Annotated in this window: 52 protein-coding genes and 1 other RNA gene (1 of these 53 running past the window's edge); 15 read left to right on the top strand and 38 right to left on the bottom strand. The window is 55.9% G+C overall.

The genetic code is table 11. The features are described 5' to 3' along the window. From recB to rppH, 11 genes are all read right to left on the bottom strand, one after another. Positions 1–2,599 carry the 5' portion of an exodeoxyribonuclease V subunit beta gene (recB, locus tag Q7C21_RS20005; protein WP_375151052.1) on the bottom strand. 941 nt of this gene lie to the left of the window's left edge, so only the first 2,599 of its 3,540 coding nucleotides appear in the window; its start codon is at positions 2,597–2,599; its stop codon lies off the left edge, out of view. Next, positions 2,596–5,487, bottom strand: a complete 2,892-nt coding sequence (gene ptrA / locus Q7C21_RS20000; protein ID WP_008925650.1) for a pitrilysin — start codon at positions 5,485–5,487, stop codon at positions 2,596–2,598. Before ptrA ends, recB begins: the two co-directional genes overlap by 4 nt. A 106-nt stretch (positions 5,488–5,593) precedes the next feature. After that, positions 5,594–8,971 (bottom strand): exodeoxyribonuclease V subunit gamma, encoded by a 3,378-nt coding sequence (gene recC / locus Q7C21_RS19995; RefSeq protein WP_375151051.1) that lies wholly within the window; start codon positions 8,969–8,971, stop codon positions 5,594–5,596. A gap of 99 nt (positions 8,972–9,070) precedes the next feature. Continuing rightward, positions 9,071–9,310, bottom strand: coding sequence for a prepilin-type N-terminal cleavage/methylation domain-containing protein (locus Q7C21_RS19990; RefSeq protein ID WP_314510525.1), 240 nt, complete (start codon positions 9,308–9,310; stop codon positions 9,071–9,073). A gap of 46 nt (positions 9,311–9,356) precedes the next feature. Next, complete coding sequence (locus tag Q7C21_RS19985) at positions 9,357–9,761, bottom strand: DUF2509 family protein (RefSeq protein ID WP_192378116.1); 405 nt, start codon at positions 9,759–9,761, stop codon at positions 9,357–9,359. After that, the gene (locus Q7C21_RS19980; protein WP_192378115.1) at positions 9,758–10,291 is read right to left on the bottom strand and encodes a prepilin peptidase-dependent protein; all 534 of its coding nucleotides are present in this window, start codon (positions 10,289–10,291) and stop codon (positions 9,758–9,760) included. The genes Q7C21_RS19985 and Q7C21_RS19980 overlap by 4 nt, the downstream gene beginning before the upstream one ends. Then, positions 10,282–10,752 (bottom strand): prepilin-type N-terminal cleavage/methylation domain-containing protein, encoded by a 471-nt coding sequence (locus tag Q7C21_RS19975; RefSeq protein ID WP_003853948.1) that lies wholly within the window; start codon positions 10,750–10,752, stop codon positions 10,282–10,284. The genes Q7C21_RS19980 and Q7C21_RS19975 overlap by 10 nt, the downstream gene beginning before the upstream one ends. Before the next feature lie 190 nt (positions 10,753–10,942). Beyond that, positions 10,943–11,737 carry a thymidylate synthase gene (gene thyA / locus Q7C21_RS19970; protein WP_008925655.1) on the bottom strand — a complete coding sequence of 265 codons (795 nt, stop codon included), beginning with the start codon at positions 11,735–11,737 and terminating at the stop codon, positions 10,943–10,945. Beyond that, positions 11,734–12,615: a prolipoprotein diacylglyceryl transferase gene (gene lgt / locus Q7C21_RS19965; RefSeq protein ID WP_003853950.1), complete on the bottom strand. Its 882-nt coding sequence runs from the start codon at positions 12,613–12,615 to the stop codon at positions 11,734–11,736. Before lgt ends, thyA begins: the two co-directional genes overlap by 4 nt. A 142-nt stretch (positions 12,616–12,757) precedes the next feature. Beyond that, the gene (gene ptsP / locus Q7C21_RS19960) at positions 12,758–15,004 is read right to left on the bottom strand and encodes a phosphoenolpyruvate--protein phosphotransferase (RefSeq protein ID WP_003853951.1); all 2,247 of its coding nucleotides are present in this window, start codon (positions 15,002–15,004) and stop codon (positions 12,758–12,760) included. A 12-nt stretch (positions 15,005–15,016) separates the two neighbouring features. Next, positions 15,017–15,544 (bottom strand): RNA pyrophosphohydrolase, encoded by a 528-nt coding sequence (gene rppH / locus Q7C21_RS19955; RefSeq protein WP_003853952.1) that lies wholly within the window; start codon positions 15,542–15,544, stop codon positions 15,017–15,019. Positions 15,545–16,228: 684 nt separating this feature from the next. Here rppH and mutH point away from each other — a divergent pair. From mutH to Q7C21_RS19935, 4 genes are all read left to right on the top strand, one after another. Beyond that, positions 16,229–16,906 carry a DNA mismatch repair endonuclease MutH gene (mutH, locus tag Q7C21_RS19950; protein ID WP_312544327.1) on the top strand — a complete coding sequence of 226 codons (678 nt, stop codon included), beginning with the start codon at positions 16,229–16,231 and terminating at the stop codon, positions 16,904–16,906. A 99-nt stretch (positions 16,907–17,005) separates the two neighbouring features. Then, entirely contained in the window at positions 17,006–17,716 is a 711-nt protein-coding gene (locus Q7C21_RS19945; RefSeq protein WP_003853954.1) for a TerC family protein, read from the top strand. 118 nt (positions 17,717–17,834) lie between these two features. Continuing rightward, the gene (locus tag Q7C21_RS19940; protein ID WP_003853956.1) at positions 17,835–18,053 is read left to right on the top strand and encodes a YgdI/YgdR family lipoprotein; all 219 of its coding nucleotides are present in this window, start codon (positions 17,835–17,837) and stop codon (positions 18,051–18,053) included. 140 nt (positions 18,054–18,193) lie between these two features. Continuing rightward, on the top strand, positions 18,194–19,234 hold the full coding sequence (locus Q7C21_RS19935) for an NADP(H)-dependent aldo-keto reductase (protein ID WP_003853957.1): 1,041 nt from the start codon (positions 18,194–18,196) through the stop codon (positions 19,232–19,234). A gap of 40 nt (positions 19,235–19,274) precedes the next feature. Here the strand turns inward: Q7C21_RS19935 and Q7C21_RS19930 are convergent, their stop codons facing one another. The 5 genes from Q7C21_RS19930 to Q7C21_RS19910 all read right to left on the bottom strand — a co-directional run bounded on the left by Q7C21_RS19930 (position 19,275) and on the right by Q7C21_RS19910 (position 23,700). Then, the gene (locus Q7C21_RS19930) at positions 19,275–19,727 is read right to left on the bottom strand and encodes a GNAT family N-acetyltransferase (RefSeq protein ID WP_375151050.1); all 453 of its coding nucleotides are present in this window, start codon (positions 19,725–19,727) and stop codon (positions 19,275–19,277) included. Further along, complete coding sequence (locus Q7C21_RS19925) at positions 19,724–20,497, bottom strand: FCD domain-containing protein (protein ID WP_003853961.1); 774 nt, start codon at positions 20,495–20,497, stop codon at positions 19,724–19,726. The genes Q7C21_RS19930 and Q7C21_RS19925 overlap by 4 nt, the downstream gene beginning before the upstream one ends. Positions 20,498–20,593: 96 nt before the next feature. Further along, entirely contained in the window at positions 20,594–20,911 is a 318-nt protein-coding gene (locus tag Q7C21_RS19920; protein ID WP_003853964.1) for a PTS sugar transporter subunit IIB, read from the bottom strand. A 15-nt stretch (positions 20,912–20,926) separates the two neighbouring features. Next, complete coding sequence (locus Q7C21_RS19915) at positions 20,927–22,354, bottom strand: glycoside hydrolase family 1 protein (protein ID WP_375151049.1); 1,428 nt, start codon at positions 22,352–22,354, stop codon at positions 20,927–20,929. Beyond that, positions 22,351–23,700, bottom strand: coding sequence for a PTS sugar transporter subunit IIC (locus Q7C21_RS19910; protein WP_375151048.1), 1,350 nt, complete (start codon positions 23,698–23,700; stop codon positions 22,351–22,353). The genes Q7C21_RS19915 and Q7C21_RS19910 overlap by 4 nt, the downstream gene beginning before the upstream one ends. A gap of 178 nt (positions 23,701–23,878) precedes the next feature. On the opposite strand from Q7C21_RS19910, the gene Q7C21_RS19905 reads away from it, so the two are divergent. Beyond that, the gene (locus Q7C21_RS19905) at positions 23,879–24,187 is read left to right on the top strand and encodes a PTS lactose/cellobiose transporter subunit IIA (RefSeq protein WP_003853971.1); all 309 of its coding nucleotides are present in this window, start codon (positions 23,879–23,881) and stop codon (positions 24,185–24,187) included. 32 nt (positions 24,188–24,219) lie between these two features. Here the strand turns inward: Q7C21_RS19905 and lysA are convergent, their stop codons facing one another. Next, complete coding sequence (gene lysA, locus Q7C21_RS19900; RefSeq protein ID WP_039660748.1) at positions 24,220–25,476, bottom strand: diaminopimelate decarboxylase; 1,257 nt, start codon at positions 25,474–25,476, stop codon at positions 24,220–24,222. A 102-nt stretch (positions 25,477–25,578) separates the two neighbouring features. Between lysA and Q7C21_RS19895 the strand changes: the two genes are divergently transcribed. Then, the gene (locus Q7C21_RS19895) at positions 25,579–26,499 is read left to right on the top strand and encodes a LysR family transcriptional regulator (RefSeq protein WP_154926798.1); all 921 of its coding nucleotides are present in this window, start codon (positions 25,579–25,581) and stop codon (positions 26,497–26,499) included. Here Q7C21_RS19895 and Q7C21_RS19890 read toward each other — a convergent pair. After that, positions 26,496–27,659, bottom strand: coding sequence for an MFS transporter (locus Q7C21_RS19890; protein ID WP_003853977.1), 1,164 nt, complete (start codon positions 27,657–27,659; stop codon positions 26,496–26,498). The genes Q7C21_RS19895 and Q7C21_RS19890 overlap by 4 nt on opposite strands. 360 nt (positions 27,660–28,019) lie before the next feature. Between Q7C21_RS19890 and Q7C21_RS19885 the strand changes: the two genes are divergently transcribed. Further along, positions 28,020–28,646, top strand: coding sequence for a serine protease (locus Q7C21_RS19885; RefSeq protein WP_105099879.1), 627 nt, complete (start codon positions 28,020–28,022; stop codon positions 28,644–28,646). A gap of 304 nt (positions 28,647–28,950) precedes the next feature. On the opposite strand, the gene lysS is transcribed toward Q7C21_RS19885, so the two are convergent. The 5 genes from lysS to xerD form a co-directional block, all read right to left on the bottom strand. Then, positions 28,951–30,471, bottom strand: coding sequence for a lysine--tRNA ligase (gene lysS / locus Q7C21_RS19880; RefSeq protein WP_003852896.1), 1,521 nt, complete (start codon positions 30,469–30,471; stop codon positions 28,951–28,953). Positions 30,472–30,473: 2 nt separating this feature from the next. After that, a protein-coding gene (prfB, locus tag Q7C21_RS19875; protein WP_099257461.1) for a peptide chain release factor 2 occupies positions 30,474–31,572 on the bottom strand; the annotation gives its coding sequence in 2 pieces (ribosomal slippage) (positions 30,474–31,496 and positions 31,498–31,572; 1,098 coding nt in all). A 231-nt stretch (positions 31,573–31,803) separates the two neighbouring features. After that, the gene (gene recJ / locus Q7C21_RS19870; RefSeq protein WP_105099880.1) at positions 31,804–33,540 is read right to left on the bottom strand and encodes a single-stranded-DNA-specific exonuclease RecJ; all 1,737 of its coding nucleotides are present in this window, start codon (positions 33,538–33,540) and stop codon (positions 31,804–31,806) included. Positions 33,541–33,543: 3 nt separating this feature from the next. After that, a complete protein-coding gene (gene dsbC, locus Q7C21_RS19865) occupies positions 33,544–34,257 on the bottom strand; it encodes a bifunctional protein-disulfide isomerase/oxidoreductase DsbC (protein ID WP_003852889.1) in 714 nt (237 codons plus the stop codon). 21 nt (positions 34,258–34,278) lie between these two features. Then, complete coding sequence (gene xerD, locus Q7C21_RS19860; RefSeq protein WP_003852887.1) at positions 34,279–35,172, bottom strand: site-specific tyrosine recombinase XerD; 894 nt, start codon at positions 35,170–35,172, stop codon at positions 34,279–34,281. 102 nt (positions 35,173–35,274) lie between these two features. Between xerD and fldB the strand changes: the two genes are divergently transcribed. Next, positions 35,275–35,793 (top strand): flavodoxin FldB, encoded by a 519-nt coding sequence (gene fldB / locus Q7C21_RS19855; RefSeq protein ID WP_003852885.1) that lies wholly within the window; start codon positions 35,275–35,277, stop codon positions 35,791–35,793. A 78-nt stretch (positions 35,794–35,871) separates the two neighbouring features. Here fldB and Q7C21_RS19850 read toward each other — a convergent pair whose 3' ends face one another. Next, the gene (locus tag Q7C21_RS19850; RefSeq protein WP_039660742.1) at positions 35,872–36,282 is read right to left on the bottom strand and encodes a protein YgfX; all 411 of its coding nucleotides are present in this window, start codon (positions 36,280–36,282) and stop codon (positions 35,872–35,874) included. After that, positions 36,257–36,523 carry an FAD assembly factor SdhE gene (sdhE, locus tag Q7C21_RS19845; RefSeq protein ID WP_003852881.1) on the bottom strand — a complete coding sequence of 89 codons (267 nt, stop codon included), beginning with the start codon at positions 36,521–36,523 and terminating at the stop codon, positions 36,257–36,259. Before sdhE ends, Q7C21_RS19850 begins: the two co-directional genes overlap by 26 nt. Positions 36,524–36,749: 226 nt before the next feature. Between sdhE and ygfZ the strand changes: the two genes are divergently transcribed. Continuing rightward, complete coding sequence (ygfZ, locus tag Q7C21_RS19840; protein WP_008925670.1) at positions 36,750–37,736, top strand: tRNA-modifying protein YgfZ; 987 nt, start codon at positions 36,750–36,752, stop codon at positions 37,734–37,736. 49 nt (positions 37,737–37,785) lie between these two features. Here ygfZ and Q7C21_RS19835 read toward each other — a convergent pair whose 3' ends face one another. Beyond that, complete coding sequence (locus Q7C21_RS19835) at positions 37,786–38,451, bottom strand: hemolysin III family protein (protein WP_039660741.1); 666 nt, start codon at positions 38,449–38,451, stop codon at positions 37,786–37,788. 169 nt (positions 38,452–38,620) lie between these two features. Here Q7C21_RS19835 and Q7C21_RS19830 point away from each other — a divergent pair, with 169 nt between their 5' ends. After that, complete coding sequence (locus Q7C21_RS19830) at positions 38,621–39,340, top strand: MurR/RpiR family transcriptional regulator (RefSeq protein WP_003852874.1); 720 nt, start codon at positions 38,621–38,623, stop codon at positions 39,338–39,340. Between the two features lie 115 nt (positions 39,341–39,455). Further along, positions 39,456–40,895, top strand: a complete 1,440-nt coding sequence (locus Q7C21_RS19825) for a 6-phospho-beta-glucosidase (RefSeq protein ID WP_003852873.1) — start codon at positions 39,456–39,458, stop codon at positions 40,893–40,895. A gap of 30 nt (positions 40,896–40,925) precedes the next feature. On the opposite strand, the gene Q7C21_RS19820 is transcribed toward Q7C21_RS19825, so the two are convergent. The 8 genes from Q7C21_RS19820 to Q7C21_RS19785 all read right to left on the bottom strand — a co-directional run bounded on the left by Q7C21_RS19820 (position 40,926) and on the right by Q7C21_RS19785 (position 50,968). Beyond that, entirely contained in the window at positions 40,926–41,669 is a 744-nt protein-coding gene (locus tag Q7C21_RS19820) for an SDR family oxidoreductase (RefSeq protein ID WP_039660739.1), read from the bottom strand. A 66-nt stretch (positions 41,670–41,735) separates the two neighbouring features. Continuing rightward, positions 41,736–44,609, bottom strand: a complete 2,874-nt coding sequence (gcvP, locus tag Q7C21_RS19815; RefSeq protein WP_375151047.1) for an aminomethyl-transferring glycine dehydrogenase — start codon at positions 44,607–44,609, stop codon at positions 41,736–41,738. 80 nt (positions 44,610–44,689) lie between these two features. Continuing rightward, complete coding sequence (gene gcvH, locus Q7C21_RS19810; RefSeq protein ID WP_003852867.1) at positions 44,690–45,076, bottom strand: glycine cleavage system protein GcvH; 387 nt, start codon at positions 45,074–45,076, stop codon at positions 44,690–44,692. 23 nt (positions 45,077–45,099) lie between these two features. Further along, complete coding sequence (gene gcvT, locus Q7C21_RS19805) at positions 45,100–46,197, bottom strand: glycine cleavage system aminomethyltransferase GcvT (RefSeq protein ID WP_039660737.1); 1,098 nt, start codon at positions 46,195–46,197, stop codon at positions 45,100–45,102. 432 nt (positions 46,198–46,629) lie between these two features. Next, a complete protein-coding gene (gene ubiI, locus Q7C21_RS19800) occupies positions 46,630–47,832 on the bottom strand; it encodes an FAD-dependent 2-octaprenylphenol hydroxylase (RefSeq protein ID WP_375151046.1) in 1,203 nt (400 codons plus the stop codon). Positions 47,833–47,845: 13 nt separating this feature from the next. Continuing rightward, positions 47,846–49,024 carry a 2-octaprenyl-6-methoxyphenyl hydroxylase gene (gene ubiH / locus Q7C21_RS19795; RefSeq protein WP_039660734.1) on the bottom strand — a complete coding sequence of 393 codons (1,179 nt, stop codon included), beginning with the start codon at positions 49,022–49,024 and terminating at the stop codon, positions 47,846–47,848. After that, positions 49,021–50,343: a Xaa-Pro aminopeptidase gene (gene pepP / locus Q7C21_RS19790; RefSeq protein ID WP_140916630.1), complete on the bottom strand. Its 1,323-nt coding sequence runs from the start codon at positions 50,341–50,343 to the stop codon at positions 49,021–49,023. The genes ubiH and pepP overlap by 4 nt, the downstream gene beginning before the upstream one ends. Positions 50,344–50,389: 46 nt before the next feature. Further along, on the bottom strand, positions 50,390–50,968 hold the full coding sequence (locus tag Q7C21_RS19785) for a YecA family protein (protein WP_003852855.1): 579 nt from the start codon (positions 50,966–50,968) through the stop codon (positions 50,390–50,392). 170 nt (positions 50,969–51,138) lie between these two features. Here Q7C21_RS19785 and zapA point away from each other — a divergent pair, with 170 nt between their 5' ends. The 3 genes from zapA (at position 51,139) to Q7C21_RS19770 (ending at position 52,376) form a co-directional block, all read left to right on the top strand. Continuing rightward, the gene (gene zapA, locus Q7C21_RS19780; protein ID WP_008925677.1) at positions 51,139–51,468 is read left to right on the top strand and encodes a cell division protein ZapA; all 330 of its coding nucleotides are present in this window, start codon (positions 51,139–51,141) and stop codon (positions 51,466–51,468) included. A gap of 39 nt (positions 51,469–51,507) precedes the next feature. After that, a non-coding RNA gene (gene ssrS / locus Q7C21_RS19775) (6S RNA) lies at positions 51,508–51,690 on the top strand. 92 nt (positions 51,691–51,782) lie between these two features. Next, positions 51,783–52,376, top strand: a complete 594-nt coding sequence (locus Q7C21_RS19770) for a 5-formyltetrahydrofolate cyclo-ligase (RefSeq protein ID WP_375151054.1) — start codon at positions 51,783–51,785, stop codon at positions 52,374–52,376. 256 nt (positions 52,377–52,632) lie between these two features. Here Q7C21_RS19770 and serA read toward each other — a convergent pair whose 3' ends face one another. Both serA and rpiA read right to left on the bottom strand, forming a co-directional pair. Continuing rightward, positions 52,633–53,871 (bottom strand): phosphoglycerate dehydrogenase, encoded by a 1,239-nt coding sequence (gene serA, locus Q7C21_RS19765; protein ID WP_003852850.1) that lies wholly within the window; start codon positions 53,869–53,871, stop codon positions 52,633–52,635. A gap of 279 nt (positions 53,872–54,150) precedes the next feature. After that, positions 54,151–54,810 carry a ribose-5-phosphate isomerase RpiA gene (gene rpiA / locus Q7C21_RS19760; RefSeq protein ID WP_003852846.1) on the bottom strand — a complete coding sequence of 220 codons (660 nt, stop codon included), beginning with the start codon at positions 54,808–54,810 and terminating at the stop codon, positions 54,151–54,153. Positions 54,811–54,991: 181 nt separating this feature from the next. On the opposite strand from rpiA, the gene Q7C21_RS19755 reads away from it, so the two are divergent. Then, positions 54,992–55,897: a LysR family transcriptional regulator ArgP gene (locus tag Q7C21_RS19755; protein ID WP_008925678.1), complete on the top strand. Its 906-nt coding sequence runs from the start codon at positions 54,992–54,994 to the stop codon at positions 55,895–55,897. A gap of 30 nt (positions 55,898–55,927) precedes the next feature. Here Q7C21_RS19755 and Q7C21_RS19750 read toward each other — a convergent pair whose 3' ends face one another. Next, positions 55,928–56,653: an oxidative stress defense protein gene (locus tag Q7C21_RS19750; protein WP_003852844.1), complete on the bottom strand. Its 726-nt coding sequence runs from the start codon at positions 56,651–56,653 to the stop codon at positions 55,928–55,930. A gap of 144 nt (positions 56,654–56,797) precedes the next feature. Beyond that, entirely contained in the window at positions 56,798–57,421 is a 624-nt protein-coding gene (gene argO / locus Q7C21_RS19745; RefSeq protein WP_003852843.1) for an arginine exporter ArgO, read from the bottom strand. Positions 57,422–57,533: the final 112 nt, after the last annotated feature.

Genomic DNA, 57,533 nt, shown 5'->3' with positions numbered 1-57,533 from the left:
GCGCAATCTCCTCACCGGTCAGCGCATTCAGTTTCTGGCTGAGCTGCTGCGCATCCGCCGCCTCACCCTGCTGCACCAGATACCCGAGCGCGCTTTTGTGCAGATCGCTTTCGCCCTCTTTTTTTCGCGTGCCTTTAATCAGCGGTGCAATGCCGACGCTGCAGTGATAGATCGAGCGGGTCAGCGCCACATAGAGCAGACGCAAATCTTCCGCCAGACGCTCCTCTTCGGCTAACGCCAGACTCTGTGCATCGCCCTGCACATCAAGCAGCGCCATGAAGTTGTCACGATCGTGATAAAGCGCGCTGGCCGCCTCGCGGAATCCGGCAGCAAACGGCAGCCATACCAGGGGATACTGCAGCCCTTTCGATTTGTGGATGGTGACGATTTGCACCAGATGGCGGTCGCTTTCCAGACGCAGCTGCTGGCTGGCGGCCTGGCTGTTTGGTCGGGCAATCTGCTGCGCCAGAAAACGCACCAGGGCGTGAGGACTCTCCAGCTGTACTGAGGCTTCCTGCAGCAGTTCACCCAGATGCATCAGGTCCGTCAGGCGACGTTCCCCGTTCTCCGAGGCCAGCATATTTTCCGCCAGCTGCCGCTTGATCATGACATCACGCAGCATCGGTAAAACGCCGTGCTGGTGCCACAACTGCTGCCAGACGGCAAACTGCTCCACCAGCGCATCCCACTCGCGTTCATTCTGTGTCAGCGCATCCAGCGTCGCGGCATCAATAGCAAAAATAGAGGTCGCCAGTGCGCTACGCAGCAGCCGTTCCTGTTCAGGAGCCTGAATCGCCTGAAGTAACCAGAGTAATTCGCGCGCTTCCGGCGTGGTGTAAACGCTGTCCCGGCTGGAGAGATAGACTGAGGGAATTGACAACGCATTCAGCGCGTCGCGAATCAAACCGGCCTCATTGCGACTGCGCACCAGCACGGTAATATCAGAAGCCCGCATTGGCTGTAGCGCGTCGCCTTTGCCCAGGCAGGCACGTCCCTGCTGTCCGGCCACCAGCCAGCGGCTGATATCCGCCGCACACTGTTGCGCCATAAACTGCTGGTAATCGCTGTTACCGACGCCCTCACCGGGCTGCAGCCAGAACCGCAACGCCGGTTGCTGCTGCTCGTCAAAAATCAGCTTCAATGACTGGTTGGGCGCAGCGGGAATTACCGGCTGAAAGGGGATCGCCGAAAACAGAAAAGGCGAATCGATCTGAGAAAAGAGGCGATTGACGCTCTCGACCATCTCAGGTGAAGAACGCCAGTTAGTATCAAGTGTGTAGTGAGCACTGACTTCGTTTCTGGCCCGCAAGTAGGTAAAAATATCCGCACCGCGAAACGCATAGATGGCCTGCTTGGGGTCACCGATCAGAAACAGCGCCTGTTCTGGCTGATTAATGTAGAGCGTACGGAAGATGCGATACTGCTGTGGATCGGTATCCTGAAATTCATCAATCAGTGCCACCGGGAAACGCGCCCGGATAGTTTCAGCCAGCAACACGCCGCCCGGCTGCTGCAACGCTTCATCCAGCTTACTGAGCAGGTCATCGAAACCTAACAGCGCACGTAACCGTTTCTCGCGCTGAACTGTGGCTCGTACATCGGTCAGCGCCTGCGCAATGATCACATCCCGCAGCGACAGCGGTTCTGCCAGAAACTGATCAACAGCCTCAAACAGCGAATGGCGCGGTGCTTCACCCTTTTTCGTTTTCTCATCAAGCACCTGCTGTCCAAAACGCTCCAGCTCTTTAGGCAACTGATAATCACGCGTTTCGCTGCTGGCCCACTGCGTGACGCGGGCGACCCAGTTGGGCAGGTGTTTACTGCTATAGCTACGCTTATCAACGCCAGATGCGCTGATCATCCCTTCAACATCGGCGCTCAGCGCCTGCCACTGCTGCTTCATGGCGTTGATGCGCGCCAGATTGCGGGCGTGACGTGACGCCAGATCCTCATCTGCAGCGGGCGGCCGTTTGAGCACTGGCGACTCACCCTGTAGCCAGGGGCGCAGTGTCGTCAGCAGGCTGTCGGGTCCGCTCCACTCTGCGGCGATAATCCGTGCCACATCCAGACTGAGTGGATAGCACTGACGCCGCCAGAAATCGGCAGTGGACTGCTTGAGCAGTGCCTGTTCATCTTCTATCAACTCCTGCTCGAATAGCATGCCCGATTCAAACGCGTTGAGATTCAGCATTCGCTGACAGAAGCCGTGAATGGTGAAGATGGCGGCTTCATCCATCTGGCGTTCGGCCGCCAGCAGCTGCGCAGCGGCCTGACTCAGATCGGGCATCTGCGCCAGCAGCAACTGGTGCATCGGATTGCGGCTTTCGCCGCGAATACAGGCCAGCCGCAGCTGATGAATATTTTCGCGGATGCGGCCGCGTAACTCCGCCGTCGCGGCCTCGGTGAAGGTCACCACTAAAATTTCTTCTACCGAGAGTGGCCGGCTATACGCGTTTTCGCCGCCCAGCCCCAGCAGCAGGCGCAGATAGAGCAGACCAATGGTAAAGGTTTTTCCGGTGCCTGCTGATGCCTCAATCAGCCGCTCGCCTCTGAGCGGCAGCGTTAAGGGATTCAGCGATACGGGCGGTAACTGCGTCATTGGGTCTCACTCTTAACCGGCAGCGACTGCTGCAGTTTCGCCAGTTCTTTCCAGGTTTTCCAGCCAGGCTGGCGGGCAAATTCAACCTTGCCGTTGCCGGTGCCGGCAATCTGTGACGTCATCACCATGCCCTTGTGTTCGATCACCGCCTGCCGGAAAAAGTCAGCCAGGCTGGCCGGGGTTAACCGCGCCACCTGCTCGGCCATTTTTTGCCGGGTGTTAAACAGATCATTCTGTCGATCAAAGTCGCGGCTATAACGGTCCGCTTCCTCAAAGAGCGTCTGAGGACGCTGCTGCAAATCATTGATCATCGCCTGCTGATACTGAACAAAGTCTGCCTGACTCATGCTGCGAAGACGCTTTTCTGCCTGCGGATAGAAGGCCTGATAGCGCTGCAATAGCCAGCCCGGTTGCTTGCTATTACTCTGCAGCAGGAAACCGATGCCCCACTGACGGCCCACTGGCATCTGGAAGGCAAAGACGGCATAGCCGAGCTGCTCTTTGGTGCGCAACTGATTGTAGAACCAGGGCTGCACAATCTGACTCAGCATAGAACTGTGCGCCATGCTCTGATATTCGCTGTATCCCAGTGGAACATAGAGCGCGGCAAGGGCGGAGTCAGTGCTGCTGCCCTGCTGTTGCAGGTTGGCTTTCATCGGTTTTTTAATGGCCACATACTGGCTGTGCCAGTCGCGGGTCGCATTACTCTGCACCTGCTGTTTAAGCTCATGTCCCAGTTGCTTCACACTCTCCGCACTGAGATTACCCACCACCAGCATCTCCGGGGTCGCGTCGCGGAACAGCGAGTCGCGATAGGTCGTTACATCCTTCAGTGTGAGCGTGCTCACCAGCTTGCGACGGGTTTCGCGCTGGGTATAAGGCAACTGTGAGAGCAACTGCATCGGCTGAATCGCCTGTTCAAACGCCTTGCCTTTCTCCGCCGCGTCCAGCCGCTCCAGATACCAGGATTTAGCCTGCGCCAGCTGCTGTTCTGTCGGCTGGAAGGTGGCATAGCCCTCTACCAGTTTCTTCAGCAGCGTGGGCAGGCGCTGAGTAAAGCCACTGGCGCTAAACACCAGCCCGTCATCCTCACCGGTTGAGAAGCTGATGCCGCCCACCGAGGCCTGTGAGTTTAACGTGTCCAGTGCCAGACTTGAGAGGTAGTCATTGAGGCCAAACAGCACCTGCTGGCGGGCGTCACTGATCGCATGCCGGTTACGTAACGCGAGGGTTATGGCCGCTTTGGGCTCGCTGGCATAATAGCGGCTGGGCATCCAGTAAATACGCATACCGTCTTCGTTATCCAGCTTCACCGGATGCTGATACGTTTTACCGTCTGATGGCAACAGGGTGAAGTCATCCGGGATATAGGGGTTCAGCACCGGCATCGCCAGCGAAATCTGACTGGCGCGCTGCTGCCAGTCGGCAAACGTTTGTGGCGTGATCTTCTCAACCTGATAAGGCGCTTCCACAAAATAGGCGGTTTTATTGTGCGGCTCCTGCGGACTGATGTACCAGATTCGCGCATGCTGCGGGGTCATCTCTTCAAGCCGGGATTTGATCGCCGCGGCATCGTACTGATCCGCCAGATAAGGTGCATCCAGCGTATCTTCCACCGGTACGCGCAGCATGGTATCAACCAGCCATTCAATATAATCCATATCGCGGGTAATAGAGGGGTAGCGGAAGTCGAGTGCCAGCACGTGTGAAACTTCGTCGAAATAACGCTTATCATCGCCCTGCTGACGCAGCAGATTGATGTAGCTGAAGATCGCCGCCACCACGTCATCACGCTGTGCCAGGCCTTTATCCGTGAGTGAGACGGTAATAGCAAACACGCCGCTATTACGCTCGGTCATTGGGTCCGCGCCTGCATTCACTCCATCAGCCAGTCCCTGTTTTTGCAGCCAGTCGGTGAGCGTGTTTTTACTGCGATTACTGATTAAGTAGCTAATCAGCGTGTCGGTTTTACTGCGGAAGCGATCGCTGTTGTTGGCAATGCGGAACTCAATTTTAAGCTGCTTGCGCGGCTGTGCAGGAACGTAATGAATAATGACGCCCTGCTGGGCATCGGTCACCACCGGCACCGTAATGTCTGGCACGCTGGCATTATGATTTTGTACCCGCCCAAAGGTTTTAGCTGCAATTGACGCCATTTCCGGCAGCGGTTTATTGCTGTAGATCACCGCCTTCATCAGGTTGGCGGAGTAATGAGTATGGTAAAAATCGAGCAGCGCCTGGTGCAGTTTGCTGCCGGGTTTATCTTTCAGGGTTTCAAGATTGCCGCCCGAGAAACGTGATGCCGGATGTGCCGGGTTCAGGGTTTCAGCACCGACCTGTGCCATACGCAGGCCATCACGCGAGCGGGCCATGGTCAGTTCCGCATTCACAGCATGGCGCTCACGGTCGGCATTAACCGGATCCAGCAGCGGCTCGGCCACGGCATCCGCCAGGCGATCTACCGCAGGCTCCAGCGAATCGTTTTCCACTTCAAGATAAAAAGCGGTGCGGTAAGAGGCCGTGCTGGCGTTGTGGCTGCCGCCATGCTTTTTCAGGAATTCAGCCAGATTGTCGGGTTGCGGATAATGTTTTGAGCCCATCAGCACCATATGCTCAAGGTAGTGAGCCAGCCCCGCCTGCTGATCGGGATCGTCCAGCGATCCTATCGGCAGCGTCAGCGCCGCCAGCGATTTCGGCGCCACAGGATCGGAAACCAGTAACACCGTCATCCCGTTGTCCAGCCGGATAGCCTGATAATGACGAGGATCCTGTTCACTTTTGTGAATGGTGTCGTTAACTGGCTGCCAGCCTGAAGATGTCTGCGCCTGTGCCGTGCAAGCCACCAGGCTTAACATTAGCGCCGCTATCCAGCGTGCGTGTACCCGCATGTAAACCCCTTTCATTTCCCGATAAGCCGCCAATATCGGACGCGGCGGCTCAAAGCAGAGCAAAATTGCTGTGTAATGAATCAGTTAGCAAAACGCTTTCTGATGGCTATTCATCATCCTGATGTGCAGCCAGCACCGGTAAATACCAGCGCTGTGCCGCCTCAGTTATCTGTTGTAATTGTGGCACATCCAGTACCCGGCAAAGACGTTGCAGATAGGGATCGCTGCCTTCACCCTCAACCTGATAGTTGCCAGACCAGGCCGTCAGCAGGCGATTGCGCGCCTTGAGCTGAGTCGCCTCATCAGTCAGCAACTGCTGACTTTTTTTGTCATAGCTGGCGGTGAGCCATGCGCCGCCGCTCCTGTTGAGCAGCATCAGCGGCTGACGCATACCGGCAAGATAGCCAGCGACATACTCATTCAGGGCAGCGATCGCCTCTTGTTGCGGTACGGCAAGGAAACACCAGCGGCTTTGCTGCCGGCCAAACATCCGGCTGCTGCCGGTGCCTCCCAGCGCGCAGTAAACCAGGTGCTCCAGCCAGAGCAGCAGTCCGTCGTTCATATTGAGCACGCCAGGTCGCCAGCGCAGTAATCCATCACCCTGCACCTGTGTCAGCCAGCCGGTTAAGCTGACCTGCTCAAGTTGCAGATTCACTTCCCAGCTCTCGCCGTCGCTGCGTTGCGTCACGACTTCTGCCGCCACTTCCTGCATCTCATCACGCTGCGCCTGCCAGAACAGCTCACCGAAGGCGCCATAAGGCAGATTGCCGGCCGCACGATGGTATGTATAGAGCCGCTGCGTATCCTCGCCTTCGACCAGAGCATTCAGCAATTGTGCGTTGATCTGATAACGTTCCAGGTTGTCGAGCGCAAACGGCTCGCTGTCAGGCAGTTCGTCCTCCTCCAGCCAGAAGCTCACGCCAAGCCGCTGATGAAACCAGGCACGCACCGGATGCCGCCAGAAGCGCAGAAGCGCCTCCAGTGTCAACGCATCCGTTACCGGCGCCTCAAGTGGCTGAACAAAATCGGGCTGGGGCTGCCCCATTCCCTGCGCGGCAGGCAGCCATTCACGCGCGAAACTCTGCAGTCTGGCCGCGGGCTTAAAGTTCTCCGCAGCAAAGGGCATCCGGCTGTGCAGGTGCTGCAAATGCATCCGCACCCGTTCAGCACTTTCATCCAGCTCAAGGTGCCCATCACCGTCCAGATAAAAACTTTGTCCGATGTACTCCAGTAATTCTGTGACCAGCACCGAAGGGTAGCGTTCCGTATTATCCTGAATCGCCCGGCCGATGTAGCTGATATAGAGCTGCCGCTGTGCCGAAATCATCGCTTCCAGGAAGAGGTAGCGGTCATCATCGCGGCGACTGCGATCGCCTTTGCGGGACTGTTGCTGCATCAGATCAAAGCCTAATGGCGCCAGGGTGCGCGGATAGACGCCGTCATTCATGCCCAGCAAACAGACCAGCTGAAAAGGGATGGAGCGCATCGGCATCAGGGTACAGAAGTTAATCTGTCCTGCCAGGAATCGCTGGCTGATGCGTTGCTGATCAAGCCGGCTACGCAGATCATCGCGCAACAGCGCCACCGGAATCGCCTCTTCAAACCGTGCATCCATGCCATATTCAATCAATTGCTGCCACTGCTCTTCCACCAGCAGCAAGGCGGCCTCGGTTTCTGCATCGGGGCTGAAAAAGGCGTTCAGCAGTTCCCGGCACAGGGGCAGCCAGGCCGCCAGTGGCCGCGGTTCAGCCAGCCGCTGTCGCCAGTGATTAAGCCGGGAGAGCAGCTCTGCCAGATGGCCCGCCAGTTCGCCTGCCAGACCGCCCGACTCGTCATAAGGCAGAATCCCCTCCCAGTCTCCATTGTGGCTCTCCATCGCATAGCCCAGCAGCATACGCTGCAGGCCAAAACGCCAGGTGTGCTGCCCGGTGACAGGAAGAGACAGGGCTTCAACACTGGCATCATCCAGCCCCCAGCGCACACCCGATTCGCTGACCCAGCGCCGCAGTAAGCGCAGGCCGCTTTCATCAATGGCGAAGTGGGAGGCCAGCGCCGGAACATCCAGTAGCGCCAGTACATCCTCTGAGACAAAACGGCTGTCCGGCAGTGCCAGCAGATGAAGAAACGCGACAATGGCCGGATGCGCCTGACTGGCACGGCGATCTGAAATGGCAAACGGCAGATAGCGATCGGCAGGTGCGTTGGCGAACACAGCCTGAATAAACGGGGCGTAGGCGTCGATATCCGCCACCATGACGATGATGTCACGCGCTTTCAGCGTCGGATCGGCCTCCATCATCGCCAGCAGATGATCCTGCAATACTTCAACTTCACGCTGCGCACTGTGACAGACCTGCACCGCAATTGAGCGATCCGCCGGATCCAGGCAGCGCTTCTGATCGCTGTGCGCCAGTTCCGCCGCATTCAAGCCGATAACGGCGTTATCCTGCAGATTGAGAAGATCGTGCTGCATGCAGTGCAGCAGGTTGTCTGGCTCGACATCCACAAACGCATCGATATCGTCGTTAGAGTCCATCTGACTGAGCAGAAACAGGTTATCGCGCCCAAGCTTGCCCCATGAGGCGAGCAACGGATTGGTCAGCTGCTGTTCGCCCGCGTCGTTAAACAGCGCGGGTGCCTGCTCTGCATCCCGGAAGAGTCCGCGAGATTCATCAGCACCATGACGTCGGCGCTGACGGCTTTGCAGTTTTGCCAGAAACGCATAGTCCTGAATGTCGCCCCAGTAATCGCGGCAGGGATTGGTGAACAGCAGATGGATGTCGATGTGCCGTCCCAGCGCCTGCAACGCCTGCAGGTAAACCGGCGGCAGCGCAGAGATGCCACAGATGAAGACGCGTTTGGGCAGATTTTCCGGCGTGCTTTTCGCCTGCTCAAGCGTCTGGATAAATCGTGAATAGAGGTTGGCACGGTGCCATTCAGGCTGCCCCAGCGCTTGGGTATAACTCACCAGATCGCGCCACAGTGCGGCCTGCCAGCGCTGCGCCTCGCCCAGCCCCTCAATGGTTTCGCCACGCTCCCAGCTATTGAGCCAGTCGGCGCGATAGACCAGATACTGGTCGAACAGATCGGCTACGCGGGCGCTGAGCTGAAACAGCTTTCGCTTATCCCCGTCGTCATGGAGATAGTGGCGTAAAGAGGTGAACTCTTCCTGCTCCAGCATCACCGGCAGCCGGTGCATCAGCTTCCAGCCCATGCTGGCCTTACTGAAGGCACTTTCAACCGGAACATCAGGCAGAACGCGGACGAACATCTCCCAGATAAAACTGGCAGGCAGCGGGAATTCGATATTGGCCGCAATACCAAAGGTTTGCGCCAGCTCCATTTGCAGCCACTGCGCCATCCCCGGGCTCTGCACCAGCACCATTTCTGAGGCGAAAGGATCATCAAGAGGATCATGTTTAATCACCGCAGCCGCCAGAATTTTCAGAACATCAAGCTGATTTGAGTGATAAACGTGAAACATGAAAACTCCTGTGATAACTCAGAACATGACTGCGGTATTGCGGCACTCACTTTACCGCGTATCGCCGTTGAAACCCATCAAAAGGGCGATCCGCGACGTTTAACAACGCAGGCGTGTCAGGCTGGCACTACGCTGATAAGGCCCCGTTACGTCAGCCCGCTCCAGAGTGCAGCCTGAGGGACTGCTCTGCTCTTGCAGCGTGGATTTCCAGCCTGCCACTTCATGCCCTGCCAGACGTTGCTCAGCAACCCGCCATGCCTCACGCTGATACCATTGCTGGCTGAATCCCACTGCCAGTGCGCGATGATAGTGAAACAGGGTGCTGCTGCTTAATGCCATTAACAGCAGAGCAAACAACACTTCCGGCAGGCTGAATCCATCGCGCTTACAAACAGGCTGCCGGAGGCGTGAGCGGGCAATAGTCGATCCAGCCATGCGGCAACGCGGTAATCTGATTGCCCCGTAGCCGGACCCAATGCCAGACCGCCATGCCACTGCCGCTTGCCTCACCTTTAAGCAGACCTTCATCCTTTTCTCCTCGTTGTAAACAGCTGCGCCAGCCCTGGCGATCATCCTGCTGACAGCGGGCCGCCTCACTGGCTGGCCAGTTCAGGGATAAACCCCATTGCAGCGCCGACTGCGCCCGCCAGAAATCCTGCACAAACTGCTGCTCATCGGCCAGCAGTCGCATTCCCTGCTCTGACATCTTTCGGCTGGCGTGCAGCGTAAAACTCCCGATGACCATAATCATTAACACCATGCCCATGGCGCTGCTGCCTCGCTGCTTCACAGGTTCTCTCCCTCAATCCAGCTCTCCACGGTTTCAAGCCAGCGACCAGCCCGACCCTGCAACACTATCCTGACCTGCCTGCCCTGCTGGCTCACGCTGAACTGCTCCACCGTCATAAACGCGGGATCGGAGAGCCGCTCCCAGCCTGCTGACTGACACTGCTCAACACCACGCTGCATCTCAAGCTGCTGTTGTCGCAGGCGATAACCGTAATAGTCACTCTCTGCATGGCTCACCCCTTCCCATTGACCGTTGCTGTTTTCATCCCAGCGCAGCAGCAGGCAATTTTCACTGATTTTCAGTGCCTCCTTGCCACACTCACCGTGACAATAACCCGCACGCCGCACCGACTTTTCCAGCGTTGCCATCATCTGCTGTAACTCCTGACGCAGCTGTGCCCGTTGCAGCACATCCGCGTTCTCTGCCAGCAGCAATGGCAGAAAACGGCCAACGCTGAGCATGATGACGGCGCTGATTGCCATGGCGATCAGCATCTCCAGCAGGCTGAATCCTGCGATTTTCAACGGCATGTTTCCTCATCGATCATGCAGAGGCGAATACGGGCTCTGGCTGAGATAATCAGACGTATGCGTCCGGCGCGATTTCCCAGTTCAATGCTGCCCGCTCTGGCGACATTGCGGCGGCCATAGAAACCCGGTTCACCCCGGATGCCATAGAGCACAACATCCGGGTGTGGCGCGATGAAATGCAGCCGTTTCCCGTGACCGCAACCCGTCACAGGGCGGCTTCCGGCACCGATACACCAGGGCTCGCCAGGCTGTGACCATAGCACCAGGTCGCTATTCTGCCGGTTGGCCTGGGCGCGCAGCCGTAGCAGGAATCCCTGCAGTTGCTGAGCGCTGTCAAGTAGCGCCTGCCGCTGTTGCCAGCGCTGCCAGCCATTCATCGCAGCAAGACTCAGCATGCCAGCAATGACCATCACCAGCAGCAGTTCCGGCAGAGTAAAACCACGTAAGTATGCTGTTTTCATCACCGCAGAGTGCGGGGTACAAAAAGCTGAAACAAGGCGTGTTTTAGCAGACTGGAAAGCGCATTGCAGAGAATATGCCCCATCAGCAGACAGTGGCAAAAAAGAACGAGCGGTGCCGCAGATTTGCCGGTTTGCAGGCAAAAAAAGCCCCGGCGAGGTTGCCAGGGCGTTATTTTCTATCTATCGCAAATCAGACAGCGACAGGGGCTTTGATCGCAGGATGGGGATCGTAGCCTTCAATCTCGAAATCGTCGAACTGATAATCAAACAGTGATGCCGGTTTGCGTTTGATAACAAGTTTTGGCAGCGGACGTGGCTCACGAGTCAGCTGCAGACGCGCCTGTTCCAGATGGTTGCTGTAGAGGTGCGTATCACCGCCGGTCCAGACGAAATCGCCCACCTGCAGATCGCACTGCTGCGCCACCATATGCACCAGCAGCGCATAGCTGGCAATGTTAAACGGCAGGCCCAGGAAGATATCGCACGAGCGCTGATAAAGCTGGCAGGAGAGCTTGCCGTCCGCCACGTAGAACTGGAAGAACGCGTGGCAGGGAGCCAGCGCCATCTCACTGAGTTCACCGACGTTCCACGCAGACACGATAATCCGGCGAGAGTCAGGATCGCGCTTTAGCTGCTCCATCACCTGACTTAACTGGTCAATTTCCTGACCGCTGGCTGTTCCCCAGCTACGCCACTGCTTACCATAGACCGGGCCGAGATCGCCGTTCTCATCCGCCCACTCATCCCAGATTGAGACCTTGTTTTCCCTGAGATAAGCGATGTTGGTGTCACCTTTCAGAAACCACAGCAGCTCATGAATAATGGAGCGGATATGGCATTTTTTGGTGGTGACCAGCGGAAAACCATCCTGCAGATTGAAACGCATCTGGTGGCCAAAAATTGAAAGCGTACCGGTGCCGGTACGGTCAGCTTTTGGTGTGCCTTCGTGCAGCACATGTTGCATTAAATCCAGATACTGTTTCATTTTTCCTCGCGAAATTGTGGCTGCGGGCGACGACGATACGCCCAGATCATCATAATAATACCGGCAACAATCATTGGCACAGAGAGGATCTGTCCCATACTGATTCCGCCTTCAAACAGGCCAAGCTGGGCATCCGGCTGGCGGAAGAACTCAACGATAATACGGAAAGCGCCGTAACCAATCAGGAACAGGCCAGAGACGCTACCCATCGGGCGTGGCTTACGGATAAACAGGTTCAGGATGATGAACAGCACCACGCCTTCCAGCGCCAGTTCATAGAGCTGGGAAGGATGACGCGGCAGTACGCCATAGGTGTTGAGCAGCGCCTGATATTGTGGATTGGTGGCGGCCAGCGCGACATCTTCGCTGCGGGAGCCCGGGAACAGCATAGCGTAACGGAAGCCCGGATCGACACGGCCCCAGAGCTCGCCGTTAATGAAGTTACCGAGACGACCAGCACCCAGACCAAACGGGATCAGCGGCGCAATGAAATCAGCAACCTGGAAGAAATGTCGTTTGGTACGGCGGGCAAAGACCAGCATCACCACAATCACCCCGATCAGGCCACCGTGGAACGACATGCCGCCATCCCAGACTTTAAACAGATAGAGTGGATTTTCCAGAAACAGCGGTAAGTTGTAGAAAAGCACATAGCCGATACGTCCGCCCAGGAATACACCCAGGAAACCTGCATAAAGCAGATTCTCAACTTCCTCTTTTTTCCAGCCGCTGCCAGGCTGATTGGCACGACGTACAGCCAGCCACATGGCGAAAACAAAGCCCACCAGATACATCAGACCGTACCAGTGAAGCGAAACCGGTCCGAGCGAGAAGATCACTGGATCGAACTGCGGAAATGCAATATAGCCGTTATTCATCATTCACCGTCTATTTTTCAACCCTGAAAAGGGGCGTTGTCAGGCACATAAATTAAGGCTGCGCATAATAGCACAGCCGGTTTTCTGAATTGTCTTGCAAATGTAAAGGCGGATAACGCGCAAAGCCTGAGCCGGTGTGGTACTAACGACCACCGCGAATCAGCCCGCCTAATCCACGCCGCTCCATAAAGGCCGAGACCAGATGGCGCACTTCCGTGGCGGTGTCGGCCTTCATCCCCTGCTCGCTGAGCTTCTGCGCTTCTTCGTGATCCAGATGGCGCAGCAGGTATTTAACGCGCGGTACGTTTTTACCGTTCATGCTGAGATGGTGATACCCCAGGCCAACCAGCAGTGCGACACACATCGGATCGCCCGCCATTTCACCACACAGGCACAATTCCAGATTGGCCAGGCGGGCTTCCTGTGCAATCGCATTCAGCGCGCGCAGCATCGCCGGATGCAGCGAGTCATAAAGGTTTGCAACACGGGTGTTATTGCGGTCCACCGCCAGCAGATACTGCGTCAGGTCGTTGGTGCCGACCGAGACAAAATCGACGCGTGACGCCAGATGCGGGATCATAAACAGCATCGAAGGCACTTCGATCATGATCCCGATACGCGGTCTGGGAATCGGGAAGCCCAGCATCTCTTCCACTTCGCGACCGGCGCGATCGATCAGCTCTTTTGCATCATCGATTTCGTCGATATGACTGATCATCGGCAGCAGAATACTGAGGTTGCCAGAGGCGGCGTTGGCGCGCAGCATTGCGCGTACCTGCACCAGGAAGATTTCCGGCTGATCCAGCGTCAGGCGAATGCCGCGCCAGCCCAGGCAGGGATTCTCTTCACTGATCGGCATGTAAGGCAGCTGTTTATCGGCACCCACATCCAGCGTTCGCAGCGTCACTGGCTTGTTGCGAAACAGCTGCAACATGCCCTGATACTGAGCCACCTGCTCCTCTTCCGACGGGAAGCCATTCTGCAGCATAAACGGGATTTCGGTGCGGTAGAGACCGATGCCATCCACCCAGTCGCCCACCGTCTGCTCATGTTCCGGGCTTAAGCCAGCGTTGAGCATCACCTGCACGCGTTCGCCACTTTTCAGCTCACCCGGCTGATCGACCACGCCTTCCGCCATTTTGCTCAGCGCGTTCTCTTCGCTGATCAGCCGCTGATACTCCTGGACCAGCACCGGCTCAGGATCGATCAGCAGTTCACCGCGATAACCGTCGACGATCAGCAGGCGTTTGTTGAGCTGATGAGGCTGGATGTCAGCGCCCATGACTGTCGGGATCCCCATCGCGCGGGTCAGGATCGCCGCATGGGAGTTGGCTGCACCGTCACGCACCACTACGCCCGCCAGCCGCTCCTGCGGCAGCTCAGCTAAGGTCGTGGCGGTCAGCTCATCGGCCACCAGCACAAAGCGTTCCGGCCAGGCATTGGTGCCGACCAGGGTGTCATCGAGGTGGAACAGCAGGCGCTGGCCCAGCACCCGCAGATCGCCTGCACGTTCACGCAGGTAGTTGTCAGTCAGGCTGGCGAACTGTTCAGCAAACTTCTCGATCACCTGTTTCACCGCCCATTCCGCGACCGATCCGCGCTCGATCTCATCGAACAGATCTTTCTTCAGACGGGCATCGGTTAACAGGTGAGAGTAGAGATCGAAAATGGCCGCGCTCTCTTTTTGTGCGCTGGCGCTGAAACGTTTGCTGAAACGGCGAAATTCATTGGTTGCTTCGCTCATGGCGAGCGACAGACGCTCACGTTCACGATGAACATCCAGCGTTGAGGCGGCTGAGACCTGATCAAGCAGTGGCTGCGTCTCATCGACCCAGCCTGGTGCTACCGCCACGCCAGGCGCTGCCGCAATCGCACGCACCCGGGTCTGTCGGAACTGGCCAAACAGTTGGCCCATTTGAGATTGCGACAGCAAAGCCGCCATCTGCGTAGCCAGCGTGACCAGAAATGACTCTTCGCTTTCATCAAACTGACGGTGTTCGCGCTGCTGCACCACCAGCACGCCAAGGAGCTGGCGGCGGCTGATAACAGGCACACCGAGGAAGGAGCGATAGCGCTCCTCTTTCACTGCGGGGATATATTTGAAGCTGGGATGGCTTTGGGCGTCAGCAAGGTTAATCGGTTCGGCCAGACGGCCCACTAAACCGACGATACCCTCGTCAAAAGCCAGCGTTACGGTGCGGCCACGCGGTTTTTTGAGTCCGCGCGTCGCCATCAGGTAATAGCAGCGACGGTCCTGGTCGGCGAGGTAAACGGAACAGACTTCCGTATCCATCGCCAGACAGATTTCATTGACCAGGATGTCGAGTGCTTCATTGAGACGCGGCGCACTCGCCACTTTTTCTACAATTTCACGCAACTGAGTGAGCATAAAGGGCGTGGCCTATCCTCTCTTACGACGATGGGCAGGATTATTTCGCTGCCCCGCACTCTCCTGCATAGACATCACCACGCCAGCGAATTCCTTCATTACCCGACGATAAACATCGCGCTTGAAGGAGACAACCTGACGCACCGGATACCAGAAGCTGACCCAGCGCCAGCCATCAAACTCAGGCGTGCTGCTGCGCTGCACATTGATATCCGCGTCATTACACATTAACTGCAGAAGAAACCACTTTTGTTTCTGGCCGATACATACCGGCTTTGTGTCCCAACGCACCAAACGTTTTGGCAACTTGTAACGTAACCAGTTGCGGGTAGAGGCAAGTATTCGAACATCTTTCCGATGCAATCCGACTTCTTCGAACAGTTCGCGATACATCGCCTGTTCTGCGGTTTCACCGGGATTGATGCCTCCCTGAGGAAATTGCCAGGAGTGCTGTCCAAAGCGCCTGGCCCATAACACTTGTCCCTGCCGGTTACAGATTACGATACCAACATTCGGGCGGTAGCCATCATCATCGATCACCGGACTACCTCAAAGCAAAATTTGAATGGGCTGATTGTTTCACACTCCTTACAGGCGGTAAACCACTGGATTCATGGGGTATCAGACCATCAAATGCGGGATAACTCACAGAAAACGGCAAAGTTATAAACAAACAGCGTGAAAAAGATCAATCTTATTCACTTTTTCTGTGGATAGCTTTGTGCAGAACGCGGGAGTTAACTGAATAACATTTTCACTGCTCGCAGAATGACTCAAAAGAACCAGCAACGCATCCTTATGATAATTAATGAAAATAAATCATTCTGGCTCTCCCTGAGACTTTCATAAACTGCCAATATTCTCGCGACAACTGACAATTGATTAAAAGATAACCACACCCTTTTTTATCCACAGATAATCGCTCAGGGTTAGGTCAGAGCGGCGAAATTATGCTCAGACAAAGAAAAGTCAAGGCTGTAAATGGAACCAGTACCGCACCAATACGGGGGTTATCCCATTTTTCTGTGGATAACCGGGATGGAGATCCTGTTCATTGTTGCGCGTAAGCTGGGATAACAATGCCTGCCTGATGATGGCGCAAGGGTTATCCGTTAAAAAAAGTGCGATCTATCATGTTATTATCGATCCCTGATGCGGTGAATTTTAGTGAAAGGATTTCCTCACCCGCAACTGTACAAATTTTAATCATTGCGAGTTATCAACATGAGTTACCTGCCAGGACCACCTGACGATGAAGCCAGCCTGCTGGCACGTGCGCAGGATTTAGCCGGATTAACACTGGAAACGCTGGCCGCTCGCGCCGGGCTGCCCATGCCTGCGGATCTTAAACGTGATAAAGGCTGGGTCGGCATGCTGCTGGAGTTACATCTTGGTGCCAGCGCGGGCAGCAAAGCGGAACAGGACTTTTCGCATCTGGGTATCGAACTGAAAACCATCCCGATTGATGCGCAGGGAAAACCGCTGGAAACCACCTTTGTCTGCGTCGCCCCGCTGACCGGCAACAGCGGCGTCACCTGGCTCACCAGTCATGTGCGCCATAAACTGGCGCGGGTGTTGTGGATTCCGGTTGAAGGCGGGCGTGAGATTCCGCTGCGGGAACGTCGTGTGGGCGCGCCGCTGTTATGGAGCCCGGATGCAGAAGAAGATGAGATGCTGCGTCAGGACTGGGAAGAGTTGATGGATATGATTGTACTGGGACGCGTTGAGCAGATTACCGCACGACATGGCGCCTGGTTGCAAATCCGCCCGAAAGCCGCCAACAGTAAGGCGCTGACAGAAGGTATTGGCGATCAGGGCCAGCCAATTATGACCTTACCGCGCGGCTTCTACCTTAAAAAAAGCTTCACCGGGCCACTGCTGGCGCGGCATTTTCTCTTATGAATCGCGCCACTCGCGCTGGCTAATCGCAATTTTGTGGGAGTTCGGTGAATTGAATGCGTATAATCGCCGTTTACTTTTCGTTTAGGATTGAATGTCGGTATGTTTGAGTGGATTTCTGATCCCAACGCCTGGCTGGCGCTGGGCACCCTGACCATCCTTGAGGTGGTGCTGGGTATTGATAACATCATTTTCCTGTCGCTGGTGGTCGCTAAACTGCCAAAACACCAGCAAGCCAGCGCACGTCGCATTGGTCTGATGGGCGCGATGCTGATGCGTCTTGGCCTGCTGGCCTCTATTGCGTGGGTTGCCCGTCTGACTAATCCGCTGTTTACGCTGATGGATCATGCGTTTTCAGCGCGCGATCTGATTCTGCTGTTTGGTGGACTGTTCCTGCTGTGGAAATCGAGCATGGAGATCCATGAAACGATCGAAGGCAGTGAAGGCGAACATAACACCCGCGTTCATTCGTTCCTCGGCGCGATTGTACAGATTATGATGCTCGACATTATTTTCAGTCTCGACTCTGTTATCACCGCTATCGGCCTCTCCGATCATCTGTTCATTATGATGGCAGCCGTCGTCATTGCGGTGCTGATGATGATGTTCGCCGCGCGCGCCATTGGTGAGTTTGTTGAACGCCATCCGTCGGTGAAAATGCTGGCCCTCTCCTTCCTGATTCTGGTCGGTTTTACCCTGATTCTGGAGAGTTTTGCGGTCCATGTACCAAAAGGTTACATTTATTTCGCGATGTTCTTCTCGATGGCGGTTGAGTGTCTTAACCTGATGCGCAGTAAGAAAAAGCACGCCTGATAAAGTCAAGGGCGAGCCTGCTCGCCCGGTTACTTTCAGATTTCTGCGATTAACCCTGCCGGCAAAAACATTTATTACTACACTGTTTGCACGTGACCATTTGTGAGGATAAGGCGTGATGAAAGGGTTGGCAGGAGTAGCACTGGTGATGGTAACCGCAGCATTCTTAAGTGGATGCAGTTCTGATTATGTCATGGCGACTAAAGATGGTCGTATGATTATGACCGAAGGTAAGCCAAGCATTGATAAAGAGACCGGTCTGGTTGAGTACACGGATCAGACGGGTCACATGGTGCAGATTAACAGCGATGAGGTTTCAACAATCATTGAACGTTAAGTGCCCTGTTTAATCGCCTGCCAACAATTCCCCGCTGGCAGGCGATTTCCCCGACTTTTCCCCCTTCCTTCCCCGCCATTGCTCGCGCTATAGTCCCTGAGAACACAACATTCCATTCCATAAAGAAAAGGAAGCTGGCAATGCACTATCATCGTATTCCTCACAGCACGCTGGAAGTGAGTCAGCTGGGATTGGGTACCATGACGTTTGGCGAACAGAACAGCGAAGCCGACGCCCATGCTCAACTGGATTTAGCACTCCGTTCCGGCATCAACTTTATTGATACTGCCGAGATGTATCCGGTGCCACCGCGCCCGGAAACCCAGGGTCTGACCGAACAATATATTGGCAGCTGGCTCAAACAGCGCGGCAGCCGCGACAAAATCATTCTGGCCAGTAAAGTCGCCGGACCGTCGCGCGGCAATGATGCGTCCATTCGCCCGGATATGGCGCTGGACCGTAAAAATATCCGTGCCGCGCTTGATGCCAGTCTGAAGCGCCTGAATACCGACTACCTTGATCTTTACCAGCTGCACTGGCCTCAGCGTCAGACCAACTTTTTTGGCAAGCTTGGCTATCAGTACAGCGAAACCACCGCACAGGTCACACTGCTGGAGACGCTGGAAGCGCTGGCCGAACAGGTGCGCGCCGGTAAGATTCGTTATATTGGCGTGTCGAATGAAACGGCATGGGGCGTGATGCGTTATCTGCAACTGGCAGAGAAGCATGAGCTGCCGCGCATTGTCAGCATTCAGAACCCCTACAGCCTGCTGAACCGCAGCTTTGAAGTGGGTCTGGCCGAAATCAGCCAGCATGAAGGCGTGGAGCTGCTGGCCTATTCCAGCCTGGCGTTTGGTACGCTAAGTGGCAAATACCTGAATGGCGCGCAGCCTGCGGGCGCACGTAACACGTTGTTCAGCCGCTTTACCCGCTACAGCGGCGAGCAATCACAGCAGGCCGTTGCAGAATATGTGGCGTTAGCGCAACAGCATCAGATTGACCCATCGCAGATGGCTTTAGCCTATGTGCGTCAGCAGCCGTTTGTGGCCAGCACACTGCTTGGTGCCACCACGCTTGAACAGCTGCAGATTAATATCGACAGTTTCAATCTGACCTTAAATGCCGAGATTCTGGAAGGCATTGAGGCGATTCATCGTCGCTATACCTATCCGGCGCCATAAGTTCGCTGATGCCAGCTGCCGCCCTGGCGGCTGGCCTCTTTTACAGATCGCGATAATAGAGTTTTACTGGTTTATCCGGATACTCCAGCGCCTCTCCCTGGGGCAGCCAGCCAGACCGTTCGTAGTAGCCCCCAAACGTTGACCATAACCACAACCGTGAATAGCCCCGTGCCTGTGCATAAGCAATGACATGCTGCTGCAGCGCCTCACTGACACCTTTGCCGCGCGAAGAATCATCAACATACAGCGCCGCCAGCCACGGGAAAAGATCCTGACGGCTGATCAGGTCGCAGCGCCAGAATCCTACAGTGCCGACCGCCCTGCCCGCCTCCAGAGCGACAAAGGTTACGGGGAAGTCAGCACCGTTCAGGCTGCTGTTCACCACACTGGCAAAGAACGCGTGGCTACTGGCTTCACCAAATGCGCGCCACTGCCAGTCAATAATCTGATCGGCAAACTGTGGGGCATCACTGAGCGAGACAATCTCAATCACATCAGTTTCCCCTGAAAGATCGGGACTGAATCAAACAGGTAGCCATCAAAATCAGGCGCATCGGCGTCGGAAAGCTCCAGCAGCGTATTTTTGACATTCTCAAGGTGCTGCCAGGTCGACTGCCAGGCCCCCATCACATCGCGCCGACGCAGAGCAGCCAGGATAGTCTGGTGATCGCCGAGCCACTTCAGGCGATAGGCGCGGGTTTCAAACTGCGGGCGCAGCTGCTGCCAGAGCGGGCTGCTGTCGTGATGCCGCCAGATACTGGTAACGGTATCGAGCAGCATCTGATTCTGACTCGCACCCGCCAGCAGCAGATGAAACAATTTGTCGTTGTCCTGACTGCTGTCGTTGGCGGCGATGGCACGTTGCTCCTGTTCCAGCGTACGTCGCAGATTTTCAATGTCCGCTTTAGTCGCCATTTTTGCGGCAAAGGCGGCAATATTGCTCTCCAGCAACTGACGCGCCTGTAGCATTTCAAACGGGCCTACGTCGCTGCGGAAAAAGGCCTCTTCTTCATCATCACTGGCGGAAGGAATACGCATTACATAGACGCCGGAGCTCTGACGGATATCCACAGTACCTTCCAGCTCAAGCATCAATAATGCCTCGCGCACGATGGTCCGGCTGACGCCCCAGGTTTCAGCCAGCTGACGTTCAGGCGGCAGGCGCGATCCCACCGGATAGTGTCCGTCACTGATCTGCTGACGCAGGTGCTGACCAATTTCCTGGTACTGCTTTTTTTCTTGCGGCGCTTCGGCTTTGTCCACACTTTTACCCTTTGCAATCAACGCGCTAACGGCATTGCCGCCGTTCCCTGCGCGACAATGCCCGCGAACCGGAGAGGCTGGCTCGCAAACTGGGGCTCAGTGTATCAAAGCCAGCGCCTGATCGAGTACCTTTGCACCATTCAGCGTGCCGTAAGCAACCGTATCGATTACCGCGATAGGCAACTGATAGCTGTCAGTGAGTTTTCTGTTCTCCTCCAGTTTGAAGCGCACCTGAGGCCCGAGCAGCACCACCGCCACCTCGCTGCCGTAGTTTTGCAGCTCTTCACGCAGGTTTTGCTCCGGAATAGCGTAGATCTGAAATGCCAGTCCGCGAGCGGCGACCTCTTTTTCCATCCGCGTGACCACCATTGAGGTCGACATGCCCGCAGCACAGGCCAGAACAATTCGTTTCATGCTCGTTTCCTCGCGTTATTTCGGCTCATCATCAAGCCACAGGGTAAATTGCTGCGTGTCACGCAGCGTACGGAACCAATGGGCAGATTTCTTCATACGGCGCTGACGGTGCTTATCTAAGTCGATTTCGATCAGACCATAGCGGTTTTTAAAGGCATTCATTGGTGAGACGTTGTCGGTAAACGCCCACAGCATGTAGCCCTGACAGTTAATGCCCGCCTGGCTGGCGCGTATCGCCTGATGCAGGTGTTCGCTGATAAACGCGATACGGTAATCGTCCTGAATTTCCCCACCGGCATCTTTGAATTGGGTTTCGTTCTCAATGCCCATACCGCTTTCCGCCACAAACCACGGGATATTGCCGTACTCATCGCGCATTCGTTGTGCCATATCCCAGATAATTTCAGGCTGAATTTCCCAGCCGCGCGAACGATTCATCCGCCGCCCAGGCAGTTCAAAGTGTTCGTAATACCAGGCAGGATGAAAGGGTGTCTCGGGATGCCAGGCGCGGGACGGCGCCTTCACGCGATGGGGATAGTAGAGATTAAGGCCGACCTCATCGACGGTATTGGCAGCAATAATCGCCAGCTCTTCCGGCGTGGTTTCCCACTCAATCTGATGCTTATCAAGCAGCGCCAGCAGCTCCGCCGGATACGCGCCTTTAATCGCGGGGTCGAGAAACACCCGGTTGTAGAACAGGTCATAAATATGCGCCGCCTTCTGGTCGTGCGGGGCGGATGATCGCGGATAGGTGACCTCCGGGTTAAGAATGGTACCAATGCGACCGGCATAGCCACGCTTGCGGAAAAGTCGCACTGCCCGGGCAGTCGCGAGATTTTTATGGTGGTTCCACTGCATCCATTTATGCGTGTTCTGCTCATAAGGCCAGCGCAGCGCGTCGAGATAAACGCGGGTCTGCACCACAATGGGCTCATTAAACACAAACCAGCGTGTGACCCGACCGGCATAACGTTTAAAAACCTGTTCGACATAACGAATAAACAGTTCAACCACATGCTTTGACTGCCAGCCTCCATATTGCTCAAGCAGCAAGGCTGGCAGCTCGTAATGCTCCAGACAGAGCATCAGTTCAATGCCCTGGCGCTGCATTTCATCAATCAGCCGATCATAGTAAGCCGCGTATTCCTCATCGACCGTGGCGGTTTCGTAATCGATCAGGAAACGCGACCAGTTGATCGAAGTGCGATAGTGGGTCAGCCCGCTGGCCTTCATTAGTGCCACATCCTCACCAAAGCGGTTGATAAAGTCGGTGGCAACCGCCGGGCCATAGCCGTTGTGCCAGACGTGACGATCCTGCTGATACCAGGCGTCAGGCCAGGAGTCCTGCCCCGGTTTTTTTCCGCTCCAGCCTTCCGTCTGCCAGGCGGAGGCAGCAGCCCCCAGAATGAAATTCTCAGGTATGTGGACAGTCTGACGACTCATAACACCTCCGTTCGGTTGGGGTTCAGCTCAGGTTGCAGGCTCTTTGCTTCCGCTGCATCCGCGCGGCGGGCTGCGACTTTCACAAAGGGCAGATAGATGAGTACTGACACCAGAATGCAGACGATCTGCGTCACTACCGCACCCATCGATCCGGCCGTTGAAAGCCAGGCATTGATAATCGGAGGCGTGGTCCAGGGCACCATCACCACGGCTTTCCCGGCAAAGCCCATCACCGTCGCGAAGTAGCCAATAGAACCTGTCACCAGCGGTGTGATGATGAAAGGGATAGCCAGAATCGGGTTAAGCATAATCGGCATACCAAATATAACCGGTTCGTTGATATTGAAAATGCCTGGGCCGAACGACAGTTTGGCAATTTCACGCATCTCTTTGCGTCGCGTCGCCAGCATTACGGCAGTGAGTAGCCCGATGGTCAGGCCGGAGCCGCCGATGCTCATATAGACATCCCAGAACGGCATGGTGATGATGTTCGGTGCCTCTTTTCCCTGCTCAAAAGCGGTCATGTTGACCAGAATTGCGCCCAGCAACAGTGGCTCACGAATCGGTTTCACCATCTGGTTGCCGTGAATACCAATCACCCAGAACAGCTGGGCAACGAACATCAGAATCAGAATGCCCCACAGACTCTGCACCACCGACTCCAGCGGCTGCTGCACCACCTGGTATACCGCGTCGTAAAGGTACATGCCGGTGACGCGATGGAAGACAAAGCCAAAGGTCGCTATCAGCGTCACGGTGATAATTGAGGGGATAAGCGCGGAGAATGAGGCGGCCACATTGGGCGGCACAGTGTCGGGCATTTTGATTTTCAGCCGCTCAACCTGTTCAAGGCGGCAGTAGATCTCTACCGACAGAATGGCGATAAACATGCCGAGAAACAGGCTCTTGGTATCGGAGAATTGTTTGGCCAGCACATCGGTGACCAGATGCATCTGCCCATCGACCATCATCTGTAAGGTGGTCGGCGTCACCGATATAAAGCAGATGATTGCCAGCAGACCGGGAAACAGCGTTTTTATACCGTTGATGCGCCCAAGCTCAATACCAATCAGGAACACCGCACCAATGTTAAGAAAGCTGAGCGTGGCGTAATTGATACTGCTGGTGATGGGCTTGAGGTCAGCTAAGAAAGCCAGAGCGGCAAAGCTGGCAAGGCCATTTTTGCTGTCCAGCACCATGTTAGAAATCAATACCGAGAAGGCGCCAACAATGATTACCGGCATCAGGGTAATGAACGAGGCTTTAATCGCCATGATGTAGCGATAACTGTTAAAGCGGGTGGCGAAGCTGCCCAGGGAATCGATAAGGCGGTCCTGTAAAGACATGATCAACCCTCAGAGATGTAAGATCGGTAGTCCTGTAATCATCATGATCTTCCTTGTTAGTGGCATACCAAAATGACGAATATCATCAGTTTTTTCTGTGACGAACTTCCCGGAAACGTTTTTTGGCATTCCGGTATGATTAAATTTGCCAATTTGGCATGCCAATAGCGGAGGCGTTATGGATTACGAACAGACTATGATGGAATTACTGATCAATGCGGGAGAAGCACGCTCGTCGGCGATGATGGCGATTCAGTGCGCGCGCAAACGCGACTGGGCAGGGGCTGATGCGGGGCTGGCAGCCTCCGATACTGCGGCAAAAGCGGCACATAAAATTCAGACCGCGTTGATTGGCGCAGACGAGGGAAGCGGAAAATTGCCGGTCACGCTGATTCTGGTACATGCGCAGGATCATCTGATGAATGCCATGCTGTGTCGCGAGCTGGCAGAGGAATTGATCATGCTGCGAAAAGAGATCTATAGCTGACAGGCGGCGGCCTCGCCGCCCGAGTGAGGTGATTAGCTGATTTCCAGCGCCAGTAATGACTCAATCGTCTGCGCGCGGCGGATTTCGCGCGGCTGGCCCTGCTCAAACAGCACTTCCGGGATCAGCGGACGGCTGTTGTAGTTAGAAGACATGGATGCGCCGTAAGCACCGGTGTCGTGGAACACCAGATAATCGCCCACTTTCGCCGCCGGAATCGCGCGCGGTTCGACCATGCCGCCCTCCAGCTGGGTAAAGACATCACCCGATTCGCACAGCGGACCTGCAACCACCGTGTCGATCGTCTGCTGCTCATCAATCGCCCGCCCATCGCCCGCCATCAGCGAGATATGGTGATAGCTGCCATACATTGACGGGCGCATCAGATCATTGAAGCCGGCATCGACCAGCACGAAGTGACGGCTGCCCATCGACTTCACCGCCCGAACCTGCGACACCAGCACGCCCGCTTCGGCCACCAGGAAACGGCCCGGTTCGATCTCCAGTTTGACCGCGTGCCCCAGATGCTGAGCAATGCGCTGCCGGGCTGCATCCCACAGGCCGAAATAGTGCCCGGTATCGATCGCCTCTTCGCCGTAGCGATAAGGAATAGAAAGTCCACCGCCCGCAGAGATCGCCGTCAGATCCTGACCCGATGCCATTACCAGTTCCACCATCGCATCACAGACGTGTTGCAGATGCGCATAATCGACGCCTGAGCCGATATGCATGTGAATGCCCACCAGGTTCAGGCCGTGCTGTTTAATGGCCGCCAGCGCCTCGGCTAAGTCACCGTGCCAGATACCGTGCTTGCTGTTTTCGCCACCAGTATTGGTTTTCTGACTGTGGCCGTGACCAAAACCAGGGTTGACGCGTAGCCATACCGCGTGTCCCGGTGACACCGCACCGAGTTGATGCAGCATATCGATCGAACCGGCATTCACCGGCACCTTTAACGCAGTCACCCGCTCAAGTGTCGGTTGATCGAACAGATCAGCGGTAAAGACGATCTCATCACCACCAGGCTGATAACCGGCGGCCAGCGCACGTTCGATCTCACCCAGCGATACCGAGTCCACTTTCACGCCCGCCGCGCGCATCAGGCGCAGGATATGCGTATTCGAGCAGGCTTTCTGCGCAAAGCGCACCACATCAAAAGCCTGCAGCTGAGCAATACGCGCCTGAATAATCTGCGCATCATAGGCCCAGAACGGTCCACTATAACGACGTGCCAGTGGCAGCAGGTTAGTGGCGTTGAGTGCGGTTTCGGTATTCTGTAAGGAACGTGGCATAACAATTCTCCTGTGGCGTTAACCGCATTAAACCAGATTCGTGTCATAGCGAAAAATATCTGTTTTAATAGCATCTATGCAGAATTGATATGGATAAACGGCGTGGCAAACATTAACTGGCGGCATATCGAAATTTTTCATGCGGTGATGACCAGCGGCAATCTGACGCAGGCCGCCACGCTGCTGCACACCTCACAGCCTACCGTGAGCCGGGAGCTGGCACGTCTGGAGCAGCAACTGGGATTAGAGCTGTTCGGGCGGGTACGCGGTCGCCTGCAGCCGACGGTGCAGGGATTGCGTCTGTTTGAAGAGGTTCAGCGCTCCTGGTATGGCCTGGACCGCATCATGGAAGCGGCAGAAGGCCTGCGCCAGTTTCGTCAGGGCGAGCTGTCGATCGCCTGTCTGCCCGTTTTTTCGCAGTCGCTGCTGCCCCCGCTGTGTCAGCCCTTTTTACAGCGCTACCCGGATGTGAGCCTGAATGTGATTCCTCAGGATTCACCGCTGCTGGAGGAGTGGCTGTCAGCACAGCGCTACGACATCGGCTTAACCGAGACCCAGCACGCGCCGGCCGGAACTGACCGCCTTGCCCTGCTGACCTGCGATGAAGTATGCGTGTTGCCGCAGCATCACCCCTTAAGTCAGCGTGAGGTGCTGACACCGAACGATTTTGCGGGCGAAAAGTATGTGAGCCTGTCGCGCAGCGACAGCTATCGTCAGCTGCTGGATGCGCTGTTTCAGGAGCAGGGAGTGGAACGGCGGCTGGTGATGGAGACACACAGCGCCGCTTCGGTATGCGCAATGGTCAGGGCGGGCGTGGGGATTTCGATTGTGAATCCGCTGACGGCGCTGGATTACGCCGACAGCGGTGTGGTGATGCGTAAGTTCAGCGTGGCAGTTCCGTTTACCGTCAGCCTGGTGAGACCGCAGCACCGCCCTGCGTCGGCGCTGGTGGATGCCTTTGTCAGCCATCTGCAGCAACAGGTGGCTGACTTTCCGGCACGCATCGCCGCCCGTCTGGCTTAAGCGCGAACCCTGGCGGTCGTATGGCCCGACTTACGAAAGGTAATCAGACAGACCAGCAGACCGATGGCGGCCAGCGCAGCCGCAGCAACCGGCACCGCCGTCAGGCCGAATCCCCGGCCAATCACTGCGCCACCGACCCAGGCACCCAGCGCATTACCGACGTTAAACGCCGAAATGTTAAGGGTTGAGACCAGGTTCGGTGCTTCTTTGCCGTGACGCACTACGTTAATCTGCAGACCCGGCACCGTGGCAAAGGTTGCCATCGCCCAGAGGAACAGGGTGATCTCTGCCAGCCACAGCGCATGGCTGGTCCAGCTGAACAGCAGCGAGAAGATGGCAATCAGTGAGAAGCTGAGGATCAGGCTGAAGGAGACTTTCCAGTCAGCCAGTTTTCCACCAAGGATGTTACCGACCGTCAGGCCCGCACCTATCAGGAACAGCGTCCAGCTGACGCCGCGGTCGCTGATGCCCGTCACCTCTAACAATAGCGGCGCAATGTAGCTGAACAGTGCAAACATCGCCGCCGCAAAGCACACCGTCATCAGCAGCGACAGCCACAGTTTGCCGTTGGCCAGTGCGCCAATTTCACTCGCCAGATGAACCGGTTTTTCCTGTTTGTTGTTGGGCAGACTGACGATCAGGGCGATAAATGCCAGCACGCCGATCACCGCCACGCCCCAGAATGTCGCTCGCCAGCCAAACATCTGTCCGAAACTGGTTCCCAGCGGCACGCCCAGCACGTTAGCTAAGGTCAGCCCTGTAAACATCAGTGCCACAGCCGAAGCCTGACGCCCGGCAGGCACCAGACTGGCGGCGACAACCGCGCCAATCCCGAAGAAGGCACCATGACAGAGTGCGGTAACGATTCTGGCCAGCATCAGCAGGTTGTAGTTGTAAGCCAGCGCACACAGCAGGTTGCCGACAATAAAGATCACCATCAGCAGAATCAGCGTTTTTTTACGCGGTAGTCTGGCGGTCAGCAACGCCATTATCGGCGCACCAATTGCTACCCCCAGCGCATAGCCGCTGATTAGCCAGCCCGCCGACGGAATCGACACCTGAAGGTCACGCGCCACCTCCGGCAGCAATCCCATAATGACAAACTCGGTGGTTCCGATGGCAAACGCACTTAACGCCAGCGCCATTAATGCTACAGGCATAACACTCTCCCGGTTTCATTTGCAGGTGAACCGCGCGGACACGCAGCCCCTCGACGCTTATTAATTTTGATCTGCGTCACAGTGAGTATTACAGCATAGCGCTGGTGCACGACATAGCCTGTATGCAGCAAAGGATTATTGCTGAGGCCGCAATAATCGTGTCGCTGTGCCTGTCGCAACTTTCTTTCTCTGCCTGCGGACCCTACCTGAAAGACCCTCGCGAACCCGGGTCAGGTTGTCATTCTCCGTGAACCGATTACGCTTTTTAGTGCGTATTTAATTAATAAATCCTTAACGTTGCCGATATATCCCTAATGAATTGCCAGGTGATGTAATCAACTGCTGACGCAGGGAGAGAGAATGCAACGACTCATAGCCTTAATGGTTTTAGGCTTAACCGGCTGCTCGGTGGGGCATTATGAGTACAGTAAAGAAGCGGAAAAACGCGTTGATATGACCGTGACCGGCATTCCTACCGTGCTGGGGTTAGGCACGCTGGGTACTACCATCCCGCTGACGCCGGAGTACAGCCTGACCGCTGCGCACGTGGCGAAGTTCTCTCTTTACCGGGTTAAAGCCTGGCATCCGCAATGCGATCTGGCCGTGGTCTACCATAAAAACAGCGAAATGAATCTGCCACCCAGCTTTCGCAACAGCCATATTGGCGACCAGGTGAATCTCTATGGCTACAGTTTTATTTCGGCCATGCCGGTCAGCTCCAGCGGACAGAACCTGATTAATACCACGCTGGCGAACAGCTGGAATAAGCCGGACTGTGTTGTAGTCGCGGCGAATGCGGGTGTGGTGAAAGGGATGTCAGGCGGTGCGGTTTATAACGCCTCTGATGATACGCTGGCGGGTGTGATTATTGGCTACAGCAATAACATCAATGACAATGTCAGCGGTAAGACACTCTATAAAAACGTTGCGCTCTATGTGCCCTATTCCCGCTTTCAGAGCTGGTTGAATCAGGCGATTAAGTCCTGATGTTTGCTGAATGGACAGTGGTAAAAAAGGCCGGAACTTCCGGCCTTTTTCGTGCTGACAACGCCGAATCAGAGTGCATCTGACAGCAACGGATAAAGTAAGCGCGCAGGGAAGACGGTCAGATCGGAAAGACGCAAAAGCCGTCATCCATGACCGCTCGGCCCGCGCCATCCCTGGCGCGGGACGCTTTCCTTTTCTGACCGTATTCCCTGAGCAGGCTCGATCTCATAGCGAACCGGGCCATACTCTTTCAGCAGACATAAAAAAGGCCGGTATACCCGGCCTTTTCTGAGAACAGTCAGACTTACTTGCTACCTGGACGCAGTGCCGGGAACAGAATCACATCGCGGATCGTGTGGCTGTTAGTAAACAGCATCACCATACGGTCAATCCCGATACCCAGACCGGCGGTTGGCGGCAGGCCATGTTCCAGCGCGGTAACATAGTCTTCGTCGTAGAACATCGCTTCGTCGTCACCGGCATCTTTGGCATTCACCTGCTGCAGGAAACGCTCAGCCTGATCTTCCGCATCATTAAGCTCGGAGAAGCCGTTACCGATTTCACGACCGCCAATGAAGAACTCAAAGCGATCGGTGATTTCCGGGTTCTCGTCGTTACGACGGGCGAGTGGCGAGACTTCAGCCGGATATTCAGTGATGAAGGTTGGCTGAATCAGATGCGCTTCAGCCGTCTCTTCGAAGATCTCGGTCACGACGCGGCCCAGACCCCAGCTCTTCTCCACTTTGATATGCAGGGATTGTGCAATCGCCACCGCTTTATCAAAGTCTTCCAGATCGGCCAGATCCGTTTCCGGACGGTATTTCTTGATCGCTTCACGCATGGTCAGTTTTTCAAACGGCTTGCCGAAATCAAACTCCTGCTCGCCGTAAGGCACGACCGTGCTGCCTAACACATCCTGCGCCAGAGTACGGAACAGGCTTTCGGTCAGTTCGATCAGATCTTTGTAATCCGCATAGGCCATATAGAGTTCCATCATGGTGAACTCTGGGTTATGACGTGGCGAAATACCTTCGTTACGGAAGTTACGGTTGATCTCGAACACGCGGTCGAAGCCACCCACCACCAGACGCTTCAGGTAAAGCTCTGGTGCAATGCGCAGATACATGTCGATATCCAGCGCATTGTGATGGGTGATGAACGGACGCGCGGACGCGCCGCCCGGGATCACCTGCATCATCGGGGTTTCCACTTCCATAAAGTCGCGGCCTACCATGAACTGGCGAATGCCGGCCATGATCTGCGAACGAATTTTGAAGGTGTTGCGTGACTCTTCGTTGGCGATCAGATCAAGGTAACGCTGACGGTAACGGGTTTCCTGATCGGCCAGGCCGTGGAATTTGTCCGGCAGCGGGCGCAGGGCTTTGGTCAGCAGGCGCAGTTCTGAACAGTGAATCGACAGTTCGCCGGTCTTGGTTCTGAACAGTTTGCCACGCGCACCCAGGATATCGCCGAGGTCCCATTTCTTGAACTGCTCGTTGTAGATGCCTTCAGCCAGATCGTCACGAGAGACGTAAAGCTGAATCCGGCCGCCCACATCCTGCAGAGTAACGAAAGAGGCTTTACCCATGATACGGCGGGTCATCATGCGTCCGGCGACGCTGACTTCGATATCCAGCGCTTCCAGCTCTTCATTGCTCTTCTCGCCATAGCTTTCCAGCAGCTGGTTTGAAAGGCTGTCACGACGGAAGTCGTTGGGAAACGCCAGACCGTTGGCACGCAGCGCACTCAGCTTTTCGCGGCGCGTTTTCAGTTCGTTATTTAACTCAACGGCGGCATCAGCGCTCTGCGGTTGTTGTTCAGACATGTCTATAACCCTGCTTTTAAACTTGCTTCAATGAATCGATCCAGATCGCCGTCCAGCACCGCCTGGGTGTTACGCGTCTCTACGCCGGTGCGCAGATCTTTGATGCGTGCATCATCGAGAACGTAAGAACGGATCTGACTTCCCCAGCCAATGTCGGACTTGTTGTCCTCCAGCGCCTGTTTCTCAGCATTTTTCTTCTGCATCTCAAGCTCATACAGCTTCGCTTTCATCTGCTTCATCGCCTGATCTTTGTTCTTATGCTGAGAACGGTCATTCTGACACTGGGTGACAGTACCGGTTGGAATATGGGTAATACGGACCGCAGATTCCGTCCGGTTAACGTGCTGGCCGCCCGCACCGGACGCACGATAAACGTCAATGCGCAGATCGGCTGGGTTGATGTCGATATCAATATCGTCATCCACTTCCGGGTAGATAAAGGCAGAGCTGAATGAGGTGTGACGACGACCGCCGGAGTCAAACGGGCTCTTACGCACCAGGCGATGCACGCCGGTTTCGGTGCGTAACCAGCCAAAAGCGTAGTCGCCTGACACGCGAATAGTGACAGACTTGATGCCTGCAACTTCACCTTCAGACTCTTCGATAATTTCAGTTTTGAAGCCTTTCGCTTCGGCCCAACGCAGATACATACGCATCAGCATGCTGGCCCAGTCCTGCGCTTCGGTGCCGCCGGAACCCGCCTGCAGATCGATATAGCAGTCGGCGCTGTCATACTCGCCAGAGAACATGCGGCGGAATTCCAGTTCGCCCAGCTTGCCCTCAAGGACATCCAGCTCGGCAACCGCTTCGTCGAAAGTCTCTTCGTCTTCCGCTTCTACAGCCAGTTCAAGCAGACCCTGCACATCTTCCAGGCCCTGCGACATCTGATCCAGCGTCTGCACGATCGCTTCCAGCGAGGAGCGCTCTTTGCCCAGCGCCTGAGCGCGCTCAGGTTCGTTCCAGACATCGGGCTGTTCCAGCTCGGCGTTTACTTCTTCGAGGCGTTCTTTCTTGGCATCGTAGTCAAAGATACCCCCGAAGAACGTCGCTGCGCTCACTGAGGTCCTGAATACGGTTTTTGACCGGGTTAATTTCAAACATGGCTTTGGCGTCTTTCTTATGTTCGATGGGACAGGAAAATTAACGCACAAGTTTACCCGAAACTGGCGGCAGATTGTAGCGCTGAGACAGCGGGCTGATGCCGGGGTTGCGTGACGTGTCGCATTTGCTTATCGGATCGCGGTGACATCCTCACGCGCAGCAGAATAACGCAGAAAACAATCGGGCGGTCGCGCATCTGCCGTAACCGGAGACGCGCGCACCCTGTTTAACTCAGTTCAGCGGCCAGATATGGTCGATGATCAGCTGCACCGAGCGGTTACCGCGATACTCATTGATATCCAGCTTATAGGCCAGCTCAACCTGACGAATGCTGCTGTCGGGCCACAGCGTGGTATCGACATTAAAGGCGATACCGTCGATCAGCGGACCGCCGTCCAGCGGCTCGACCATGACTTTAAGATGTCGCTCGCCCACCAGCCGCTGTTGCAGCAGCTTAAATTTGCCGTCAAAAGCGGGTTCCGGGAACGCCTGGCCCCAGGGCCCGGCTTCGCGCAACATCTCGGCGGTCTGCAGGGAAAACTCCTGCGGCTGCAGGGCGCCATCTGACCAGATGATGCCCTGCAGCGATTCGCCATCCAGCCACTCACCGACCAGGTCAGCAAAGCGCTGACGAAACTCCTCGTAGCGTGCGGTCTCCAGCGATAAGCCGGCTGCCATGGCGTGACCGCCAAACTTTAGCATCATACCAGGATTCAGGGTATCCAGACGCTCCAGCGCATCGCGCAGATGCAGTCCGGCAATCGAGCGGCCCGACCCCTTCAGCGTGCCGTCGCCTGCTGGCGCAAAGGCAATCACGGGACGATGGAAGCGCTCTTTAAGACGTGACGCCAGAATCCCCACCACGCCCTGATGCCATTCGGGATGATAGAAGGCCAGCCCCAGCGGCAGATCGCGCTGCTCGCGCTCCAGCGCCTGACACAGCGCCAGCGCTTCGCTCTGCATGCCCTGCTCGATCTCTTTACGCGTCTGATTCAGCGCGTCCAGCTCGCTGGCCAGCATGCGTGCCTGGCTGAGATCGTCGGTCATTAACAGCGCAACGCCCACCGACATATCGTCGAGCCGGCCTGCAGCGTTGAGTCGTGGTCCCAGCGCAAAGCCGAGATCGCTGGCCGCCAGCTGACGGGCATCGCGATTAGCAATCTCCAGCAGCGCGCGGATGCCTGGCCGGCATTTTCCGGCACGGATGCGGCTGAGCCCCTGCCACACCAGAATGCGGTTATTGACGTCGAGCGGCACCACATCGGCTACCGTGCCAAGCGCGACCAGATCCAGCATCTCCGCCAGATTCGGTTCCGTGCGGGTGGTGCCAAACCATCCCTTAGTGCGCAGATGGGCACGCAGCGCCAGCATCAGATAGAACGCGACGCCCACGCCCGCCAGCGCGCGCGAGGGAAAGTTGCAGTCCGGCAGATTGGGATTCACGATCGCCTCAGCGGCGGGTAAGGTCTCGCCGGGCAGATGGTGGTCGGTAATCAGCACCGGAATCCCGTGCTGATGAGCAAAATCAACGCCAGCGTGGGAGGAGATGCCGTTATCGACGGTCAGGATCATCGCCGCGCCGCGCGCACGCGCCTGCTCAACCACTTCCGGGCTAAGGCCATAACCATCTTCAAAGCGGTTAGGGACCAGATACTGCACGTTGCCGCCGCCCATGCTGCGCAGCGCCATGACAGTCAGCGCGGTACTGGTCGCGCCATCGGCATCAAAGTCGCCCACCACCATAATGCGACGCCCATCCAGCAGCGCCTGATGCAGCAGTTCCACTGCACTCTCAATTCCGCTTAAAGACTGGTAAGGCAGCAGGTTTTTCGCACCGCGCTCCAGCTCTGCGGCGTCACGCACGCCGCGTTGCAGATAGAGCCGCTTCAGCAACGGCGGCAGCGTGGCCGGTAGCGCATCGTCAACCGTCACCTCACGGCGACGCAGTTCCACTTCCTGTTTTACCACCGATTAACCACCACGCTTCTGATTGTCCAGCACCTGCTTCAGCTCCTGCGGCGACTGATAACCCGGGATCATCATGCCGGTGTCAGTCAGCATCGCAGGGGTGCCCTGAATGCCAAACAGCACGCCCAGTTTGTAATGCTGAGAAATATCGATTTTGCAGCTGTCTGGTGCGGCCATCTTCGGCGCATTGCCTTTCATCGCCTCATCAAACGCTTTATTGCGGTCAGCGCTGCACCAGATCGCCTTCATTGCCGGTTCGATCTGACCATTCAGTCCCTCTCGCGGAAACGCCAGGTAGCGCACGGTAATGCCCAGCGCATTGTAGTCCGCCATCTGCTCGTGCAGCTTGTGGCAGTAACCACAGGTGATGTCGGTGAAGACGGTGATCACATGCTGCTCTTTCGGGGCTTTGTAGACGATCATCTCCGGCACCAGCGCCTCGACTTTTTTGTCCAGCAGCTGGTTGGTGACGTTGACCGGCTGTTTGCCGCTGACGTCATAGAGCGGGCCCTGGATCATATGTTTGCCGTCATCGGTAACATAGAGCACGCCGCTTTCCGACAGCACGGTTTTAAAGCCAGGCAGCGGGGATGGACTGATCTCCGTCTGGTTCAGACCGAGCTTTTTAAGGGATTGCTGAATGGCGCTGTCATCGGCCTGTGCGAGACCGGAAAAGGCGCTGGCTAACAGGGCCAGCATGGCAAAATGCTTGTTCATTTTTATCCTTATGGCCGCGAATCAGGCTCGCGGATGGTGTTGTTGATGCAACTGACGCAGGCGCTCAGTGGCGACGTGCGTATAAATTTGGGTGGTGGAGAGATCGCTATGTCCCAGCAGCATCTGTACGACACGTAGATCCGCACCGTGGTTCAGCAGATGGGTCGCAAAGGCATGACGCATTACATGCGGCGATAACTTTTCGCTGTCGATCCCCGCCAGCGTGGCGTAATGCTTGATGCGATGCCAGAAGGTCTGGCGCGTCATCTGCTGCGCCCGATTGCTGGGAAACATCACGTCCAGCGTCTGCCCATTGAGCAGCCACGGACGACCATGTTCCATATATTGCTCCAGCCAGTAAACCGCTTCTTCACCTAAAGGCACCAGCCGCTCTTTATCGCCTTTACCGATAACCCGGACAACGCCCTGCCGCAGGCTGATGTCGCTGAGCGTCAGGCCAATCAGTTCGGAGACACGCAGGCCGGTCGCGTAGAGCAGCTCCAGCATTGCTTTGTCGCGCAGCTCCAGCGGAATATCGATATTCGGCGCCTGCAACAGTCGTTCGACCTGCGCTTCACTGAGATCTTTCGGCAAACGCTGCGGCAGTTTTGGCGCGGACAGCAGTGCGCTCGGATCGTCCGGTCGCAGCTTTTCGCGATAAAGATACTGGAACAGGCGACGCATGGCGCTGAGCAACCGCGCTGAGCTTGTCGCTTTGTAACCGCCCTCCAGCCTTTCGGCCAGGAACTGCTGCAGATCCAGTGGCGTCACGCTGAGCAGCGTTAGCTGATGATGCGCCAGCCAGCCGGTCAGCGTCTGAAGATCCTGACGATAAGAGGAGAGAGTATTCTGCGCCAGATTGCGTTCAATCCAGAGCGCATCAAGAAACTGTTCTGTCAGATCGCTGTCCTGCACGTTGTCTCCGCCGTCTGGTGTAAAATCATGCTCATTATGCCTGATTCAGCAGCGCTTCTGGTACAATTGCGCCAAAGCCAGTATTTACAGAGTGTTATCTGCATGAAAATCGGTCTTTTTTACGGTTCAAGTACCTGTTACACCGAAATTGTAGCGGAGAAAATTCGCGATTTTATTGGCGAAGAGTTAGTGACGCTGCATAACGTGAAAGATGACGACCCACGCCTGATGGAACAGTACGATTTGCTGATCATGGGCATCCCGACCTGGGATTTCGGTGAGTTGCAGGAGGACTGGGAGGCGATCTGGACGCAACTGCCCGCGCTGAATCTGCAAAACAAGATTGTTGCGCTGTATGGCATGGGCGATCAGATTGGCTATGGCGAGTGGTTTTTAGATGCGCTCGGCATGCTCCACGATTTGCTGCAGCCCATGGGCGTGCGGTTTGTCGGCTACTGGCCGCTTGAGGGCTATGAGTTCACCAGTCCTAAACCGCTGAGTGCCGATGGCTCGCAATTTGTGGGTCTGGCGCTGGATGATGTGAATCAGTTCGAGGTCACCGATGAGCGCGTTGAGCAGTGGTGCGAGCAGGTATTAACCGAAACCGCTGCACTGCTCTGAACGATTCCGTGCTCTGGATTGCCGCTCTAGACACGAGCGCCTGCAGATGCCGGCAGATAATAGTCTGCCCTGTTGCCATTAATGTCGCGCTTTGCTGAAACAGCAGGCGCGTAATGCTCGCCATTCGCCGGGCTGCATATTGTCCCGCATCAGCCACCATCGTAGCGTAGCGCCCTTTTCACTCCTGGCCACCAGCAAGACGCCAATCGGTAACCAGCGCAGCGGCTGGGTCGGTCGCCAGCGTTTTCCCTGCCAGATCCAGCAATGACCGCCTTCCCGCTGTAACTCACCGCGCCGCTGACGCAATCGTCGGAAGCTGCACCAGCCTTCAGCCAGCAACAACAGAATAACCGGCACTTTAATCAGCCAGCCGCCCACCGGCAGCGGCATCAACACGACGCCAGTCACGGCTGCCACCAGCCAGGCGCACAGACATCCGCACGCCAGGCGGGAGGGCTGCAGCTTACATTGCCACGGGGCCGCGATCATGGTTACGCTGCTGGATCAAATTCACCATCCGCTTAAGCTCTGGATCTTTTGGCTCACCGTGATTCATCAGCCAGTTAAACAGGTCGGGATCGTCACTCTTCAGCAGGTTAACAAAGACCTGCTTATCAGTGTCATTAAGCGTGTCATACTCAAATTTGAAGAACGGCATAATAGCCACATCCAGTTCCAGCATGCCGCGACGGCAAGCCCACTGAATACGTGATTTATCATTAATATCCATGCATCAATTTCCACAATTCACAACGTGGCCGCTAGTGTAACCTGGTTTAATGCAGCTCGCAGGCGCAGCGTCGCAGGCTGTGCAACCTGCCACATTTCAGATTGTAGCTTTTCAGGGTTATCACGCCTTTTGTGCGCCGTTTTCCGTAAACAGGTTGCATTGCCAGTCGGCTCTTTTAACATTGAAGACAATGTTCCGGATGAACCTTCTAATACAGGATATCTCCATGCCCACTTTTACTTTACCGCCGCGCCAGCCTGCCGCGTCGTCTCGCCTGCCATTAACCCTGATGTCACTGGATAGCTGGGCGCTGGTTTCCATTACCGGTGCTGACAGTACCGCTTACCTGCAGGGTCAGCTAACGCTAGATGTCGCGGCGCTGGATGCAGACCACCATTCGCCCGCCGCACACTGCGATGCCAAAGGCAAAATGTGGAGTAATATGCGCCTGTTCCATCGCGGCGAAGGCTATGCCTATCTGATCCGCCGTGAACTGCGCGACACCCAGCTGACTGAGTTAAAAAAATACGCGGTGTTTTCGAAAGTGACGATGGCAGCTGACGATGAGTGCGTGTTGCTGGGCCTGGCCGGTTTTCAGGCCCGCGCCGCGCTGGCAAATCTGTTTGATAACCTGCCCGACAGCGAAAAACCAGTGGTGCAGCAGGGAGAAACCACGCTGCTGTGGTTTGCCCAACCCGCCGAACGTTTTCTGATTGTTACCTCGCTGTCACAGGCAGAAGCGCTGAAACAGAAGCTTAATGACGATGCTCAGTTTAATGACAGTCAGCAGTGGCTGGCGCTGGACATTGAAGCGGGCATTCCGGTAATCGATCCGGCCACCAGTGTGCAGTTTATTCCTCAGGCCACCAACCTGCAGGCACTGGATGCTATCAGCTTCAAAAAGGGCTGCTATGCCGGTCAGGAGATGGTCGCCAGAGCGAAATATCGCGGTGCCAATAAACGCGCGCTCTACTGGCTGGCGGGTCAGGCAAGTCATCTGCCCGAAGCCAATGCTCCGCTGGAGTTACAGATGGGTGAGCGCTGGCGTCGTACCGGAAGCGTGCTGGCTGCGGTGCAGTTAGATGATGGAATCAGCTGGATTCAGGTGGTGCTGAATAACGATCTGGAGCCGGACAGCGTGCTGCGGGTTGAAGGTGACGAAGGCGGGCATCTGACCATTCAGCCGCTGCCCTACTCGCTGGCTGAAGAGTGATGTAACCGCATGGCCCTTTCATTAACGGAAGGGCCATGCCGCAATCTACTCAGCGCACATAAAAATAGATGGCGCAGAAGTGGCAGAGACTGCCGCCCAGCACAAACAAATGCCAGATGGCGTGGTTAAAGGGAATGCGGCGTGCCACATAGAAAATCACCCCAAGCGAATAGATAATTCCGCCTGCGGCCAGCAGCCAGATGCAGCCCGGCGGCAGGATCATCGCCAGCTGATAAACCACAATCAGCGACAGCCACCCCATGCAGAGATAGGTCACCAGCGACAGCGCTTTAAAGCGATGTGCAATCGTGAGCTTGAACACAATACCCGCCAGCGCCAGCCCCCAGATCACCGCCATTAAGCCATACGCCAGGGGCGTCCTCAGTCCGACCAGCAGAAACGGCGTATAGGTCCCCGCAATCAGCAGATAGATGGCACAGTGATCGAGCTTTTTCAGCCAGGGTCTGGCGGGCCCATCCGGGATTGCGTGATAGAGCGTTGAGGCCAGAAACAGCAAAATCATGCTGCCGCCATAGAGGCTGTAGCTGATAAAGGTGATGGTGTCAGCCTGCCTCTCAGTGGCCTGATGGAGCATCAGCACCAGCCCGACGATGCCAGAGAGGCAGCCAAGACCGTGACTGATACTGTTGGCAATCTCCTCGGTAATGGAATAGCCCGCAGAGGGTCGATGTTTTTGAGAGAGTGTGGTGGTCATATTAGTTTCCTGAACAGCGCCATAGCAGTAGTCACTGTTACCCAGCCTACCCAATAATTTTTTCAGTGTACACGTGTACGCTAAAAATGCTCACAGAAATTCACTATCCCTTAAACCACGTACTGAATCTGGTAAACTGACCTTCGGTCAACTGTTCAATGAGTCATTCATGTTTTCGCATCGCGATCTCGCCCGCCTTAACGATCTGGAAATGCAGGTCTATCAATTCATCATTAAGCACCGCGAGGGCGTCAGCTATATGACGATTCGCGAGCTGGCTGAGCAGGCTGCCGTCTCCACCACCACCGTGCTGCGCTTCTGCCGCAAGATGGATTGTGAAGGCTGGTCAGAGTTCCGCATCCGCCTGCGCTTAAGCGAACAACAGCGTGCACCGCTGCTCAACACGGCGGGCGTCAGTGAAATGCTGAGTTTTTTCAAGAGTATTAATAACCCGGAGTTTGAACAGCTCATCACGCAGGCTGCGCAGAAAATTAATCAGGCGGATCGGGTTTTCTTTATTGGCGTCGGCACCTCCGGCAGTCTGGCAAAATATGGCGCGCGGTTTTTCTCTAACCTCGGTAAATTCAGTCACGCCATTGACGACCCCTACTATCCGGTCAGCACTGACCTGTATGAAAATGCCGTCGCCATTATTTTATCGGTCTCCGGCGAAACGGAAGAGATCCTGCGCATTGCCAGTCAGTTCAGCCTGAAGAAGTGCAAAATCATTGCGATAACGAATACGGAAAGCTGCTCTCTGGCGAAGATTGGTGATTTTAACCTCTGCTATCACGTGCCGATTATTCGCATGGCCGACAATTCTGACATTACCACTCAGGTGCCGGTGACCTATATTATTGAAGCAATAGGCCGCCAGCTGGGGAAATAAAACAGCGTGTTTTTTGGATGTAACAAACGTAATTCCAGGCGCGCTGTTATATCGTGACTTTCAATATTGCCTTGCTACACTCAGCTCAATTTCAATATCCGTAATGGAGTAAAGCATGAGTGCAGAATTGCAGTTACCAAAAGGCTTTCTTTGGGGCGGTGCGGTCGCGGCGCATCAGGTTGAAGGTGGCTGGGATCAGGGCGGCAAAGGCGTCAGCATTGCTGACGTGCTGACCGGCGGTTCACACGGCGTTGACCGCGTGATCACCGACGGCGTACAGCCTGGTCATTTCTACCCGAACCACAAAGGCGTGGAGTTTTATTCTCATTATAAACAGGATATCGCGCTGTTTGCCGAGATGGGCTTTAAATGCTTCCGCACCTCCATTGCCTGGACCCGCATCTTCCCCAATGGAGATGAGCAGCAGCCTAATGAAGCGGGCCTGCAATTCTATGACGATCTGTTTGATGAACTGCTGAAGTATGGCATTGAACCGGTCATCACACTTTCGCACTTCGAAATGCCTTATCACCTGGTCAAAGAGTATGGCGGCTGGCACAACCGCAAAGTGGTCGACTTCTTTGTGCGCTTCAGCGAAGTGGTGCTGAACCGCTATAAGAACAAAGTGAAATACTGGATGACCTTTAACGAGATCAACAACCAGCGCAACTGGCAGTATCCGCTGTTTGGTTACTGCTGTTCAGGTGTGATCTTTACCGAGCATGAGAAACCTGAACAGGCAATGTATCAGGTCATGCACCACCAGTTTGTTGCCAGCGCTAAAGTGGTGAAGCTCGGTCACGACATCAATCCTGACTTCCAGATTGGCTGCATGATCGCCATGGTCCCTGTCTACCCGTTCTCCTGCCACCCGGACGATGTGGTGCTGGCGCAGGAGTCGATGCATCAGCGCTATGTGTTCAGTGACGTGCAGATGCGTGGCTACTATCCGGCCTACACGCTCAGGGAGTGGGCACGTAAAGGTTATGACATTCAGATGGAAGCGGACGATGCTGAGACGCTGCGCCAGGGCTGTGCAGACTATGTCGGTTTCAGCTACTACATGAGCAACGCCGTGAAGAGCGATGCCAGCGGCGTTGACGATCCCATCACCGGCTTTGAAGGTGTGGTGAAAAACCCGCATGTGAAAGCGTCAGACTGGGGCTGGCAGATCGATCCGGTCGGCCTGCGTTATGCCATGAACGAGATGTATGAGCGTTACCAGAAGCCGCTGTTTATTGTCGAAAACGGCTTTGGTGCGATCGATAAGCCCGGCGCTGACGGCCTGATTGAAGATGATTACCGCATCGACTACCTGCGTGCGCACATCGAAGAGATGAAGAAAGCCGTAGCGTATGATGGTGTGGATTTAATGGGCTACACACCATGGGGTTGCCTGGATTGTGTCTCTTTTACCACCGGCCAGTACGATAAGCGCTACGGCTTTATTCATGTGAATAAAAACGATGATGGCAGCGGCGACTTTTCTCGTGCGAAGAAGAAAAGCTTCAGCTGGTATCAGCAGGTTATCGCCAGCAACGGCGAAAACCTCTGATTCCTGAAGCCGCATAAGCTACGAAGTGAGTTAACGACCACCGGCAGCGTCAATGATGCTGCCGGTGACGTATGAGGCCGCATCGCTGGCCAGCCAGACAATCGCTTCCGCTACCTCTTCTGCCTCACCGCCGCGCCCCATCGGAATCGCGCTGGCAAGTCTGTCTACCCTGCCCGGCTCTCCACCATCGGCATGCATCTCTGTATAGATAAATCCCGGACGTACGCCATTGACCCGAATCCCCTGCTGCGCCACTTCCAGCGACAATCCTTTGGTCAGCGTATCCATCGCCCCTTTTGAGGCGGCGTAATCTACATATTCGCCAGGCGCACCGGTACGCGATGCGGCCGACGAGACGTTTACAATCGCGCCGCCCTGACCGCCGTGATGCGTGCCCATCCGCTTAACCGCCTCACGACAGCAGAGAAAGGATCCGATGACGTTGGTCGCAAAGACCTTTTGCAGTCGCGCCGCCTCAAGCTGTTCGGTGCGGCATTGCTGAAACAGAATCCCGGCGTTGTTCACCAGCAACGCCAGCGGCATAGAGTGCTTGTCGAGCTGCGCAAACATCGCCATCACCTGCGCTTCATCACTGATATCCGCCTGAACCGCAAAGGCTTCACCGCCCTGCTGCTGGATCTGTGCCACCAGCTGTTGCGCTTCGGCCTCGCGCTGACGATAGTTCACTGCAACCCGATAACCCCGGGCTGCCAGTAACAGTGACGTGGCCCGCCCGATACCGCGGCTGCCACCCGTAACCAGTGCCAGTTTCATGCTGATTCTCCATAACAAAGGGCCGACGAATCGGCCCCTGATGATTAACGCTTGCCCGTAGGGAGATTACTGATAATCGCTCATCGGCACGCAGGAGCAGAACAGATTGCGGTCGCCAAACACATCATCCAGACGTTTTACGGTCGGCCAGTATTTGTTATGGCTGCCTGCCGGGAAGACCGCCAGTTCACGGCTGTAAGGATGTGACCACTCACTGACGATTTCCAGCTGGGTATGCGGCGCATTAACCAGTGGGTTATCGTCCAGCGGCCATTCCCCTGCCGCCACCCGGTCAATTTCCATACGGATCGCCAGCATTGCGTCAATAAAGCGATCCAGTTCGATTTTACTCTCTGACTCGGTCGGCTCCACCATCAGCGTGCCCGCCACGGGGAAGGACATGGTCGGCGCGTGGAATCCATAATCGATCAGGCGCTTAGCAATATCCAGCTCACTGATGCCGGTCTGCTCTTTCAGCGGACGGATGTCGAGAATACATTCGTGCGCCACACGGCCATCGCGGCCGGTATAGAGCACCGGATAAGCAGACTGCAGGCGGCTGGCAATATAGTTAGCATTCAGAATCGCGACCGAACTGGCCTGTTTCAGCCCTTCGGCTCCCATCATGCGAATGTACATCCAGCTGATCGGCAGAATAGAGGCGCTACCAAACGGCGCTGCGGAGACCGCGCCCTGCTGCGTCAGCACACCGTCGATCTGCACCACGCTGTGTCCCGGAACAAACGGAGCCAGGTGCGCTTTCACGCCAATCGGTCCCATACCCGGACCGCCGCCGCCGTGCGGAATGCAGAAGGTTTTGTGCAGATTGAGGTGCGAGACATCTGCGCCGATGTAGCCTGGCGTGGTGATGCCGACCTGCGCATTCATGTTCGCGCCATCCAGATACACCTGACCGCCATACTGATGCACGATCTGGCACACTTCACGGATGGTCTCTTCATAGACACCGTGTGTGGAGGGATAAGTCACCATGATGCAGGAAAGTTTGTCGCCCGCCTGCGCCGCCTTTTCACGCAGGTCGCCAAGGTCGATGTTGCCCTGTTTGTCGCACGCGACCACGACCACATCCATACCCGCCATCTGGGCTGAGGCCGGGTTCGTACCGTGTGCCGAACTCGGGATCAGACAGAGATGACGATCGCCCTCGCCGCGACTTTCGTGATAGCGGCGGATCGCCAGCAGCCCGGCATATTCCCCCTGCGCGCCAGAGTTAGGCTGCATGCAGAGTACATCATAGCCGGTGAGCTGCACCAGCCACTGCGACAACTGGCCGATCATCTGCAGATAGCCGGTAGCCTGTTCAGCCGGGCAGAATGGATGCAGCTCAGCAAACTCCGGCCAGGTGATCGGGATCATCTCAGCGGCAGCGTTGAGCTTCATGGTGCAGGATCCGAGCGGGATCATCGCCTGATTCAGCGCCAGATCCTTTTTCTCCAGGCTGTGCATATAGCGCATCATCTCGGTTTCGCTGTGATGACGGTTGAACACCGGATGGGTCAGGATCTCGCTGTGACGCTGCAGGCCCGCAGGAATCGCGTGGCTTTCACTGGCGACTTCGCTGTCGAGTTTTTCCAGATCCTGGCCATGTTCATCACCCAGCAGAATAGCAAACAGCGCCAGAATATCTTCGCGGCAGGTGGTTTCATCCAGCGTGATGCCAACGGCATTATGGATGTCGCTGCGCAGGTTAACGCCAAAGCTCAAAGCGCGGTTCAGCACAGCGGCTTTATCCGCCACTTCCACCGTCAGCGTATCGAACCAGTGCTGATGGCGCAGTTTCAGGCCGCCCTGCTGCAGTCCGGCTGCCAGGATGCTGGTGAAGCGGTGAATGCGTGAGGCAATACGTTTCAGACCAGCCGGGCCGTGGAAAACTGCATAGAGACCCGCAATGTTTGCCAGCAGTACCTGCGACGTACAGATGTTGGAATTAGCCTTTTCACGACGGATATGTTGTTCACGGGTCTGCATCGCCATGCGCAGTGCTGTGTTACCTGCGGCATCACGTGACACACCGATGATGCGGCCTGGCATAGAGCGTTTATGCTCGTCGCGGCTGGCGAAGAAGGCAGCGTGCGGACCGCCGTAACCCATCGGCACGCCGAAGCGCTGAGCGGAACCAAAGACAATATCTGCGCCCTGCCTGCCTGGCGCTTCCAGTAACACCAGCGACATAAAGTCTGCCGCCACGCTTACCACGACTTTGCGTGCTTTCAGCCCGGCAATCAGCGCGCTGTAATCGTGCGCGTTGCCCGTCGTTCCCACCTGTTGCAGCAGCACACCAAACAGGTCGTCGTGATCCGCTGCCTTGTCGGCGCTGTCGATGATCAGTTCAAAACCGAACGTCTCTGCACGAGTCCGGACCACATCCAGCGTCTGCGGATGAATATCGTCGGCAATGAAGAATTTATTGGCGTTTTTGAGCTTGCTGACGCGTTTTGCCATCGCCATCGCTTCGGCTGCAGCCGTGGCTTCATCCAGCAAAGAGGCGGACGCAATATCCATGCCGGTAAGATCCAGCGTCAGCTGCTGGAAGTTCAGCAGTGCTTCCAGGCGGCCCTGCGAGACTTCAGGCTGATACGGGGTATAGGCAGTGTACCAGCCCGGATTTTCCAGCATATTACGCAGGATAACCGGCGGAGTGATGACCGCGCTGTATCCCATACCAATCCAGGATTTGTAACGCAGATTCTGACTGGCAATGGCTTTCAGTTCGGCCAGCGCCTGCTGTTCAGTCGCGGCTTCGCCAACGGCGGGTGGACCCGGCAGCTGAATGTCTGCCGGCACAATCGTGCTGATTAACGCGTCCAGCGAACGGGCACCAATCGCGTCAAGCATCTGCGCCTGCTGCTCAGGTGAAGGACCGATATGGCGCTCAATGAATGCACCGTTGTGTTCAAGCTGGCTGAGAGTCTGAGTCATTAGCAGTAAATCCTGAATCGGGCTGGGGGAACCGGAGAGCAAACAGAAATCTGCGGCCTCTGTCTGAGGCCGCCTGACGATTACTCGTCGATGGAGGCTTTATAAGCATCCGCATCCAGCAGCGTGTCGATTTCAGACGCGTCACTGGCTTTGATTTTAAATAACCAGCCGCCGTCATAAGGCTCGCTGTTGACCTGCTCCGGTGAGTCAGTCAGGGCATCGTTGACCGCCACAATCTCACCGCTAATTGGCGCATAGATATCTGACGCCGCTTTAACGGACTCTGCCACCGCGCACTCTTCACCGGCGGCAAACGTCGCGCCCACTTCAGGCAGATCGACAAATACCATGTCGCCCAGTAACTCCTGCGCATGTTCAGTAATACCCACGGTGTAGCTGCCATCGGCTTCTTTGCGCACCCATTCATGGCTGTCGCGGTACTTCAACGTATTCGGCACATTGCTCATTGGCCATTTCTCCTGAATAAAATTTACTGAGCGACCGGTTTACCGGCGCGGACAAAAACGGGACGGGTAACCTGGACGGGCATCTGGCGGTTACGGATCTCAACGATGGCGGTGCTGCCGACCGAGGCCGGTACGCGCGCCAGGGCGATGCTGCAACCCAGCGTCGGTGAGAAAGAACCACTGGTGATGATCCCCTCCTGTGGCTGCCCCTGGTCATCGGTGAAACGCACCGGCTGGCCGTTACGCAGCACCCCTTTTTCTGTGAGGATCAGCCCCACCAGCTTTTCTGTGCCGCGTTCACGCTGCAGTTCCAGCGCTTCCCGGCCTATGAAATCGCGGTCAGAAGGTTCCCAGCACACCGTCCAGCCCATGTTGGCGGCCAGCGGTGAAACGCCTTCGTCCATCTCCTGACCATAAAGATTCATTCCGGCTTCCAGGCGCAGTGTGTCGCGTGCGCCCAGTCCGGCAGGTTTTACGCCAGCTGCCAGCAGGCGCTGCCAGAAATCGGCTGCCTCACCGGCGGGCATCGCAATTTCATATCCTGCTTCGCCGGTGTAACCAGTGGTCGCGATAAACAGGTCACCTGACTGCACACCAAAAAACGGCTTCATGCCAGCCACAGCCTGACGCTGCTCCTCGCTGAACAGCGTCTGCGCTTTCTGCTGCGCCTGCGGACCCTGCACAGCAATCAGCGCCAGGTCATCGCGTTCCGTCAGCGTAATGCCATAACCCTGCGCATGTTGTGTGATCCAGGCGAGATCGTTTTCACGGGTTGCGGAGTTCACCACCAGCCGGAAGAACGATTCGCTCATAAAGTAAACAATCAAATCGTCAATGACGCCACCCGACGCATTCAGCATCCCGGTGTAAAGCGCTTTGCCTGGCTGCGTCAGTTTTGCCACATCATTCGCCAGCAGATAGCGCAGGAATTCGCGGGTACGCGGTCCTGTCAGGTCGACGATGGTCATGTGAGAGACATCAAACATCCCGGCGTCAGTGCGCACCACATGATGTTCATCCATCTGGGAGCCATAGTGCAATGGCATCATCCAGCCATGAAAATCCACCATGCGGGCACCGCAGGCCTGATGCTGTTCAAACAGAGGTGTTTGCTGAGTCATAACCATCCTGTGCAGAAGCGAGTGAGGGCAAAATTGCGCCGGAATTGAGTGCCGACGCAAACGTTCTCTTACGACTGACGTTACCACCGAATCTGACGATTAACCATAAGCAAACCGGGGTCGAACGCAGATGCACAGCCTAACCAGAAACAGCCTGTGACAGGATAAAAAACTGCAATTTTGTGATTAATCGCGCAATAAATGCAGGGACTTTAAATATACACAGCAAATTTATGCGGCAAGGCGTTCAGGATGTTAAAAAAATCCCGCTGACCGCGAAGAGATGAATGAGAAAAAGTAATGCGAAATTGCTAGCAAAATTAGAATAAATCAAACGAAGACCCGGACTGGTGCAGCATTGCCTTTTGGTGGTGCAGAGGGATTCAGACATAAAAAAAGCCAGCAGACGCTGGCTTATCAAAAGGCGAGAATTTAGCGAAGCCAGGCGGGCAAATCATTCAGGCCCATCGCCTGCTTCAGCATCATAGGTTTTACCCCTGGCAGACGATCAGCCAGTTTCAGACCGACGTCACGCAGCAGTTTTTTCGCCGGATTATTGCCAGCGAACATCTCCCGGAAGCCCTGCATGCCAGCCAGCATCATTGCGGCGCTGTGTTTACGGCTGCGCTCGTAGCGACGCAGATAGAGGTGCTGACCAATATCTTTGCCCTGCTGATGCAGGCGGCGAATCTCGCCAATCAACTCGGCGGCATCCATAAAGCCAAGGTTTACGCCCTGCCCCGCCAGCGGATGAATGGTGTGAGCCGCATCGCCCACCAGCGCCAGACGGTGTGCCGCAAAGTTGCGGGCATAGCGCGCTACCAGCGGGAACGATTTGCGCTCGCTTTCCAGCTGACACAGGCCGAGGCGCATATCAAACGCCACTGAGAGCTGCTGATTGAACAGCGCTTCCGGCATGGTTTCCAGACGGCTCGCTTCCTGTGGCGAGAGCGACCAGACGATGGAGCTCAGATGCGGATCCTGCATCGGCAGGAAAGCCAGAATACCGTCGCCGTGGAACACCTGGCGGGCCACCGCGTCGTGCGGCTTCTCAGTGCGGACGTTAGCCACTAACGCACGGTGATCGTAATCCCAGAAAGTCAGCGGAATATCGGCTTTGTTGCGCAGCCAGGAGTTAGCACCGTCAGCGGCAATCAGTAATCGCGCGCTTAACATACTGCCATCCTGCAGCGTAACAAAGGCTTCGTTGTCACCAAATGCCACCTGCTGTAACTGCGAAGGTGCCATTATCGTCACGTCGCTGCAGGCGCTGGCACGTTGCCAGAGCGCAGTGTGAATCACCGGGTTTTCGACGATATGGCCCAGATGTGACAAGCCCTGCTGCTCATCATCAAAAGCGATGGAGCCGAAGCTGTCCTTATCCCACACTTCCATGCCGTGATATGCGCGGCAGCGCAGCGAAAGAATGGTCGACCAGACATCCAGCTTCTGCAGCAGCCGTTCGCTGGCGGCGTTTATCGCCGACACGCGAATCGACGGTGACGCACTCAGCGCCAGCGGTGGCTCCGGCGATTTTTCCAGCACGGCGATGCGCAGTCCGCTGCCCTGCAAGCCGCAGGCCACCGCCAGCCCCACCATACCGCCACCGGCGATCACCACATCAAAACTTTGCATCTGAGCCTCTTTATTAACGCTTAACCCAGCCAAGCGTACGCTCAGCCAGTTGATTTCGTAGCCACGGCAGATGATCCATTGCCAGCAGGCCCAGGTTACGTCCTGCCACCAGTGGACCATACTGGTTTGCAAAAACGCGCACCAGTCCGTCGGTGATGCCGATAGTGGCGGCGCGATCGGGCTGACGACGCTGCTGATAATGATGCAGCACGGCATAGCTGCCGGGATCCTGCTGATGACGATGGGCGGCTGCCAGCGTTTCAGCCAGCGACATCACATCGCGCAGGCCAAGATTGAAACCCTGCCCGGCAATGGGATGCAGCGTCTGTGCAGCATTACCCACCACCGCCACACGGTGCGTCACCGGCGACATCGCCCGGTGTAGCGCCAGCGGGTAGTATTCTCGCTGACCCGTGTGAGTGAATTTGCCCAGTCGCCAGCCAAAGGCACGCTGCAGCTGACTCAGGAATTCAGCCTCGCTCCACTGCTCAATGCGTTCGCGCTGCGAAAGCGGATGACACCAGACCAGCGAGAGACGGTTGCCAGACATCGGCAGTAGCGCCAGCGGGCCATGCTCGGTGAAACGCTCGAAAGCGCGGCCCTGATGGGGCAGCGCAGTGGAGACATTGGCAATTACCGCGAGCTGCTGATAGTCGTCTCTTTGCCACTGAATACCGCACGAGGCGGCCAGGGCAGAGCGCGTGCCATCCGCGGCCACCAGCAGCTTGCCGCTGAGTTGTTCGCCACTGTCCAGTGTCACCTCAACCTGCTGGTCGCTTCGGTGAGCCTGGGTAACGCGTGCAGGACAGCGCAGCGTCACGCCTGGCGCTTTTTTCAGTTCCGCAAACAGCCGCTGACCGACATCAAACAGCTCGACAACCTGCCCCAGCGCCGGAATGTCATAATCAGCCGCCGCCAGTGACACAAAGCCCGCGTGACCGCGATCGGAGACATGGATATGGGTAATCGGCGTGGCACAACTGGCAATGCGCTGCCACAGGTTGATATCCGCCAGTTGCTGGCAGGTTCCGGCCGCGAGGGCAATCGCGCGGCCGTCAAAACCGGGATGCGCCCGGCTGCCTGGCTCGCTGCTTTCAATCAGCGTCACCGGCAGTGTGCCCTGGGTGAGATGGGAGATCGCCAGCGCCAGCGTCGCCCCGGTCATGCCGCCTCCGGCAATCAGAATTGTCATGCCTGTTTTGCCGCCGCCATCAGTGCTTCAATCTCATCGGCTTCTTTCACGACGCTGTCGGTGAGATTCTCAATGCCCTCTTCCGTAATCACAATGTCATCTTCGATTCGGATGCCAATGCCGCGATATTGCGCGGGTACATCCGCATCCGGCCCGATATAGAGACCCGGCTCAACGGTTAACACCATGCCCGGCTCCAGAATCCGATCGCGACTCGGGGTGCCGTAGTGACCTACGTCGTGAACGTCCAGCCCCAGCCAGTGGCCCAGGCCATGCATATAGAACTGGCGATGTGCGTCTTCGGCGATCAGGGTATCGATGTCACCCTCCAGGATACCCAGCTCCACCAGACCGGTGATCATAATGCGCACCACTTCGTCATTCACTTCGCGAATGCTGACGCCAGGCCGGAACATCTCAAGCGATCGCTTCAGCGAAGCCAGAACGATGTCATAAATCGCGCGCTGCGCCGGGCTGAATCGGCCGTTAACCGGGAAGGTACGGGTGATATCACCGGCATAGCCGTGGAATTCACAGCCTGCATCGATCAGTACCAGATCGCCGTCGCGCATCTCACTTTCGTTTTCGGTGTAGTGCAGAATGCAGCCGTTCTCGCCGGCCCCCACAATGGTGTTATAGGAGGGATAACGCGCGCCGTGACGGGTAAATTCGTGATGGATCTCCCCTTCCAGCTGATACTCAAACATGCCCGGCTGACAGGTTTGCATCGCGCGAGTATGCGCCAGTGCACTGATTTTCCCGGCGCGGCGTAACAACTCAATTTCATCCGCATCTTTAAACAGGCGCATCTCATGCACCCATGGACGCCAGTCAGTGACGGTGGCTGGCGCGCTAAGATTCTGGCGGAAACCGCGACGCAGTTTATCCAGTGCGCTGAACACCAGAGTGTCTGCGTGAGCATATTCGCCCTGCGCATGGTAAATCACATCCAGGCCATTCAGCAGCAGGTGCAGCTGTTCACCAATAGCGGTCCAGGGTAAGGCACGATCCACGCCGAGTTTATCGGGCGCGGCCTCCTGACCCAATCGACGACCAGACCAGACTTCCGCTGCGGGGTCACGCACGCGGTTAAACAGCACGCTGTGGTTGTGATTTTCATCGCTTTTGATCAGCACCAGCAATGCCTGCGGCTCATTAAAGCCGGTGAAATAACTGAAGTCGCTGCTCTGGCGGAAGGGATATTCGGTGTCGTTACTGCGCGTCACTTCAGGCGCAGCAAAAATCAGCGCTGCGCTGCCAGGCACCATCTTCGCCAGCAGCGCCTGACGACGCTGCAGGTATCGTTCCAGTGAAATCATCTCTGCACTCCCTGTAAACTGACCGGTTAAACGCGTTGACCTGAAATTAGTGTAGCGTCGGTTTTTGCACTTCTGGCGCGGTTGGCTGCGGACGAGTGAAGGTATCGTGGCACAGCAGTGCAGCGACACGCACATATTCAATCACCTCTTCCAGCGACTGCTCCAGTTCTTCCTGGTCTTCATCCTCTTCGTAACCGAGTTGGGCAATCGTACGCAAATCATCGATTGCTTCGCCGGTTTCGCCGGTGACTTTATCCAGTTTAGGCTGTGTTACGCCCAGACCGAGCAGAAAATGGTTAACCCAGCCTGCCAGCGCATCGGCACGGTCAAATACGGTGATGTCGTCGTCCGCAGGCAGCATGAGCTGAAACAGGAAACCCTCATCTTCCAGCGTAGTGGCCGTGTGCTCGTGCAGCGCCGCCAGCGGGACCGCAAGCGTGTGTGAAAACGCCATGCCTTCGTTAGCCAGATCGTGTACCAGCGTCTTCCAGCTGGTGTCCTGGTTACCGCCGCAGAGGATGCCGCTTAGCAGGCCATGCATTTCTGCAGGCGTCATACCAACACCCTGCTGTGAGAGCACTGCCGCGAGCGCGTTGTAATCGGGGGTTGCGTTCTGTAAGGACATAAGTTTTCATCGTCGTTGGCAGAATAAGTTCGTGTTATGCTACCACTAGCTGCCTCAAGGTTTCCAGAAAAGGGGTTGTATCTTATTTCGTGGGTCTATATAGTTGCCCGCCTCCCAAGCCATTGACAGCTAAGGGAGTTGCGAGCGAAGTAATCAGTCAGGAAGGTGGCATGTCTGCACAACCGGTAGATTTACAAATTTTTGGTCGTTCGTTGAGAGTGAATTGTCCGCCAGAGCAGCAAGATGCGCTCAATAGCGCGGCTGAAGATCTCAATCAACGGTTGCAAGATCTAAAAGTTCGCACTAGAGTCACCAATACAGAACAACTGGTGTTCATCGCCGCGTTAAACGTCTGCCACGAGCTGGCGCAAGAGAAAGTGAAAACGCGCGATTATGCTGCTAATATGGAACAGCGTATCCGTATGTTGCAGCAGACGATTGAACAGGCATTAGTTGAGCAAGGTCGCATCTCTGAGCGTGAGGGTGCGAAGTTCGAATAAAACTTCATGGTTGCTATACTAAAGTAACGGTGAGGTAAATTTTCTCTGAGATGTTTGCATGTGGGCCAGTCCCCTGAGCCGATATTTCGAAAAAACAGAATGTGACGCTCGTAACCTGTGTGCATGCTCGGTTCGTCCGAGAAGCCTGATGGTTATGACGGCATGTTCACCTTGAACCAAGGGTTCAAGGGTTACAGCCTACGGCGGCATCTCGGAGATCTCTCTTCCTGCAGTCCTGCTTTCATCCCCATACCGACATGTTATAGTCGCTGTTCAGCGACTTATCAGGCGGGGAAATCATGTCTGAATCTTCCATGTCATCACCTTCAATGATACAGCGTCAGGTTATCCGTCAGCAGGTACGCCATTTGCGCCGTGCAATGACTGAAGATCAGCAGGCCCAGGCGGCCGAACAGCTCGCTGAACTTGCCCTTAACTATGCGCCGATTACTCACGCGCGCAACATTGCCCTGTTCCTGTCAGTTGATGGTGAGCTGAATACCCGTCCGCTGATTGCCAGGCTCTGGCATCTGAAGAAAGCGGTCTATCTGCCCGTTTTGCATCCCTTCTCGCCCGGTCATTTACTGTTTCTGCGCTACACGCCCGATACCCCATTGCATATCAATAAACTACGTATTCCTGAACCGCCGCTGGATATCCGGCAGTTGATCACGCTTGATCAGCTGGATCTGATGATGGTGCCATTGGTTGCGTTTGATCAGCATGGGCAGCGTCTGGGCAGGGGCGGCGGCTTCTACGATCGCACCCTGCAGAACTGGCGACAGCACGGCTTTTTGCCGGTTGGTCTGGCCCACGATTGTCAGCAGGTCGATAGCCTGCCGGTGGCAGAATGGGATGTACCTTTGCCGGCGGTAATGACGCCGTCAAAGCTCTGGCAGTGGGAGTAGAAGAGCCGCTGTTATGGGCTTTTTCAGACGGATCAGCACCCCGAATCAGGGCGAATTTTGCAACAATGAAATAGCACCACGCGAAGGGGACACGGTAAGAAGAGGAAAGCGGCCCCCGCGCGGGCCAGGCAGTCAGGAATGACGTGTTTGCGACTTTCCGATCTGACCGTTTTTCCTGAGCAGGCTCAGCCTCACAGCAGATCGTACCTGATAGCACGAAGTGGCGCTATTTAGCGCCACTTCGTGTCTGCATCGCTTAGTAAAGCAGACGGGCGCGGATAGTACCCGGAATCGCCTTCATCAGCTGCAGCGCGTTCTCGGCCACTTCTGGCTCGGCATCAATGTCGATAACCACATAGCCCATAAACGGCGAGGTTTGCAGATACTGGGCGGCGATGTTGATGCCCTGCTCTGCGAAGATCTGGTTGATGGCTGTCAGCACGCCTGGACGGTTCTCATGGATGTGCAGCAGACGACTGGCGCTGATACCGTGAATCGGCAGTGAGACTTCCGGGAAGTTAACAGCTGACAGCGTCGAGCCGTTATCGGAATATTTCGCCAGCTTGCCCGCCACTTCAATCCCGATGTTCTCCTGCGCTTCTTCCGTCGAACCGCCAATGTGCGGCGTCAGGATCACGTTGTCGAATTCGCTCAGTGGAGAGATAAACGGCTCGCTGTTGGTGGCGGGTTCTGTCGGGAAGACGTCGATGGCCGCGCCACCAACATGTTTACTGGCCAGCGCATCACACAGCGCCGGGATATCGACTACGGTACCGCGTGAGGCGTTAATCAGCAGCGCACCGGGCTTCATCTGCGCCAGCTGTTCTGCACCGATCATATCCTGTGTTGAGGCAGTTTCCGGCACGTGCAGGCTGACAACGTCGCTCATGTTGAGCAGATCGGCCAGATGGCGTACCTGGGTAGCATTCCCCAGCGGCAACTTGTTTTCAATGTCGTAGAAGAAAACATGCATGCCCAGGCTTTCTGCCAGCACGCCCAGCTGCATCCCGATATGACCATAACCGATGATACCCAGCTTTTTGCCACGTGCTTCAAATGAGCCTTTGGCAATCTTGTTCCAGATGCCACGGTGCGCTTTCGCGTTCGCTTCCGGGATGCCACGCAGCATCAGCAGCATCTCACCAATCACCAGCTCCGCAACCGAGCGGGTATTGGAGAACGGCGCGTTGAACACCGGAATACCCCGGCTGGCAGCAGCCTGCAGATCAACCTGGTTGGTGCCGATACAGAAACAGCCAACGGCGACGAGCTTTTCAGCCGCCGCAAAAATCTCTTCAGTGAGCTGGGAGCGGGAACGGATACCAATGAAGTGTGCATCGCGAATCGATGCTTTTAACGCGTCGGAGTCCAGCGCGCCCTTGTGGAATTCGATGTTGGTATAGCCTGCAGCCCGCAGGTTATCCAGCGCGCTCTGATGGACACCTTCCACCAGCAGGAACTTAATCTTATCTTTTTCCAGTGATACCTTTGCCATTTCCCAATCCTATTCAGCATTCAATGAGGACTACCATAAGCCAGCCTTCTGTCAAAATATCAAAAAAATCGCGTCCGGCAATACAAACGATTGCCCGGCAGCCAGCACGGCAGCGGCTGCCAGCAGTACATTGCCGGACAAAATCATGAGAGAGGCAAAGAAGAGAGAACGAACCCGCTGCCGATGACGCTTATGTGACATAAGTCACCAAATTTCACCAGTGTGAGAAAAGATGATTTTCAGGCAGAAATAACTGACGCCTTTACGGCGCCAGACAGATCATTTTTTGATAGTTTTGACCCCATCAGGTCCGCCAATCAGTGCAATATCGGCACCGCGCGCGGCAAAAAGGCCGACAGTGACGACGCCAGGCAACGCATTGATGGTTTTTTCCAGCTCAATCGGATCCAGGATACGCAGATTATGCACGTCGAGAATAATGTTACCGTTATCCGTTACCACGTTCTGACGATACTCCGGTAAGCCGCCCATTTTCACCAGCTGACGCGCCACATAACTGCGTGCCATCGGAATCACTTCAACCGGCAGCGGGAAGCGGCCCAGTACATCCACCTCTTTCGAGGCGTCAGCGATACAGATAAAGGTTTCAGCCACTGCAGCCACAATCTTTTCACGCGTCAGCGCCGCGCCGCCGCCTTTAATCATCTGCATCTGCGGGTTGATCTCATCCGCGCCATCGACGTAAACCGACAGCACATCAATCTCATTCAGGTCAAAAACCTGAATGCCCAGGCTTTTCAGCTTCTGGGTGGAGGCATCTGAGCTGGAGACGGCACCGTCGATCTGATGCCTGACCGTGGCAAGCGCATCGATAAAGTGGGCAGCGGTGGAGCCGGTGCCTACGCCGACAATGGTGCCCGGCTGCACGTAATCAAGTGCAGCCCAGCCAACGGCTTTTTTCAGTTCATCCTGGGTCATGGTATGTTTAAAACCTGTGCGACAACGAAGTGCGCGTAGTATAAAACAAGGCTTGCTGAAAATGCTCGGCTGACCGACGTGGATTTATCGCTTTGCAAGCCAGTCCACAAAAACAAGAGAACCATCACAGATAACAGTTTTGTGGCATAGTGACGTCCATCCTGAAGGAGAATGAATATTAATGAAACGCCCGGATTATCGAACGCTTCAGGCGCTGGATTCAGTGATCCGCGAACGCGGATTTGAGCGTGCCGCACAAAAATTGTGTATCACTCAGTCTGCAGTTTCACAGCGAATCAAGCAGCTGGAGAACCTGTTTGGTCAGCCGCTGCTGGTGCGCACTGTGCCGCCGCGCCCGACCGAACAGGGCCAAAAACTACTGGCGTTACTGCATCAGGTGGAATTGCTGGAAGAGGAGTGGCTGGGCGATGAGAACAGTGGCACCACGCCGCTGCTGCTGTCGCTGGCGGTCAACGCCGACAGTCTGGCGACCTGGTTGCTGCCTGCGCTAAAAGATGTGCTGGCTGACTCCCCCGTTCGCCTGAATCTGCAGGTTGAAGATGAAACACGCACTCAGGAGCGTCTGCGTCGGGGTGAAGTGGTGGGTGCGGTGAGTATTCAGCCGCAGCCGCTGCCGAGTTGCCTGGTGGATCAGCTGGGTGCGCTCGACTACCTGTTTGTGGCGTCACGCGACTTTGCTGAACGCTTCTTTCCAAACGGCGTTACCCGCTCTGCCCTGCTGAAAGCGCCTGCCGTGGCTTTTGATCATCTTGATGATATGCACCAGGCTTTCCTGCAGCAGAACTTTGACCTTTCACCTGGCAGTGTGCCCTGCCACATTGTGAACTCGTCTGAAGCCTTTGTGCAGATGGCCCGACAGGGATCGACCTGCTGTATGATTCCACATCTTCAGATTGAACGTGAGCTGGCGAGCGGTGAGTTAATCGATTTGACGCCGGGATTGTATCAGCGCCGGATGCTCTACTGGCATCGGTTTGCGCCTGAAAGCCGGTTAATGCGTCGGGTGACCGATGCGCTGATTGCGCATGGACATCGGGTGCTGCGTCAGAATGACGTCGCGGCCTGAAAACAAAAACGGGGCAAAAGCCCCGTTTTTTTATTGTGCCGCGTTGGGCTTAATCTCAAACACTACATCAACCTGATCGTCAAAGTTGATGCTCTGCTGGTCATAAGTCTCCTGCGCCGAGGTATCTGCCGCTGCCGCCGCTTTGTACATGCGGTTCATCGGCATTGGCTGATAGTTGGCGACCTGATAACGGATGCTGTAGATCGATCCCAGCTTCGCGTTAAAGCCTTCAGCCAGTTGCGATGCCTGCTGAGTGGCGTTTTTAATCGCCGCTTTACGCGCCTGCTCTTTATAGCTTTCCGGGTTTGCCACGCCTAACTCGACGCTACGCACCTCATTCAGACCGGATTTCAGTGCTCCGTCCAGCAGATCATTCAGCTTGTCCAGCTGACGCAGGGTGACCTGTACCTGACGCACAGCACGATAGCCTTTCAGTACGGATTTACCCTCTTTGGTGTAGTCATACTCTGGCTGCGTGCTCAGGTTAGCCGCATCGATATCTTTTTTCTCGATGCCATTCTTCTGCAGAAAATCGAAATATTGCGCAACCCGGCTATCTGCCTGTTTTTTCGCATCTGCGGCATCTTTCGATGACACGTTCACAACGATAGAGAGGGTCGCGATATCGGGACGAGCATCGACCGTTGCCTTGCCTGAGGTCACCACGTGCGGTCCGTTCGGTAACTCATCAGCGTGTACGCCAGGCAATGCCCCGGCGCTCATGATTGCGGCCAGAGCCAATGCTTTCAGTTTCATGAAAGTCCTCCTTGAAAAGGTCACTATGACGGCTTCCAACCGGCGAAGCCCAACAGCGCATCGGTATGCGCCATGCTTTGAGTGGTCATTATGCCAAAAGTTCGTCCGCAGCGCGGCAATTACCGCCCGGGATCGAGGCTAAGATCAAAAACCGGCAATACCCTGACGCGCCAGTTGCAGGGCGATAAACCACATTACCGCGCCGACCAGCAGGTTAATCACACGCTGTGCTTTCGCGGTGCGCAGGCGCGGTGACAGCCACGCGGCCAGCAGCGCCAGGCCGAAAAACCACAGGATCGACGCGCTGACGGTGCCCAGCGCGAACCACTGACGCGCCGTGGTGCTGGGCAACTGGCCGCCAAGACTGCCCAGCACCACAAAAGTGTCGAGATAGACGTGCGGATTGAGCCAGGTTACCGCCAGCAAGGTTGCGATAATGCGTCCCCTGCTCTGCTTCAGTGGCTCGCCATCCGCCAGATCGGCGTTGCCACGAAAAGCGCTTCGCAGCGCACCCCAGCCATACCAGAGCAGAAAGGCTACGCCTGCCCAGGTGATGACCATCAGCAGCAGCGGAGACTGGCTTAGCAGGGCGCTGCCGCCAAAGATGCCGCCGCATATCAGCAGAATATCGCTCAGTGAGCAGAGTGCCGCCGTCATCAGATGATACTGACGTTTCACGCCCTGATTCATCACAAATGCGTTTTGTGGTCCCAATGGCAGGATCAGCGCAGCGCCCAGGGCAAGCCCCTGAAAGTAGAGAGATATCACAGAATTACGTCCTCACATGGTCAGATGTGGGGAAGTATAAAGAGAGGCGATGATTAGCGGAAATTGAAAGAATTAATCCACGATTAGTAAAATTAATGGGCGACAGACGCCG

The sequence above is a fragment of the Pantoea sp. ANP04 genome (genome assembly GCF_041982285.1).
In the GTDB taxonomy this organism is placed as follows: Bacteria; Pseudomonadota; Gammaproteobacteria; order Enterobacterales; family Enterobacteriaceae; genus Pantoea; species Pantoea eucalypti.
The sequence above is the reverse complement of the archived record's forward strand: the minus strand, read 5'-3'. Positions and strand labels throughout refer to the sequence as shown.

Excerpts from the sequence above, each read along its gene's own strand:
- ygfZ (WP_008925670.1), top strand. The coding sequence starts at position 36,750 with ATGCCCACTTTTACTTTACCGCCGCGCCAGCCTGCCGCGTCGTCTCGC.
- ubiH (WP_039660734.1), bottom strand. The coding sequence starts at position 49,024 with ATGACAATTCTGATTGCCGGAGGCGGCATGACCGGGGCGACGCTGGCG.
- Q7C21_RS19820 (WP_039660739.1), bottom strand. The coding sequence starts at position 41,669 with ATGAAACTGGCACTGGTTACGGGTGGCAGCCGCGGTATCGGGCGGGCC.
- thyA (WP_008925655.1), bottom strand. The coding sequence starts at position 11,737 with ATGAAACAGTATCTGGATTTAATGCAACATGTGCTGCACGAAGGCACA.
- Q7C21_RS19770 (WP_375151054.1), top strand. The coding sequence starts at position 51,783 with ATGTCATCACCTTCAATGATACAGCGTCAGGTTATCCGTCAGCAGGTA.
- Q7C21_RS19890 (WP_003853977.1), bottom strand. The coding sequence starts at position 27,659 with ATGCCTGTAGCATTAATGGCGCTGGCGTTAAGTGCGTTTGCCATCGGA.
- lysA (WP_039660748.1), bottom strand. The coding sequence starts at position 25,476 with ATGCCACGTTCCTTACAGAATACCGAAACCGCACTCAACGCCACTAAC.
- lysS (WP_003852896.1), bottom strand. The coding sequence starts at position 30,471 with ATGTCTGAACAACAACCGCAGAGCGCTGATGCCGCCGTTGAGTTAAAT.
- Q7C21_RS19940 (WP_003853956.1), top strand. The coding sequence starts at position 17,835 with ATGAAAGGGTTGGCAGGAGTAGCACTGGTGATGGTAACCGCAGCATTC.
- ptrA (WP_008925650.1), bottom strand. The coding sequence starts at position 5,487 with ATGCGGGTACACGCACGCTGGATAGCGGCGCTAATGTTAAGCCTGGTG.
- rpiA (WP_003852846.1), bottom strand. The coding sequence starts at position 54,810 with ATGACCCAGGATGAACTGAAAAAAGCCGTTGGCTGGGCTGCACTTGAT.
- ubiI (WP_375151046.1), bottom strand. The coding sequence starts at position 47,832 with ATGCAAAGTTTTGATGTGGTGATCGCCGGTGGCGGTATGGTGGGGCTG.
- Q7C21_RS19835 (WP_039660741.1), bottom strand. The coding sequence starts at position 38,451 with ATGACCACCACACTCTCTCAAAAACATCGACCCTCTGCGGGCTATTCC.
- Q7C21_RS19975 (WP_003853948.1), bottom strand. The coding sequence starts at position 10,752 with ATGAAAACAGCATACTTACGTGGTTTTACTCTGCCGGAACTGCTGCTG.
- Q7C21_RS19945 (WP_003853954.1), top strand. The coding sequence starts at position 17,006 with ATGTTTGAGTGGATTTCTGATCCCAACGCCTGGCTGGCGCTGGGCACC.
- Q7C21_RS19980 (WP_192378115.1), bottom strand. The coding sequence starts at position 10,291 with ATGCCGTTGAAAATCGCAGGATTCAGCCTGCTGGAGATGCTGATCGCC.
- Q7C21_RS19935 (WP_003853957.1), top strand. The coding sequence starts at position 18,194 with ATGCACTATCATCGTATTCCTCACAGCACGCTGGAAGTGAGTCAGCTG.
- Q7C21_RS19910 (WP_375151048.1), bottom strand. The coding sequence starts at position 23,700 with ATGTCTTTACAGGACCGCCTTATCGATTCCCTGGGCAGCTTCGCCACC.
- recC (WP_375151051.1), bottom strand. The coding sequence starts at position 8,971 with ATGTTTCACGTTTATCACTCAAATCAGCTTGATGTTCTGAAAATTCTG.
- Q7C21_RS19750 (WP_003852844.1), bottom strand. The coding sequence starts at position 56,653 with ATGAAACTGAAAGCATTGGCTCTGGCCGCAATCATGAGCGCCGGGGCA.
- Q7C21_RS19825 (WP_003852873.1), top strand. The coding sequence starts at position 39,456 with ATGAGTGCAGAATTGCAGTTACCAAAAGGCTTTCTTTGGGGCGGTGCG.
- pepP (WP_140916630.1), bottom strand. The coding sequence starts at position 50,343 with ATGATTTCACTGGAACGATACCTGCAGCGTCGTCAGGCGCTGCTGGCG.
- Q7C21_RS19755 (WP_008925678.1), top strand. The coding sequence starts at position 54,992 with ATGAAACGCCCGGATTATCGAACGCTTCAGGCGCTGGATTCAGTGATC.
- lgt (WP_003853950.1), bottom strand. The coding sequence starts at position 12,615 with ATGAATAACGGCTATATTGCATTTCCGCAGTTCGATCCAGTGATCTTC.
- Q7C21_RS19905 (WP_003853971.1), top strand. The coding sequence starts at position 23,879 with ATGGATTACGAACAGACTATGATGGAATTACTGATCAATGCGGGAGAA.
- gcvH (WP_003852867.1), bottom strand. The coding sequence starts at position 45,076 with ATGAGCAATGTGCCGAATACGTTGAAGTACCGCGACAGCCATGAATGG.
- Q7C21_RS19850 (WP_039660742.1), bottom strand. The coding sequence starts at position 36,282 with ATGATCGCGGCCCCGTGGCAATGTAAGCTGCAGCCCTCCCGCCTGGCG.
- ptsP (WP_003853951.1), bottom strand. The coding sequence starts at position 15,004 with ATGCTCACTCAGTTGCGTGAAATTGTAGAAAAAGTGGCGAGTGCGCCG.
- gcvT (WP_039660737.1), bottom strand. The coding sequence starts at position 46,197 with ATGACTCAGCAAACACCTCTGTTTGAACAGCATCAGGCCTGCGGTGCC.
- zapA (WP_008925677.1), top strand. The coding sequence starts at position 51,139 with ATGTCTGCACAACCGGTAGATTTACAAATTTTTGGTCGTTCGTTGAGA.
- gcvP (WP_375151047.1), bottom strand. The coding sequence starts at position 44,609 with ATGACTCAGACTCTCAGCCAGCTTGAACACAACGGTGCATTCATTGAG.
- Q7C21_RS19830 (WP_003852874.1), top strand. The coding sequence starts at position 38,621 with ATGTTTTCGCATCGCGATCTCGCCCGCCTTAACGATCTGGAAATGCAG.
- serA (WP_003852850.1), bottom strand. The coding sequence starts at position 53,871 with ATGGCAAAGGTATCACTGGAAAAAGATAAGATTAAGTTCCTGCTGGTG.
- mutH (WP_312544327.1), top strand. The coding sequence starts at position 16,229 with ATGAGTTACCTGCCAGGACCACCTGACGATGAAGCCAGCCTGCTGGCA.
- sdhE (WP_003852881.1), bottom strand. The coding sequence starts at position 36,523 with ATGGATATTAATGATAAATCACGTATTCAGTGGGCTTGCCGTCGCGGC.
- fldB (WP_003852885.1), top strand. The coding sequence starts at position 35,275 with ATGAAAATCGGTCTTTTTTACGGTTCAAGTACCTGTTACACCGAAATT.
- Q7C21_RS19990 (WP_314510525.1), bottom strand. The coding sequence starts at position 9,310 with ATGGCATTAAGCAGCAGCACCCTGTTTCACTATCATCGCGCACTGGCA.
- Q7C21_RS19920 (WP_003853964.1), bottom strand. The coding sequence starts at position 20,911 with ATGAAACGAATTGTTCTGGCCTGTGCTGCGGGCATGTCGACCTCAATG.
- Q7C21_RS19885 (WP_105099879.1), top strand. The coding sequence starts at position 28,020 with ATGCAACGACTCATAGCCTTAATGGTTTTAGGCTTAACCGGCTGCTCG.
- Q7C21_RS19915 (WP_375151049.1), bottom strand. The coding sequence starts at position 22,354 with ATGAGTCGTCAGACTGTCCACATACCTGAGAATTTCATTCTGGGGGCT.
- Q7C21_RS19785 (WP_003852855.1), bottom strand. The coding sequence starts at position 50,968 with ATGTCCTTACAGAACGCAACCCCCGATTACAACGCGCTCGCGGCAGTG.
- dsbC (WP_003852889.1), bottom strand. The coding sequence starts at position 34,257 with ATGAACAAGCATTTTGCCATGCTGGCCCTGTTAGCCAGCGCCTTTTCC.